This window comes from Streptomyces sp. NPDC102360 (assembly GCF_044766085.1).
Taxonomy (GTDB): Bacteria; Actinomycetota; Actinomycetes; order Streptomycetales; family Streptomycetaceae; genus Streptomyces.
On record NZ_JBIWLG010000003.1, the window covers coordinates 279,581 to 334,294 of the forward strand.

The window sequence follows — 54,714 nt, forward strand, 5'->3', positions numbered from 1 at the left end:
CGCAAGTTCCGGCTCACCGAGGAGGGCGAGCGGCAGCTCGACGAGGAGCGCGAGACCCACGTCCAGGAACTGGACAAGGTCTTCGAGGACTGGTCGGCGGACGACGTCGAGACCTTCGCCCGCTACCTGCAGCGCTTCAACACCAGCGTCGAGCGGCTGAGCGGCCAGCCCTGGCCGCGCTCCTGAACATCGCGGGATGGCTTCACCGGAGAATGGCGTTCCCGCTCACGCGCTACCCGACTCGGTAGGTGGAAGCCACCCGCTTCTCAACTGCGTCGAGTATCGTTCCGCAGATGAACGCCGTACCCGCAGAGCCCACTCCGCCCGTCTGGCGACAGCGCGCGATCGAGCGGTCCACGCGCGCGGCCAAGCTCCGCGCAGAACACCGGATCGAGCGCTTCCTCGAAGCGGCACAGGAGCTCATCGCCGCGAAGGGCACCACCGACTTCACCGTGCAGGAGGTCGTCGAGCGCTCGAAGCAGTCACTGCGCAGCTTCTACCAGCACTTCGACGGCAAACACGAGCTGCTGCTCGCCCTGTTCGAGGACGCCCTGGGGCGCTCGGCCGACGAGATCCGCGCCGCCACCGCCGCCAAGAAGAAGCCCCTCGAACGGCTGCGCGTCGCGGTGCACATGCTCTACGAGCAGTCACTTCCGCGCCCCGGCCGACAGAGCCCGCTGTTCACCGACTTCGCGATGCAGCTCCTTGGCACCCACCCGGAGCAAGTGGCCACCGCGCACGTGCCGTTGCTCGACCTGTTCACCGAACTCGTCGAGCAGGCCGTGGAGTCGGGTGACGCGCGGGCGGACAAGCCGCGGCGCGCGGCGTCGTTGGTGATGCAGTCGGCGATGTTCACCGCACAGACCCCGGGCGTCCCGTCCGGCAGCGCGTCGACGCAGGTCTCCGCGGAGGAGGTCTGGGAGTTCTGCCGGGGCGGGGTTTCGGGCAGGGCCTGACACCGCGAAGGATGACCCACTGCCGGCGCCATTACGCTTCTCGTCACGCGAGAGTACCGTTCTCGCCATGACGGAACCGGGACGCAAGTCGTCGTACCGCGTCGTCCAGTGGGCGACCGGCAACATCGGGAGTCGTACCCTGCGCGGGGCCGCCGAGCATCCGCGGCTGGAGGTGGTCGGCGTCCTCGTGCACAGCGCGGACAAGTCGGGCCTGGACGCGGGTGAGTTGTGCGGTCTCGCGCCGCTGGGCGTCCGCGCCACCACCGAGCCGGCCGATGTGCTCGGTCTGAGGCCGGACTGCGTGCTCTACACGCCGCGCGAGCTGGACGCCGACGCGGTGTGCGCGCTCCTGTCGGCAGGGATCAACGTCGTCGCCACCCGCACCGACTTCCACCACCCCGACGCCATGGACCAGCCCCTGCGGCGGCGGATCGAGGCCGCCTGCGCCGAGGGCGGCAGCAGCATCCACAGCACCGGCAGCAGCCCCGGCTTCGTCACCGAGGCGCTGCCGCTGGTGCTCGCGTCCGTGCAGCGTCGGCTCGACGGGCTGCTGATCGAGGAGTTCGCCGACCTGTCGCGGCGTCCGTCCCCCGGACTGCTCTTCGACGTGATGGGGTTCGGCGGGCGGAGCGACACCTTCGACGAGCGGCGGCTCGCCTCGCTGAAGTCAAGCTTCGCGCCGTCCCTGCGGGTGGTGGCCGACGCGCTCGGGCTGCCCGTCGAACGGGCCGAGGTGCACGGGGAGTTCGCGCATGCCCTCTCGCGTACGACGATCGCCGCCGGGGTGCTGGAGGCCGGTTCGGTGGCGGCGCAGCGCGTCACGGTGGCGTGGCAGCAAGGCGGTCGTGACGTGCTGCGGTTCCGGGCGACCTGGTACTGCACGACCGGGCTCGACCGGTCCTGGGATCTGCGGGACACCGGGTGGCGCCTCACCGTAGACGGCGACGCCCCGCTGGACGTCACGATCCGCTTCCCCGTCGCCCCGGAGAACGCGGCAGCCACCTACCCCTCGTACACCGCCAATCGTGCGGTGAACGCGGTGCCGTGGGTGTGTGCGGCGGAGCCGGGGATCCGCACGACGACGGATCTTCCGCACGTGGTGTCGCCGTTCGCGGCAGCGTGATTAAGGGGGTCAGCCATCCGCTGATGTGTCGTCACGGTGGATCGTCCCGCCCTTCATCACGAACCGGACGTCGCCCGTCACCGCGACGTCCGCAAGCGGGTCACCGGGAACCGCGATGACGTCGGCGAGCAGGCCGGTGTCGAGGCGGCCGCGGTCGTCGACGTCGATGAGGTCGGCGGCGACGGTCGTCGCGGCGCGGATCGCGTCGAGCGGGGACATGCCTCGCTTCACCAGTGCGATCAGCTCCTTGTGGTTGCGCCCGTGCGGGATGGCCGGGGCGTCGGAGCCACAGGCCACCCGGACACCGCGGCGGATGGCCTCGGAGATGGTGGCTCGGGCCCGCGGGAACACCTCGGCGGCCTTCGCCTGGAGCTCGGGGTCGGCATGCGAGGTGTCCATCTCGTCGTTGAGCGAGGTGGTGGCCACCAGGAAGGTGCCCTGCCGCACCATCCGGTCGAGGGTCTCGCCGCTGGTGAGGAAGCCGTGCTCGATGCAGTCGATGCCCGCGTCCAGCGCGGCCGTGACCGCCTGTTCGCCCATGCAGTGCGCGGCGACCTTCCGCCCCGCCCGGTGGGCCTCGTCGACGATGGCGCGCAGTTCCTCGTCGGAGTACTGCTGGGCGCCGGCCGGGCCGGTGTGCGACATCACGCCGTTCGAGGCGCACACCTTGATGACCCACGCGCCGTGCTTGATCTGGTAGCGCACCGCCTTGCGCACCTCGTCGACGCCGTTGGCGATCCCCTCCTCCACCGTCAACGGCAGCACGTGCGGGGCGAACGCCTGGAACATCGTCGGGTCCAGATGCCCGCCCGTGGGCGTGATCGCGTGCCCGGCCGGCACGACTCGAGGTCCATCGATCCAGCCGTGGTCGATGGCCTTCTTCAGGGCGACGTCGAGCAACAATCCATTGGTCTGGAGGAAGAGGCCCAGGTTGCGCACCGTCGTGAACCCGGCGCGCAGGGTCCTGCGCGCGTTGGCCACCGCCCGCAGAGTGCGTACCGCCGGGTCGTCCTGCACCGCGATGAGCGGACTGCGGTGGTCGGGCCCGCCGAGCAGCAGGTTGACCTCCATGTCCATCAGTCCGGGCAGCAGGGTCAGCTCGCCGAGGTGGACGACGACCGTGCCGTCCGGCAGGGTGTCGGGCGCGATCCGGGTGATGTGTTCGCCCTCGACGAGCAGTTCACCGGGGGTGACGTACTCCCCCTTGTCGACGTCGAGCAGGCGGGCGGCGCGGAGCAGGACGGGCGGCTGTGGGGTGCGCGGGCGGGGCATCGCGGGCTCCTTCACACAATGGCGGCGACCGGTCAGACGGCGGGTTCGACGACGGCGTCGATGCTGGAGGGGCCGGAGTCGGGAACCCGCGGCTGGCGCCACGCCTCGACCGGGAAGGCCACGGTCACCAGCGCGCAGAACGCCCACAGGAGCCGCTTGTCCTGCTCCGAGATGGTGTCGAGGTCGACCTGCTCGAGATATGCCTTGTTGGCCTGGAGCAGCGGGAACGCCGCGTTGTAGAAGGCGTCCAGCTCGTCCATGGTGCTGGCGAGCCGCTTGGCGTAGCGGGCCTTCTCGCCCTGGACGGCCCACTCGGCGAACGGCTCCAGGGCCTCGAAGCCGGCGGGAAAGACAGTGGTGGCATGCGCCATGATGCGGTTCTCCTCCTGGAGTCGCTGAGCCGGTCAGCCCTGGTACTCGTCGACGTAGCCGCGCGCGGACTGGTGCAGGTGCCGCAGCAGCACCTCCTGGTCGTTGAGCGGGAAGGTGTCGACGATGCGGGACTCGAGCATCGTCTGCGTCGCTTCAAGGGTGTTGCCGTCCTGGAGGCCGTACTCCTTGAACGACACGGCGGCCAGCTCCTGCTGGAGCCGCTGGAACCCGTTCTTCGGCGGCACGAAGTAGCAGGTGCCCTCGAAGATGTGGGTGTTGTACGAGGTCGGCCAGTAGTGGTACGTGAGCACCCAGTTGGGCCGCCAGATCAGCAGCATGAAGTTCGGGAAGAACACGAACGAGTCCATGCCCCACCGCTTGTCGCGGGTCGGATTGATGGCCGAGGGCAGGTCCGCTGTCTCCACACCGACGTCCGGGGCGTCCCACGGGCCGAACAGGCCGCTCTCCAGGGCCGCTTCGATGGGCTTGACCATTTTGCGGTCGTGCGGCGGCGCGATGCCTCCCCAGGAGGAGACCATCGAGTGGGGGCCGTCGGTGTCGTAGTGCAGCGCCTCGTACCCGTACTTCTGGATCTTGCGGGCCTCCTCGGCCATGTACTGGCCGGAGTGCAGGATCGGCGCGTGGTAGAACTCGGCGAACGCGTCGATGAACAGCTTCCAGTTGGCGCCGATCTCCGCGCGGTACTTGTGCACCTGCGTGAGCTTGTGGAACGGGTAGCCCTCGATGCCCTTGGCGAACTCGCCGAGGTACTCGCGCAGCGGCGTGGTGTTGTCGGGGTCCAGATTGACGAAGATGAACCCCTCCCAGACCTCCGTGTGCACGGTCTTGAGCCCGTACTCGGACTTGTCGAGGTCGAAGAACTCGCCCTCCTGCTGCACGTAGGCGAGCTTGCCCTCGAGGTCGTAGCGCCAGGCGTGGTACTTGCAGGTGAACTGGCGGCAGACGCCGCTGGTCTCCTCGCGCGGGAAGTCGTTCCACACCAGCTTGTTGCCGCGGTGGCGGCAGACGTTGTGGAAGGCGCGGATCTCGTCGTCGGTGCCGCGCGCGACGATCACCGAGGTGCGGGCCGCGTCCAGTTCCTTCGTGAAGTAGCTGCCCTTGCGCGGCAGTTGCTCGACCCGGCCGACGTTGAGCCATGTCCTGCGGAAGATCGCGTCGCGCTCCAGCTCGTAGTGCTCGGGCGAGATGGAGTCCTCATAGCTGATCGGCTCCGTGCCGATCTTCAAGTGCTCGGTCCAGCTGCCCTCGGCGGGCTTCTTGAAATGCGGCATGGGGTCCGACCCTCCAGTCCGACTGCGCCACTGACGTCCGATGACACCCGATGACGTCCGATGACACCCGAAAGCCTTGGATAATCTCGATCTCTCGATGCGAGAACGGTATTCTCTCAACTGATCGTGCGTCAAGCGGCCCGCGTGGGTGCGACCCTGTACGGGCCCACCACAGGGGCCGTACGGCCGACAGTTCCGCACAGAACCGGAGGATGCGTGACGATGCGATTCCTGTTTCACTACCCGGAGGCGCACGGACCGGACGGCGACCTGCTGGACGCGGGACCGCTGACCGAAGTGGCCCGAGCGGCCGAGGAGTTCGGGTTCTCCGGGCTCTCCTTCAGCGAGCACCCGTCACCCGGCGCGCGCTGGCTGAACCACGGCGGGCACCAGACGCTCGACCCCTTCATCGCGCTCTCGCACGCGGCGGCCGTCACCAGCAGGCTGCGGCTGCTCACATACCTGGCCGTCGCCCCGTACCGCAATCCGCTGCTGCTGGCCAAGCAGGCGGCGACGCTCGACCGGCTCTCCGGCGGGCGGCTGATCCTGGGCCTCGGCGCCGGATATCTGAAGGGCGAGTTCCACGCGCTCGGTGTCGACTTCGAGGAGCGCAACGCACTCTTCGACGAGGTACTGGACGTGCTGCCGCTGCACTGGAGCGGCGAACCGTTCAGCTACGAGGGCCGGCACTTCAACGTCCGTGCGGCGCAGGCCCTGCCGCGGCCCGCGCAGCAGCCCATACCGGTGTGGATCGGCGGCAACTCGCGGCTGAGCCGGCGCCGGGCCGCCGAGCGGGCGCAGGGCTGGATGCCGATGTCCGGCGGCGCCGAGCTGAGCACGACGGCCCGGACGCCGACGCTCGGCCCGCTGTCCGAACTGGCGGGCGCGATCGGGGAGGTCCGTGACGCCACGGCCGCCGCCGGTCGCGGTGACAGCGTCGACGTGCTGCACTCGTACCGCGACGACGGCCTCACGGAACCGGCCCTCGACGCGGACCGGCACCGGGAGGCGTTCGCCGCGCTGGAGAAGGCCGGGGTGACGTGGGTGGCCGTGTCCTGTCCGCATGAGTCGGCGGCGGCGACCCTGGAGTTCCTGGAGGCGTTCGGCACGACGTACGCGAGCTGAACGGGCGGACTTCTGGCTCAGCACATCAGGGAGGGGCGGCTCTGCAGGGCCGCCCCTCCCTTCCGTCTCCCTTACGCTCCTCAGCCGCGCGGCAGTCCGAGCACGCGCTGGGCGATGATGCCGCGCTGGATCTCGGACGTGCCGCCCGCGATGGTGCCGCCGAAGCTGCGGGCGTACCGGTGGAACCAGCTGGCGAAGGCGTCGTCGAAGCTCATGTGGCTGTACGGCGCGCTGTCCGTGCCGTGGATGAGACCGTCAGGACCGGCCGCTTCCAGGGCGCGCTCAAGCGCCTTCTGCGAGGCCTCCGAACCGAGGACCTTCAGGACGGACAGCGAGGGGACGTCCGTCTCGCCGCGGGCGGCGCGCGCCAGGGCGGCCGTGCCGAGCAGGGTCAGCGCCTGGCGGTCCATGACCAGGGTGGCGTACCAGTCCTTCTCCAGCGCGGTGGTGGGGCGGAAGTCGCGCAGCAGATCGCTCATGCGCTCGGCGTCGCCCAGCCACATCAGCGTGCGTTCGTGGCCGAGCGAACCGTTGGCCACCCGCCAGCCCTCGTGGAGCGGTCCGACGAGGTTCTCCGCGGGCACCCGTACACCCTCGAAGAAGACCTCGTTGAAGTCCTTGTCCTCGGGCCCCGTGAAGGACGCGAAGGGGCGGCGGGTCACGCCGGGGGTGTCGGTCGGGATCAGCAGCACGCTGATTCCCTTGTGCTTGGGGGCGTCCGGGTCGGTGCGCACGAAGGTGAGCAGCACGTCGGCGTCGTGGGCGCCGGACGTCCACACCTTCTGCCCGTCGACCGTGAAGTACGCGCCGTCGGCGGAGAGTTGAGCACGGGTGCGCAGGGAGGCGAGGTCGGATCCGGCGCCGGGTTCGCTCATCCCGAGGGCCGCGGTGATCTCGGCGCGGAGAATGGGGACGGCCCAGCGGTGCTTCTGCTCGTCGGTGCCGAAGGAGAGCAGAGAAGCGGCGATGATGCCTACGCCTTGCGGGTTGAAGCTGTGGTAGATGCGGCGCCGGCCGAGTTCCTCCAGGTGTACGTACCGCTGCAGCACGGTGGCATCGCGGCCGCCGAACTCGGGTGGGTTGCCCGGCAGCAGCCAGCCCGCGTCGAACTGGGTGCGCTGCCAGCGGCGGGCCCACTCGGGTATGTGGGCGCTGGAGCGAGACCGTTCGGTGGCCTCGGCCTCGGTGGGCAGGTTCGCCTCCAGGAACGCCACGAACTCGGCGCGGAACGCCTCGGTGTCGTCGTCAAAGCTGATGCGCATGGCCGTCCCCCACGATGTCGGCGATCACGGCGCGGTGTTCGGCGGCGCCGCCGAGCAACAGCTCGCCCGACTTGGCGCGCTTGAGCGCGAACTGCAGATCGTTCTCCCAGGTGTTGCCCATCGCGCCGAACAGCTGGACACCGTGCCGGAACACCAGGGCCTGGCACTCCCCCGCCGACGCCTTGGCCATGGCGGCGGCGAGGCGGCGGCGCGGGTCGTCGGCGGCGATCGTCATCATCGCGAAGTAGGCCAGGGCGCGGGCCCGTTCGATCGCCACGTGCATGTCGGCGGCCTTGTGCTGGACGGCCTGGAACGAGCCGATCGGGGCGCCGAACTGATGGCGGCCGCGGACGTGCTCCAGGGTCAGGCCGAGGATGCGGCGACAGGCGCCGACCGTCGTCATCGCGAGTCCGGCGAGTGCGAGGTGCCGGGCGCGCTCCGGATCGGCGCCGCTGCGGTCCTCCGCGCCGACCCGCACCCCCTCGAAGGCCACGTCGGCGACGTGCAGCACCGGGTCGAAGACGTGCAGCGGCGTGGCTGTCACCGCCTCCGCGGGCACCACGAAGACACCGGCGTCGGTGATGACAGCGAGGCGCTCGGCCCGGTCCGCGTCGAGCACGTGGGGGGCGGTGCCTTCGAGAGTCCAGCCGGCGCCGTCCGCGCGGGCCGTCACGCCGGAGAACACGGCGGCGCCGCTCGCGCCGTCACCGGCCGCCGCCGGGGCGAGCGGTGCGAACTGCGTCATGGTCGCCAGATACGGAGTCGGGTCCACGGCGTGCCCCAACTCCTCGAGCACGATGCCGAGTTCGACCGCGTCGGCCGGGTCGACGAGTTCGGTCCAGCCCAGTTTCCGGTACGTGCGCCACAGCGGCGCGGGGTCGGCGCCGGTGTCCGCGACGGACCGGACGAACGCCGCAGTGCACTCCTTGGAGACGGCGTCGCGGACGGTCCGCTGCCACAGCCGTTGATCCGAGTCGAACTCGAAGAGCATCTCGGCCTCCCTGCCGGTCGTCACACCTTGAGCAGTCGGGCCAGGTTCCCGCCCATGATCTTCGCCTGGCGTTTCTGGTCCATGCCCGCCAGCGCGTCCACGTAGCTGGTCGGCTCCGCGAGGCCCTCCGGGTGCGGGTAGTCGGAGCCGAACAGCACCTTGTCCTCGCCGATGAGGTCGGCCAGTGCACCCAGGTCCTCCTCCCAGAACGGGCTGACGTGGATGTTGCGCTTGACCGCTTCCACCGGGTCGCCGGCGAACCCCTCCGGGGCCTTCTTGTAGACGTCGGCCAGGTTCTGGAGCAGCGGCGCGATCCAGTCGGAGCCGTTCTCGATCACGGCGATCTTCAGCTCCGGGAAGCGGAACAGGGCGCCGTGGCACACCCAGGAGGCCACGGCGTCCTGCACGGGCCGCCACTGGTCCATCATCCGGAAGACGTTGGTCTTGAACGGCAGCATCTCGCCGCCGGCGCCCTCCCAGTCGCTGCTGTACTTCGCGTAGCCACTGTCCGATGAGTGCATCGTGACGAGGATGTCGTGCTCGACGACACGCTTCCAGAACGGGTCGAACTCGGGCAGCGCGAAGGACCGCGAGCCACGGAAGCCGGGCACAGGGGCGGGACGCACCAGGATCGCCTTGGCGCCGCGCTCGACACACCAGTCGAGTTCCTCGATGGCCTTGTCGACGATGGGCAGGCTGACGACCGGGACGGTGAAGATGCGGTCGTGGTAGTTGAACGACCAGACCTCGTCGAGCCACTGGTTGAGCGAGTGCACGACGGCGTGGATCATCTCCGGGTCGTCCCGCATGCGCTCCTCGACGAGGCTGGCGAGCGTGGGGAACATCAGGGTCCTGTCGATGCCGAGCTCGTCCATGAGCTTCATGCGCGGCGCGGGCTCGCGGAAGGCGGGCACCGAGCGCATCGGGTCGCCGAAGATCTCCCTTCGGCTCCTGCCCTCGGGGTTGCCGTGCCGGAAGTAGTCCTCCATGGCGCCGGGGCGCGCGACCACGTCGAAGGTCGGGTTGGGGATGTACTCACTGATCTGGCCGCGCACCGCGATCTTCGTGCGGCCGTTCACCTGCACGTACTGGATAGCGCCGCGGTACCGGTCCGGCAGGTACTTGGTCAGCGTCTCCTCGGTCTCGTACAGGTGGTTGTCCGCGTCGAACAGGGGGTACGGCAGCGTGCGCGAAGCCATGGGCTCTCTCCCTACCTGTTTGTTCATGTGCCGGCCCCGTTGTTCGTATGCCGGCGTGCTCGCTCAAGCCTGTTTGATGTGCTTCTTCATGTCGTCGAGGCGGGTCAGGATCGGGTAGCCGTCGACGCTGAGGGCGTTGCCATGGCCGGTCTGGTGGATGTCGAAGGCCGACTGCAGGGCCGATTGGAAGCCCTGCACGTCGAGTGTCTGGTTCACCGCCCGCTTGGCCTGCCGCAGGCCGAAGGGCGGCATCTGCGCGATCTGCTCCGCCAGGTCCCGTGCCGCGCCGTCGAGTTCGCCGAGCGGCACCACCTTGTTCACCATGCCCGCCCGCTCGGCCTCGTCGGCCGTCAGCGCGCGCCCGGTGAACAGGATCTCCTTCGCCTTGCGCGGCCCCAACTCCCATGTGTGGCCGTGGTATTCGACCCCGCTGATCCCCATCCGCACCACGGGGTCCGAGAACTCGGCGTTCTCGGCCGCCACGATCAGATCGCACGGCCAGCACAGCATCAGCCCGGCGGCGATGCACTTGCCCTGCACGGCCGCGATGGACGGCTTCGGTACGTTCCGCCAGCGCAGCGAGTAGCCGAGGTATCGGTGGCACTCGATGCCGTAGATGTGCTCCAGGGTGATCTTGTCGGGGGTGTGCGAGGTGCCTTTGAGGTCGTGGCCCGCGGAGAAGTGCTTGCCGTTGGCGCGCAGCACGATCACCCGTACGTCGCTGTCCTCGGCCGCCCTCGTCCAGGCCTCGTCGAGCGCGTCGAGCAGGTCCATCGACTGGGCGTTGGCGGCCTCGGGGCGGTTCAGCGTGATGGTGGCGATGCCGTCCTTCGCCTCGTACAGGATCTGATCCGTGGGTTTGTCCATGGGGCGGCTCCTTCTCGCCGGGTGTCGCACCCGGCGTCGCGCCGCGAGAATAACATTCTCAATTCACGGAAGTAAGACTCCCGTACGCCAACGGCGGAGCCCTATCGGGGTCGCAGCCCGTCGAGCAGCAGGCGTACGGCGAAGCCGACCTTCACGTCGAGCTCCTGTCGGGTGGGGGCCAGTCCGCCGACGATGGCGCGGACCGGCCCGCCGACCACCATGCTCATGAACGCCGACGCGGCGTGGCCCACGTGGGTCGGGGCGATCTCGCCCGCTTCGACGGCCCGTTGGAGGACCGCGGCCACGTGGTCGATCAGCGGTCTCGTGCTCTGCTCGATGTACGCGGTGAAGATCTCCGGGAAGCGGTGGCTCTCGGCGTTGATGAGGTGTTGCAGGCGCAGCCCGTGCGGTGCGGCGATCCGCTCGATGCGGAGTCGGGCGATGGCTTCGAGTGTCGCGCTCAACTCGCCGCGATCCAGGGCTTCAAGCACGTGTGATGGCACGATCTGGCGCTCGATCGCGCGTTGGATCGCCGTCCGGAACAGGGTCGCCTTGTCCGGGTGGCGGGCGTAGATCGTGCGCTTGGTCATGCTGACGCGCGCCGCGATCATCTCGATGGTCGTCACTTCGAAGCCGTGCTCGAGGAACAGGTCGAGGGCGGCGTCGAGCAGCTCCTGGTGGCGGGCCTCGGCCTGTTCGCGGGTGGGGCGGCCGGCCCGTACGCGGGGTGGCGTGGTCTCGTCCGTCATGCCGTTCTCACCTGCCGTTTCCTCGGGGCTCCGCCCCGGACCCCGCACCTCGAACGCCGGCGGGGCTTGAGGCGTGGGATTGAGTGCACCTCTTGCGCCCGGACCCCGAACCATGCAAATGATACGGGCGAGTTGCTATTCACCAATGGGTGTAACCGAAGGGTGTTCCCCGTGACCTCAGCAACCGCAACACACCAATTGACCGCGCTCGTCGACGCCTCCGACCGCTTCACCCACTCCGGGGGCGACCTGCGGGCCACGCAACTCGCGGCCCTGGACGAACGCTTCCAGGACCGCAAGGAACGCATCAAGCTCCTCGGTCACCGCGCCGACGAGTCCGGCACCTCCGGGATCCGCGAACTGGCCGACGTCGTACCGCTGTTGTTCCCGCACAGCGTCTACAAGAGCTACCCGGAAAGCTTTCTGACGCAGGGGCGTTGGGACCGAGTCGCGAAGTGGCTGGGCACGGTCTCGCCGTATCCGATCACCCCGATCGACACCTCGGACCTCGACGGCAGCGACCGGATCGACGAGTGGATCGCGCGGCTCGGCGAGCACGGCCACCACGTCTCCTGTTCCAGCGGTACGACCGGCAAGTCGGCGATGCTGCTCGCCACCGAGCGGGACATGGACTGGTCCCGCTCGGACACCGTGGGCGTGTTCTCTTGGGGCTCGGGCGTCCGACCGACCGGCGACCGCCGCATGATCGGCATCGCGCCGACGGCCGCCGTACCGAAGAACATGGTGATCGCCGAGGCGCAGGAGCGCGCGTTCGGGGACCCGGCCAAGCCACGCTTCCGGCTGCCGCTGCCACCGATCACCGTCGGCTCGCTGACCCGTACGGTCCTGCTCCGCAGGAAGATCGCCGAGGGCGCCGCGCGCCCCGAGGAACTCGCCGAGTTCGAGCGCAACGCCGCGCGGCGCCAGGAGGCGCTGGACAAGGCGATGACGACGGCAGCCGAGACACTGATCGAGCACCGCGCGGAGAAGCTCTACATCTCCGGCATGTGGAACGCGCTGCACCAAGTGGCGCGCCTCGTGAGGGACATGGGCTACTCCGGCAAGGACTTCCACCCGGACAACTGTCTCTACGTCGGCGGCGGCCTCAAGCGCGCACAACTCCCGCCCGACTACCAGAATTTCGTCCACGCCACCTTCAGGATCCCGCCGGACCGGAACTTCCAGAACTACTCGATGCAGGAGCTGAACTCCGGCATGCCGAAGTGCCGCGCCGGCGACCGCTATCACGTACCGCCATGGGTGGTCCCGCTCGTGCTCGACGAGTCCGGGGAACACTTGCTGCGGCACGAGAGCGGTGAGGTCGAGGGGCGGGCCGCCTTCTTCGACCTCGCGCTCGACGGGCGCTGGGGCGGTGTCATCACCGGCGACCGGATCTCCCTCACCCTCGACCCGTGCGCCTGCGGGGCGGCCGGTCCCTCGATCCGCGACGACATCGTGCGCTACGCGGACCTCGCCGGCGACGACAAGATCGGGTGCGCGGACACCGTCGACGCGTATGTGCGAGGTGTGTCATGACGGCTGCCAAGACCCACTCCCCGGCCGCCGTCGCGGCACCGTTCTTCCTGCGCGGGCGGCTGTACGAGGGGCAGGACATCGCCCACCGTTCCCGCGACCTGGGCGTCGCCTTCGCCACTCCTGCCCTGGACCTGGACCGGGCCGTGCATCCCCGCGGCGAGGTGCCACCCCTGCTCGACGTCCCGCTGGCCGACATCATCGACTTCCTCGTGGCGACGGGCGAGCGGCTGCGGGCCCCGGACAACCCGTTCGTCGCCGACTGCATCGACCGGATGTCCGCCACCCACCCGCTGCCCCGCCCGGTCCTGGCGGAACAGGTCGGGCACGCCTCCTCCTACCTCGACGCGCGGCTGCTGCGCACCGTCGTGGAGGAGAACTTCCCCGACCCGAGGGTGCTGGACTCATGGGTTCCCAAGGAGGACTTCACCGGCCGCAGGTGCTTTGTCCGGGCCTTCGCGCCGCGCCTGATCCATGTGCTGCCGGGCAACTCTCCGGGCGTCGCCGTGAAGTCCATCGCACAGGGAGCGCTGGTCAAGGCGGTCAACCTGTTCAAGATGTCGTCGAGCGACCCGTTCACGACAGTCGCGATCCTGCGCACCATGGCCGACATCGACCCCGGCCATCCCGTCGTGGCGTCCATGTCGGCGGCGTACTGGCGCGGCGGCGACGAGTCCGTGGAGCGGGCCCTGTACCGCCCGCAGTACTTCGACAAGATCGTGGCCTGGGGCGGCGGCGACGCCATCGACAATGTCGTCAAATACCTCGGTCCGGGCTTCCAGTTGGTGTCGTTCGACCCCAAGACCTCGATCTCGATGATCGGCAGAGAGGCAATTTCCACCGACGACACGATCGAGCGGGCCGCCGAACTCGCCGCGACCGACGTGATGGTGCTCGGCCAGGATGCCTGTGTCGCCAGCCGATTCCTGTTCGTGGAGGGGACACAGGCCGACACGGACCGGTTCTGCGCGCGGCTGCACGCACACATCACGGCGAAGGCGGCGGCCACTGGAGACACCCGGCCGCCCGACATGGAGCTGCGCGAACGGATCGAGTCGCTGCGCATGCTCGACGACGAGTTCCGGGTGTGGGGGCGGGCCGACGGCAGCGGCGTGGTGATCCGCTCGGACGAGCCGGTGGACTTCCATCCGATCAACAAGGTCGCCAACGTGGTGCGGGTCGACTCGCTCGACGACGCGCTGCGCGGTGTCACCGTCGCCACGCAGACGGTGGGCTTCCACCCCTCCGACCGGATGGCCGACTACCGTGACCGGCTGGCCAGTTGCGGCGCGCAGCGGGTCGTACGCCTCGGCGAGGCCGGGCCGAGCACCATCGGCAGTCCGCACGACGCGATGTATCCGCTGCACCGGTTCGTGCACTGGATGGTGCACGAGGACGGGGTGCGCTGAACCCGATGCCGCCGGACTCGGCATGCTGTGGCTGGGCGGCGACAACGTGTGTATGACCGGCGTACTGATGACGATATGTCCCACGGCGGTGGCTCTGCTCCTACTGCCGCCGCTGGTCATGCCGCTGGTGTGCGGCGGGGTCGCGCGTCTCCACGGGGACATGCGCGCTCGGGAGGAAGCGAGGCGCGGGGACGGGCAGCGGCCCGCACAATCCGAGGGCGCAACGCGGCCGTGGAGCGCCCCTTGAGCGCCGACAGCCACACCCCTGAGCCGTACGCGAGGTCGTCGAGGCGGCGGGCGACGGCGTAGCGGACCGGGTCGAGGCGGGTGGGCTTCGGGCCGCGTCCGAGGGTTTCCAGCGCGACGTCCGTGACCGCCGCGACGGCCGTGGCCCGGCGCATTCGGCGCGAGGCCAGACAGCCCACGGCTGCCAGCGGCCACCAGTGGCGGGTGAGCAGCGCCGTGCCCTGGGTGAGCGAGGCGAGCGAACCGAGAGCCGTGAGCCGGGCGGCGTGCGGCAGCGGGTGCGCGATGCCCTTCAGCTTCTGCGCGTTGCGGACGGTGGCGACGGCCACGAGTCCGCCCGCCACCGGCAGTGACCAGCGGCGCTGCGCGAGCAGGGCGACGAGCAGGGCGGCGCTCCACGGCGCGAGGATCGCGGGGGCGATGTTGTCGGGGTGGCGGCGGGCCAGGGGGTGCGCGCCGGTGCCGTAGACGGCCTTGCGGCGGAACCAGTCGGCGAGTTCCACCCGGTGTTCGTGGGCGGCCTGCACGGCGGGCTCGTAGCGGATGCGTCCGCCGTCCGCGGTCAGCCGCCAGCACAGGTCGACGTCCTCCCCCACGCGCATCCCCGCGTCGAAGCCATCGGCCTTGGTGAGCGCGTCGGTGCGGGCGAGCATGCAGGCGCTCGGCACCCAGGAGACGGGAGTGCCGGTGCGTACGGCGGCGGGGTGGCGGCCCAGGTCGAGGGAGGAGCGGGCGCTCTCGTAGCGGCCCAGCCAGCGCTCGGCGTCGGGGCCGGGCAGTGCGGTGATCCGGGGCACGGCCATCACGACGGCCGGGTCGGCGAAGTGGCGCAGCAGGACGTCCACTGTGTCGGCCCCGAGCACGATGTCGGAGTCGGCCAACACCACGTACGGCGTGGTGACTTCGCGCAGCCCCGCGTTGCGGGCGCCGGCCGGGCCGACGTTGTCGGCGAGCGGGAGCACGCGCGCGCGGTGGCGTGCGGCTACGGCGGCGACGGCGGCCGGTTCGTGCGAGGCGTCGTCGACGACGAGCACCGGGGCGTCGGTCGCGGTGGCGCGGATACTCGCGAGCACGCGGTCCAGCTGGTCGGGGCGGTCGCGGACGGGGATGACGTACGTGACCGTGCCTTGCGGGTCGATCCATGGCAGCTCGGTGACGATCGGGTGGGCAAGGCCGGTGGCGAGCAGCCGGTCGGCGAGAACCGCGCCCGCCCGGTCATATACCCGCAGGGTGCGCCCGGTCAGGAGCGCGCGGGCACGTGGTGTCAGCCGCAGCAGCCGGGTGGGATATCCGCCAAGCAGCGCGCACCCGCCGTCGAGGACGCGGGTGTGCCGGTCGAGCTCGACGACATATCCGTGCGGGAGGGTCATGCGGCTCCCCCCGGTACGGCTTGCGGTACGGCGGCGACAAGCCGGCCTCGCGGGTCGGCGCGGCCCGAGGTGACGAGGCGTACGGCCTCCGACACCATCGCCCCGACCAGCGCGCGCCCCTCTTCGGCGGTGGCTCCGGCCGGGTCACCGAGCACGCCGTTCGGGGAGACACCGTGTACGCCGTGGGCCATGAGGTGGGGCAGCAGTTCCGGCAGGGGGCGGGTGTCGCCGGGGGTCGCCTCCGAGAGCCGTACGTCGTCCGGGGCCAGGTGCAGCATGACGGAGGTCTCGGTGCGGCCGGCGTGGGCGTCGCCGCCGGGTGGGACGCAGCCGAGCCATGCCACGTCGTGGCCTTCGTGGCGGAGCTGGGCGCAGACCGCGTCGAGGGTGGTGACGTTGCCACCGTGTCCGTTGACGAGAACGACGCGGCCCGCCCACAGGGACAGGGAGCGCACTGTCTCGACGAGGACCACGTGCAGTGCCTCGCGGCCGATGGAGAGGGTGCCGGGGAATCCGGCGTGTTCACCACTCGCGCCGTACGTGAGGGTGGGCGCCAAGACGACACTTTCGCAAGGGAGTTGGAACGCCGCGCCCCGTGCCACGGCTTCGGCGATCGTGCTGTCCGTGTGGAACGGCAGGTGCGGGCCGTGCTGTTCGGTGGAGCCGACGGGGACGAGGACCAGCGCGCTCTCCGGCACCGTGGGCCAGGTCGCGTGCGCCAGCTCCACCGGTTCAGGCACGCGGGGCCCCGATGGTGCGGGTGAAGCCGTCGGGGATCACCAGGTCGTCCGGGCCCAGTTCGTCGACGGAGGCGTGCCCGAGGCCGAGGACGGCGGAGTCGAGGCCGCCGCGCAGGATGTCCAGGACGTTCTCCACGCCCGCCTGCCCGTTCGCGGCCAGGCCCCACAGGTAGGCGCGGCCGATGAGGACGGCTCGGGCGCCGAGCGCGAGGGCCTTGGCGACATCGCCGCCGCGCCGCACACCACCGTCGAGGAGGACCTCGATGTCGGAGCCGACCGCTTCGGCGACGGACGGCAGGAGGCGGATGGTGGCGGGGGTGGTGTCGAGGTTGTTGCCGCCGTGGTTGGAGACCGAGATGCCGGTGACACCCGCGTCGACGGCCCGCTTGGCGTCGTCGACCCTGCTGACACCCTTGAGCAGGAACGGGCCGCCCCACTCCTTGCGCATCCACTCCACGTCGTCCCAGGTGGGCGGCGCGGTCTGCATCCACTCGCCGTACGCACCGAAGAAGGTGGGGGCCTGCCCGCCTGGGGCTTGGAGGTTGGGCGTGGTCAGGTCGGGGACGCGGCGGGACCTGGCGAAGGCGAGGAGCCAGCGCGGGTGCGGCAGCACGTCGGGGGCGAACTTCACGGCCGTGCGCAGGTCGACGCGTTCCGGGATCGGCGGGCTGCCCCAGTCGCGGCCGTTGGAGAACGACCAGTCCAGGGTGGCGATGAGCGCCTTGGCGCCGGCCGCCCTGGCGCGCTCCATGCGCTGCACCATGGAGTCGCGGCTGCCCATCCAGTACATCTGGTAGAAGGTGTTCGGGTTGGCCTCGGCGACCTCCTCCACGGGCCGGCTCGCGAACGAGCTGAGCCCCATGATGACGCCCCGGTTGGCGGCGGCGCGGGCCACCGCGACTTCACCCTCCGGGTGCACGGCCTGCACACCGGTCGGCGAGATCAGCACCGGGAACGCGGACTCGACGCCGAGGACGGTGGTCGTCAGGTTCCGCTCGGCGTGGTGGCCCACCACCCGTGGCGCGAAGCCGAGTTCGGCGAAGGCGCCGATGTTGTCGTTGATGGTGCGGCCGCGTTCCGAACCGGCGACCAGGGCCCCGTAGACGCTGCTCGGGAGGTACTTCTTGGCGCGCCGCTGGGCCTCGGCGACCGTTTCGAACCATGGGTTTCTTGCCATGGGGCGGCTTTCTCCTCGTCAGGTGGCCGGTTTGAGACCTGCTACGGGGCTCTCGTCGCACTCCGACACGGGCGGCCGCCTCGTGAGAGGCACGAGGACGGGGCCGGTGCGGTGGGAGTGATCTCCGGACGGCTTCGGGATCGCGGCGCCGTCCCGCTCTCGCTCCGCGAGGAGTTGCTCCCCGTACCCCTGGACGCACTCCGGGTCGGGGCCGTCCAGCGGGAGGCCGGTGAAGAACTTCGCGGCCATGCAGCCGCCCTTGCAGGTGTCGTAGAACGCGCAGGACGCGCAGGCTCCGCCCTGCTGCGGCTCACGCAGCCGAAGGAAGAGCTCCGACTCGCGCCACACACCCGCGAATCCGCCCGCGTCGCGCACACTTCCCGCGAGGAACTCGTCGTGGATGGCGAACGGGCAGGCGTACACGTCACCGATGGGATCGATGAGACACACGACGCGACCCGCACCGCACAGGTTGAGGCCGGGCAGCGGCTCGCCGTAGGCGGACAGGTGAAAGAAGGAGTCACCGGTGAGGACCTGGTCGGCGTGCGCCACCAGCCAGTCGTAGAGCTGCCGTTGCTGGGCGGGCAGCGGGTGCAGCTCGTCCCAGACGTCGGCCCCGCGTCCCGAGGGGCGCAGCCGAGTGAGGCGGAGTTGGGCACCGTACTGGTCGGCGAGGGCCTTGAAGTCGTCCATCTGCGGGATGTTGTGGCGGGTGCAGACGACGGACAGCTTGAAGTTCTTCATGCCCGCGTCGGACAGATGGCGCATCGCGCGCAGGGCCGTGTCGTACGAACCCGCCCCGCGCACCGCGTCGTTGACCTCGGCCGTGGCTCCGTCGAGCGAGATCTGTACGTCGACGTAGTCGTTGGCGGCGAGGCGCCGGGCCACGTCCGGCGTGATCCGCACACCGTTGGTGGAGAACTTGACGCCGACGTGGTGGGCGGTGGCGTAGTCGAGAAGCTCCCAGAAGTCGGGCCGCACGGTCGGCTCGCCGCCGCCGATGTTGACGTAGAAGACCTGCATGGCCTCCAGCTCGTCGATGACGGCCTTGGCCTCCTCCGTCGTCAGCTCGCGCGGATCACGGCGGCCCGAGCTGGACAGGCAGTGGGCGCAGGACAGATTGCAGGCGTAGGTGAGTTCCCAGGTGAGGCAGATCGGCGCGTCGAGGCCGTACTCGAACAGGTCCACCAGACGTTCACCGGGCTTGGCCGCCACGGGAGTCGAGGTCGTCACGGTGTCGGGCTCCTTTCGACCAGCATCGACGAGCGGGCCAGGACGGCGAGGGCGCGCGCGTACCGTCCCGTGTCCGCATCGCCGACGCCGGCGCTCGCGCAGGCGGCGCGTGCGGTGGGCGAATCGGCGAGCGCCCGAACGACGGCGAGCAGTCCCCGGTCCTTGAGGAAGGACAGTTTGCGCGTGCCGAAGTGGTACAGCAGCGCGCCGAAGGGTTCGGGCCTGACCGACACCTGGGGGTGCACGTCCCAGGCGCGGTCCAGGTCGAGCGCGGGGGCACCCACGATCAGTACACGCCGCACATGCCGTCGATCGAGACCTCTTCGACCAGGTCGTCGGCCTCGATGAGGGGTTCGTCGGCCGAAGCGGTGGAGGCGGCGGGCGCCTCGGGGGCAGCGGTGGCTTCGAGCTGCTCGCTCATGCGTAACTCCCTGATACCGAGGGGTGGTTGAGGGTGTGCGCGAACGGATCCGAGAGTATTGGCATGCGATGCCAAAAGAAAGGGTGCGGGCATCACCGGGGGCTTGCGCGCTGCCGTCGCGGCGGGATTTGATCCGGTCCCATGGCTCCGATCACGTCCGCGCGCCCCGATGTCCTGGTCGTCGGTGCCGGTGGCGCCGGTGCCGTGCTGGCGGCGCGGCTGAGCGAGGACGCCGACCGGAAGGTGCTGCTGCTGGAGGCCGGCCCCGTGCCGTCGTCCTTCGCGTCGGCCCTGCTGGACGCGCGCCTCGTACCGGGCGCCCGGCCGGACCACCCCGCCACCTCCTCCCATGCGGTACGGCTCACTCCGCAGCGGCCGTGGTCGGTGCCGCGCGGGCGGGTGCTCGGCGGTTCCACCACGGTCAACGGCGGGTACTTCGTCCGGGCCAGGCGCGCGGACTTCGACCGGTGGGCCGCGGCGGGCCATCCTGCATGGGCGTACGAGCGGGTGCTGCCGTTGCTGCTCGCGCTGGAGGACGATCTCGACTTCGGCCGGAGCGGCGTGCACGGAGACGGTGGGCCGATGCGTGTCACGCGCGAACCTGTGACCCACCCCGCCGCCGTGGCCTTCCGCGACGCCACCCGGAGGCTGGGTTTCGCCGCCGAGCCCGACAAGAACGACCAGGGCCCGCCCGGCTTCGGGACCGTGCCGTCGAACTCCGTCGACGGCGTGCGGCGCAATACCGGGCTCGCCTACCTGTCGGCGCCGGTTCGCGAACGGCCCAACCTCACCGTGCTGGGCGGCTGTTCCGTATTACGCGTGGTGGTCGAGCGCGGACGCGCCACGGGGGTCGTGGTCGAGCGCGACGGGGCACGGGAGACGCTCGATGCCGGGTGCGTGGTGCTGAGCGCGGGGGCCCTCGCCACGCCGCACCTGCTCCTGCTCTCCGGTGTCGGCCCGCGCGCGGATCTCGAACGGGCCGGGGTAGCCGTCGTCCGCGACGCGCCCGCAATCGGCGCACGCCTCTCCGACCACCCGCAACTGGTCCTGGGCTGGCAGCCACACGACGACTTGGAACCACCCACGACCAGCTGGCTCGGCGGGTGCCTGCACCTCAACTCCCGTGAGCTCGATGCCGGTTGCCCAGGTGATATCGAGATCCTCCAGTCACTGGTGCCGATGGCCGGGCTCGTCGGTGGGACCGTACGAGCGGCCGGCGCGCCGCTCTCGTTTCTCGCCTCCGTCCAGACCCCGCGTCCCACCGGTCGCCTGCGACTGCGCTCCGCCGATCCCGCGGTGTCCCCCGTCGTCGACTACGACTACCTGCACGACGCCGAGGTCCTGCGTCGCCTGCGCGCGGCCGTCCGCGTCACGGCCGACCTCCTGCACACCGCGCCGTTCACCAAGCTCTCCGGCGGCCTGCTCGCCCCCGGGCCCGGCGCCCTCGCCGACGACCGCGCGCTGGACGGATGGATCCGCGACCACCTCGGCACGGCCCAACACACCTGCGGGACCGTCCCGATGGGCCCCGCCGTCGACCAGTACGGGCGGGTGCACGGGATACGCGGGCTGCGTGTGGCGGACACGTCGATACTGCCGGAAACACCGCACCGGGGCCCCGCCGCGACCGCCGTACTGATCGGTGAGCTGATCGCCGACGCGTTGCGGCGCGAGCTGCCCTGAGGCACCCACCGCACATCCACCACACGCCCACTACACAGAGGACGACGCCCCGCCGAGGCCTTCCTCGAGCCGCCGGATCGCCGTGTCGAGCAGCTCGCTCAACTCCGCCTCGGGCACCGCGAGCCAGTGCTCGTACGCCGTGACCGCCGCCGCCAGGACCGCGTGCCCGAAGAGGCGCGGGAGCGCGTCGGACGCGGCGAGGCCGAGGCGCCGGGCCGCGAAGTCCGTGACGATGGCGCGCCATGCGGCGTACCGCAGTGTGGCATCGGCCTGGAGGGTGGGCACGGTCAGGATGAGCCGCATGCGCTCCCGGTGCCAGGGCACGACGGTGGCGTCGAACCGGTTGAAGTCGACGACGGCCGCGCGCAGCGCCGTCATCAGCGCAACGCTTGGACCGGTGGCGTGCAACAGCTCGCGAAACCCGGTCAGTTGCTGCTCGAAGTCGCCCCACACGAGGTCGTTCTTCGACGCGAAGTAGCGGAAGAACGTCCGCCGCGCGATGCCCGCCGCACTTGCGATGTCATCGACGGTCGTCGCGTCGAAGCCCTGCCGGGCGAAGAGTTCGAAGCCGATCCGTTCGAGGTCGGCTCGGGTCGTGGCGCGCGGGCGGCCGCTCCTCGGCGCACGGGCGACCGGTTCGGCCACGCCCGTCCTCGGTGAGTCCACATCCGCTCCTTCGTCCGGGGGAACAAGATACCGGCACCCTTTGAGAACAAGGTTCTCTCAAGAGAGAAATGCCGATACCATCCAGGCGTTCCGTTCCCGCGTCCCTTCCGTTGCCCGGTCGGCGAAGGAGCCGCCATGACCAAGTACGTCCTGCACGTAGAGTCCCGGCCCGCGAGCGAGGAGGCCCTGGACGCGTTCAACCGCTGGTACGACGAGGTCCATCTGCCCGAGATGGTGGCGCTCGACGGCTTCGTGTCCGCCGTCCGCTATGCGCCACGCGAGCCCGGAGGGGCGTACATCGCGCACTACGAGATCGAGGGCGATCCGCAGCAGGCGATGAAGAACGTGACCGCGGCGGCGGCCGACGGGCGACTGCACATGTCCGACGTGATCAGGCTGGACCCCGCGCCGCGCATGCAGGTCCTGAAGCTCACCACGGAGTACCCGGGACGTCCCCTCGCCTCGCGGCGCCAATTCATCGACGGCCGGCTCGTCGCCGCCGACACCACCTTCGCCTCCTACAACCCTGCCACCGGCGAACTCCTCGGCCACGCCCCTGAAGCCACGGAGGAGCAGGCGCGGCAGGCCGTGGCCGCCGCCCGCCGCGCCTTCGACACCACCGGCTGGGCCACCGACCCGGACCTGCGCCGCCGCTGCCTCGACCAGCTGCACGGCGCCCTCGTCGAACACCGCGAGGAACTGCGGGAGTTGACGATCGCGGACGCCGGGTCGCCGCGCATGCTCACCTACGCCGCGCAGTTGGACGAGCCGATCGAGCTCGTGCGGTACTACGCGGACCTCCTCGACGACCACTCGTTCGTCGACGACATGGGTGTGGTCGAGTACCAGGGGCAGCAACACCACCGCTGGGTGGAGTGGGAGGCCGCCGGGGTCGCCGCGGCGATCATCCCGTACAACTACCCGAACCAGTTGGCCCTGGCCAAGCTGGCCCCCGCGCTGGCGGCAGGCTGCACGATCGTCCTCAAGGGCGCGCCCGACACACCCCTGGTGACACTGGCCCTCGGCGAGCTGATCGCCGAGCACACCGACATCCCCGCCGGTGTCGTCAACGTCCTGTCCTCGTCGCGGGCTTCGGTCGGCGAGGTGCTCACCACACACCCCGACGTGGACCTGGTGAGCTTCACCGGGGCGAGTCCGACCGGGCGGCGGATCATGGCGGCGGCGAGCGACACCGTCAAGCGGGTCTTCCTGGAACTCGGCGGCAAGTCCGCGCTGGTGGTCCTCGACGACGCCGACTTCAAGAACGCCGCCACATACGCGGCGTACATGATCTGTCTGCACTCCGGGCAGGCATGCGCGATCACCTCACGGATGCTGGTGCCGCGCCGCCACCACGACACGATCGTCGAGCAGGTGGCACGACGCATGGAGCGGGTGCGCGTCGGCGACCCGAACGACCCCAAGACGTACATGGGTCCCCTCATCAGCGAGCGGCAGCGCGACAAGGTCGACGGCATGGTGCGGCGGGCCGTCGCCGCGGGCGCCACGCTCGTCACCGGCGGGCAGCGCATCGACCCCGGCTACTTCTACGCGCCGACACTCCTGGCGAATGTCGCCCCGGACAGTGAGATCGCCCAGGAGGAGGTCTTCGGCCCGGTCCTCGCGGTGATCCCGTACGACGACGATGACGACGCCGTGCGCATCGCGAACAACTCCGTGTACGGGCTGTCCGGGGCCGTACTGAGCGCCGACCGGGAGCGGGCGCTCGCGGTGGCGCGGCGCGTCCGCACCGGAACGTTCAGCATCAACGGCGGCAACTACTTCTTCTCCGACACTCCGTTCGGCGGCTACAAGCAGTCCGGCATCGGACGGGAGAAGGGTGTCGCGGGCCTGGAGGAGTTCATGGAGCGCAAGACCTTCGGTGAGGTAGAGGTACCGGACGCGCAGGGAGAGGGCCGATGACTGTCACCGTCTCCGAGCTGACCCCGACCACCGGGGTGCGGATCACCGGTCTGTCCGGCCACCGCCTGGTGGACAAGGCGGTGGCCGAGGAGTGCCGTCAGGCCCTCGACCGTCGCGGCGTCGTCGTCTACCGCGACGCGGACCTCTGCGACAGCGACCTGGTCGCCTTCAGCCGGCTGCTGGGCCAGGTCGTGCCGATTCCGCACGGCGGCGTGCCCGATCATCCCGAGGTGCAGGCCATCACACGTGACCCGTCGAAGAGCCGGCTCGCCGCCTATCGCGAGGCGACCTTCTTCTGGCACATCGACGGCACCACCAGTGAAGTACCGGACAAGGCAACCCTGTTGACTGCCCGACGAATCGACGGAGGCGGAGGCGGCGACACCGAGTTCGCCAACACCTACGCCGCGTACGAGGCCCTGTCCGAGGCCGAGCGCGCCGAGCTTGAGGGCGTGCGCGTCGTGCACAGCTTCGCGGCCTCCCAGCTGCACGTCACCCCGGACCCGACGCCCAAGGAGCGCGCGGCCTGGGACCGCAACCCGGCCCGTGAGCACCCGCTGGTGTGGACGCACCAGGACGGCCGCACGTCACTGCTGATCGGGACGACCGCCGGCGGGATCGTCGGCATGGAACAGGAGGCAGGCCGGGCCCTGCTCGACCGGCTCCTTCAGTGGACGGCGCAGCCGCGGTTCACGCTGCGCCACCAATGGCACCAGGGCGACCTGGTGATCTGGGACAACACCGGAATGCTGCACCGGGCGCTGCCCTACGAGCAGACCTCGTCGCGGCTGATGCACCGCACATCACTGGCGGGCGAGGAGGCCATCGCATGACCGGCACAGCCAACAGCGACACAGCCAGCACTGACACACCCGACACACCCGACACCGGCACGACACAGCGGCGTACGGCACTGGTGACGGGCGGGGGCTCCGGCATCGGCCGGGCCATCGCGCTGCGGTTGGCGGCGGACGGTTTCGCGACCGCCGTCCTCGACCTCAACAAGGAGGCCGCCGAGGCGGTGGCCGATGAGGCGCGGAAGAGCGGGCACGAGGCGATGGCGCTCGGCGGCGTCGACGTCTCCGACCGGACGCAGGTGGACGCCGCGGTCGAGGAGGTACGCGGCGCGTACGGACCGGTCCACGTGCTCGTCAACAACGCAGGGAAGACGGGCTTCAAGGAGTTCCTGAACATCACCGACGAGGCCTGGGACACCATCCTCGCCGTGAACCTCAGCGGCCCGTTCTATCTCTGCCAGGCCACGATTCCGCACATGATCGAGGCCGGCTGGGGCCGCATCGTCAACATCTCGTCGTCCAGCGCGCACTCGGGCCAGCAGTACATGACGCACTACGTGGCGTCGAAGTCGGGCCTCATCGGCCTCACGAAATCCCTGGCGCTGGAATTCGGGCCCAAGGGAATCACCGTGAACACGATCCCGCCGGGCTTCGTGGACACACCCATGCTGCGCGGCTCGGAGCAGCGGGGGGTGCTCGGCCACTCGGTGGAGGACATCGCGAAGGTCACTCCGGTGCGGCGGGCGGGGCGCCCCGAGGACATCGCGGCGGCGTGCTCGTTCCTCGTGTCGGAGGAGGCCGGGTACGTGACCGGGCAGGTCATCGGCGTCAACGGCGGCCGCAACACCTGAGGTCACAGGCCGGGGACGTGGTTCGCCCAGCCCGTCCCCGGCCAGTTGAACCAGCCCGACGACGCGTACGTGCCGCCGTCCGGATGCAGCGTCGTGCCCGTCACGTACGACGAGAGGGCCGACGCCAGGAAGACGACGCAGCCCGAGACGTCCTCGGGCCGGCCCGCGCGGGCCATCGGGATGGCGGTGGCGAGGGCCTCGGGGGTGGTGAGCGGGGCGGTGCCTTCGCCCGCGAGTCGGCGCAGGCTCGGTGTGGGTACGTAGTCCGGGGCGACGTTGTTGACGCGGATGCCGTCCGGGGCGAGCTCCACCGCGAGTGTGCGGGCGAACTGTTCGACGGCCGCCTTCGCCGCCGCGTACACCGCGAAGCCGGGGGCGGCGCGGTGTGCCTCGATGGTCGACACGTTGACGATGCTGCCGCCCCGGCCGCCCGCCCGGATCCGTGGCACGGCGAGCGAGCAGGCGTGCAGGACGTGGGTGAGGTTGGTGCGGATGAGGGCGTCCCAGCCGCGCGGTCGGGTCTCGGTGAAGGGGGCGCGGAAGGTGCCTCCCACGACGTTGACGAGGATGTCGAGGCGGCCCCATCGTGCGTCGACATCCTCGAACAGGGCCTGGAGCGCGGCCTCTTCGCGTACATCCCCGGTCCGTACGAGAGCGTCATGGCCCGCGAGCGCCTTCTCCAGTGCTCGGGCCGCCTCCTCGTCGCGGTCGAGGACGGCCGTGCGGACCCCGTTGGCGGCCAGGTCGTGCACGATGGCACCGCCGAGGCCGCCGGCGCCGCCCGTGATCACGGCGACGGTGCCGGCGAGGGCCGCCCGGCCACCGAACCAGTCGTCGGCCATCAGATGGGGACCTCCCCGTAGAAATTGCCGGTCGGTCCGGCCGGACGTCAGATGACCAGGCCCCCGTCGACCGGCAGCACCTGCCCGGTGACGAAGGAGGCCGCGTCGGAGGCCAGGAACACGAACGCCGGTGCCACCTCGTCGGGTTCGGCCCAGCGGGCGAGCGGGATACGGGCGAGCATGCCCGCGGCGAACTTCTCGTTGGTACGGATCGTCTCGGTCATCGGCGTCGCGGCGAGCGGGGCGACGGCGTTGACGAGGATGTTCTTGCGGGCCAGTTCACGCGCCAGGGACTTGGTGAGGCCAATGATGCCGGCCTTGGCGGCGGAGTAGTTGACCTGGCCGAGGGTGCCGGTGAGGCCCGCGGAGGACGTGACGTTGATGATCCGGCCCGTACCGTCCTCGGGGAGGTGGGCGAGGGCGGCCTGGGCGCAGCTGAAGGTGCCCAGGACGTGGATGTCGAGGAGGGCGCGGACGCTGTCCTCGGTCAGCTTGGGGAACATGGCGGGCGCGGTGACGCCCGCGTTGTTGACGAGGATGTGCAGGGTGCCGTCGGTGAGGGCGGCGGTCCGCGCCACGGCGTCGTCCGCGGCGGCGCGGTCGCGGACGTCGAGGGCGGCGCCCTCCGCCTTGCCGCCGTCGGTCCGGATGGCGTCGGCCGTGTGCTCGGCGGCGCCGCCGTCCACGTCGGTGACCAGGACGGCGGCGCCCGCGCGGGCCAGGGCGCGGGCGACGGCGGCGCCGATGCCGCCGGGCGCGCCCGCGCCGGTGACCAGCGCGGAGCGGCCGGTGAGGTCGAAGGGGTTCACTTCGCCGCCGCCGTGGCCGCGCGGGCCCTGGCCCGGAACGCCTCGAGCTTCTGCGAGGGCTCGACGACGCGCTTGCTGCGCGCCTGGATGGACACGTCGTGGCCGGCGGAGCGCCGCCGCAGGGCGCCGACCGTGGCGTCCTCCTTCTTGATGTGCGTGAAGGGGTCGAAGGAGTACCAGCGCATGGCGTTCTGGTACGTCATCTTGTTGGTGTCCTCGTCGGGGACCTGGTGCTCGGTGAGTACGCCGTGCAGCTCCTCGGGGGCGTCGGGCCACATCGAGTCGCTGTGCGGGTAGTCCGCCTCCCAGCAGATGTTGTCGATGCCGATCTCGTGGCGCAGCTTCACACCGATGGGGTCGCTGATGAAGCAGGTCAGGAAGTGCTCGCGGAACACCTCGCTGGGCAGCTTCCCGCCGAAGTCCTGCAGGGTCCACGTGGCGTGCATCTCGAAGGTGCGGTCGATGCGCTCCAGGAAGTACGGGACCCAGCCGGTGCCACCCTCGGAAAGGGCGATCTTCAGGTCCGGGTACTCCTTGACCGGGCGCGACCAGATGAGGTCGGCGGCGGCCTGCACGAGATTCATCGGCTGCAACGTGATCATCGTGTCCGGCGGCGAGTCCACCGACGGGACGGCGAGACGGCCGGAGGAGCCGATGTGCAGGTTCATCACGGTGTCCGTGTCGCACAGCGCCTGCCACAGCGGGTTCCAGTACTCGTCGTGGAAGCTGGGGAAGCCCATGGCGCCGGGGTTCTCGGTGAACGTCAGCGAGTGGCAGCCCTTCTCGGCGACCCGCCGCACCTCCTTGACGCAGGCGTCGACGTCCCAGATCGCGGGCAGCGCCATCGGGATGAAGCGGCCGGGGTGGGCGCCGCACCACTCGTCGATGTGCCAGTCGTTGTAGGCGCGCACCAGCGCGTACGACAGGTCGCTGTTCTCGGTCTCGAAGAGGCGGGCGGCGAAGCCGGGGAAGGACGGGAAGTTCATCTGCGCGAGGATGCCGCCCGCGTCCATGTCCTTGACGCGTTCGTGCACGTCGTAGCAGCCGGGGCGGATCTCGTCGAGGCCCTGGGGTTCGAGGCCGTACTCCTCCTTGGGGCGTCCGGCCACCGCGTTGAGCGCGACGTTGGGCAGGACGGCGTCGCGGAAGCGCCACACGTCGGTGCCGTCCTCGCGGTGTTCCAGGCGGGGCGCGTCGTCCCGGTACTTGGCCGGGAGGTGGTTCACGAACATGTCGGGCGGTTCGATGATGTGGTCGTCGACGCTGATCAGTATGAGGTCGTCGTGCTGCATGGCCGAGTGCCTTCCGTCCGATCCGCTGGGTCAGTCCGACGCGGGCAGCGCTTTGGCCGCCTTGATGGTCATCGGGGCGCCGTCGCAGGCGAGTTCGCCCGATCCGGAGGCGGTGCAGAGGAGTTCGAGGGTGCCCGTTTCATCCACGTACCGCTTGCCGATGAGGGTTGCGGGCTCGCCGGCGGAGCCGCCCGCTGCCGGGGGCGCGGTGTCGGCCGGGACCAACGGCGCGCCGCCGCAGGTGAGTTCGGGGGCAGGTCCCGGCTGAGCGCGAATGACGATCACTCGCACTCCGCCTGCGGCGCTGGCCAGTTGCAGACCGGGGCGCAGTTCCCGGACGGCTGACGTCATGGACGACTCCTCACTGCCGGTCCCCCGCCGATGCGGTGGGTTCTCCATCGATGCGGAAACTAGCTTCTCTGAATTCGGCAATCAAGATTTCGTACGGAACCGGTGCGCTCACGGCGCCGGAACCTCCACCACCACGGCCGAGCCCATACCGCCGCCCGCACACATGGCGGCCACACCGGTCCCGCCACCCCTGCGGCGCAGTTCGTGGACGAGCGTGACCAGCATCCGGCCTCCCGTCGCGGCGACGGGGTGACCCAACGAGCAGCCGCTGCCGTTGACGTTGACCGTGTCGGGGTCGAGGTCCAGGCGGCGCACGACGGCCACGCACATCGATGCGAACGCCTCGTTGATCTCGTACAGGCCGACGTCGCCTGTGCTCAGCCCCGCGCGGGCCAGCGCCTTCGGGATGGCCTGCACGGGCGCGAGTCCGGTGTCGGCCGGGTCGACGCCGACGGAGGCCCAGGCCCTGACCGTGGCGAGGGCGGGCAGTCCGAGGCGGTCGCTGACGACGGCGAGGGCCGCGGCGGCGTCGTTGCCGCCGGCCGCGTTGCCCGCGGTGATGCTGAAGCCGTCGATCTCGGGGTGCAGCGGCTTGAGCCCGGCAAGCTTCGCGGCCGAGGTGTCGCGGCGCGGGTGTTCATCGACGTCGAACAGCCCGTACGGCGTCTCGACCGGCACGATCTCGTCCTTGAAGCGGCCCTCGTCGATGGCCCGGATCGCGTTGCGGTGCGAGCGCAGCGCCCACGCGTCCATGTCCGCGCGGGAGATGTCCGCGGCGACGGCGGCGTTCCAGCCGACCGTGATCGACATGTCCAGGTTGGGCGCGTCGGGCCGGTCGGGGTGGGTGGGCGGCACCCATGGTTCGTCCGCGAAGGTCAGACGCGGCGACGTGGACGCCGAGTTCACCCCGCCCGCGATGACCACCTCGTCCATCCCGGAGCGGATCGAGGCCGCCGCCGACTGCACGGCGGCCAGCGACGCGGCGCAGTGCCGGTTGTGGGCGAGGCCCGGCACGGTGGTCAGTCCGGCGGTCAGCGCGGCGTGCCGGGCGATGACACCGCCGCCGTACAGGCCTTCGGCCAGCATGACGTCGTCGATGCGGTCGGGTTCCACGCCGAGTTCGGCGAGGCGGTCGGCGCTCGCGCGGACGATCCGGTCGGCGAGGGTATAGGCGTCGGTGTCGCGCAGGGTGCCCTTGCGGGCGGTGCCCACAGGGGTGCGCAGGGCGGAGACGATCACGGCTTCAGGCATGGGACTTCTCCGGGTTGTCCAGGGGGTCCGGCTCGGTCAGTTCGGCGATCAGCGTGCGGCGCAGCAGCTTTCCGGTCCCCGTGCGCGGCAGGTCGGCGCGGAAGACGACGGTGTCGGGGGTCTTGGAGGTACGCAGCCGGTTCCTCACCCACAGCCGGATCTCGTCCGGCTGGACGCTCTCCTCGTTGCCGACGAGGACCGCGACGATCCGCTGCCCCCACTCCTCGTCCGGCACCCCGATGACGACCGCCTCGCGCACACCGGGGTGTTCCAGCAGGACGTCCTCGATCTCGGCGGGGGCGACGTTCTCGCCGCCGCGGATGATGGTGTCGTCGGCGCGGCCCTCGACGTAGAGATAGCCGTCGGCGTCGAGGCGTCCCAGGTCTCCGGTGGGGAACCAACCCTCTGCGTCGAGCACACTGCGCCCGCTGTACTCGCCCGAGATCTGTTCACCTCGCACGTGCACGAGGCCGGTGGCCCCGGGCGTGCACAACTCCCCTGCCGGTGTACGTAGTTCGATCTCGACGCCGGGCAGCGGGCGGCCGACCGAGGTGAGCCGATCGCGCCCGACCCGATCGCCCGCGTCGAGCGCGGCCCTGTGGTCCTCGGGGCCGAGCACGGCGATCGACGAGGAGGTCTCGGTCAGCCCGTAGGCGTTGACGAAGCCCGTGTCCGGGAAGGCCCGCAGTGCCTTCTCGACGACCGCACGCGGGGCACGGGCCCCGCCGTACGCGAGGCTGCGCAGGGTGGGGACGCCGGCGTCCCCGTCCGCGGGGAGTTCCTCGACGATCCGGGCGAGCATCGTCGGGACGAGCATCGCGTGGGTGACCTTCTCCCGGCGCACCGCGGCGAGCCACTCACCGGCCGAGAACGCCGGAAGGTACACCACGCGGCGCCCGGTGTAGAGGTTCGACATCAGGTTCGTCAGTCCGGCGATGTGGTACGGCGGCACGGCGACGAGCGCCGCGTCGCGCTCGGCGGCCGAGTTGAACTCCAGCGTGTTCAACACGTAGGCGAGCAGGTGGCGGTGGCGCAGCAGGGCGGCCTTGGGGGCCGCGGTGGTGCCGCTGGTGTAGAGGATCACGGCGACCGCGTCCTGGTCCCAGGGTGCCTGGACGACGTCACCGGCCGAGGGCTCACCCGGATCGTCGAGCAGGACCTCCAGATCGTCGGGTCCGAGCCGCACGGCGTCCGGATGTCGCCCCTCGATGTCCGCCAACTGCTCTGTGCCCAGACGGTAGTTGAGGGGCACGAAGGGCACTCCGGCCAGCGCGCAGCCGAACAGTGCGACGGGGTAGGCGAGGTGGTTGGGCGCGCGATACAGCACCGCGGGGGCCGCACGGAAGCGCCCGGCGGCCCGGCGTGCGAGGCGCAGCAACTCGGCGGCGGACAGGGAGCGTTCAGCCAGGGAGACCGCGGGCCGCTCCCCCGCCGTCGCGGCCATTTCGAGAGTCATCACAATGTTCATGAGAGTGCTATTCTCGCTTCAGTAGAGCGGGACTTTCAAGAGTGGGGAGGTTGCGCACATGCAGATCACTGGTTGCTCCGCGATCGTGGTGGGCGGTACGGGCGGGCTCGGCGAGGCCACCGTGCGCCGACTGCACGCGGCGGGCGCGCAGGTCGTCGCCGCGGACGTCAACGACGAGAAGGGCAAGGCGCTCGAGGCGGAGCTCGGCATCCGGTACGTCCGTACCGACGCCACCGACGAGGACAGCGTCGACGCGGCGCTCGCGGAGGCCGAGGCGGCCGGGCCACTGCGCATCGTCGTCGATGTGCACGGCGGCCCCGCGACCGGCGGACGCCTCGTCGGCAAGGACGGCAGCCCCCTCCCCCTCGACGGGTTCCGCACCACCATCGACTACTACTTGACCGCGGTCTTCAACGTGCTGCGCCTCGGCGCGGCCGCGCTCGCACGCCAAGAGCCGCTGGAGGAGGGCGGTCGCGGCGTCATCGTCACGACCGCGTCCATCGCCGCGTACGAGGGCCAGATCGGCCAGCTCCCCTACGCGGCGGCCAAGGGCGGCGTCGCGAGCATGACGCTGGTCGCGGCCCGCGACCTGTCCCCCCTCGGGATCCGGGTCACCACCATCGCGCCGGGGACCATCAACACCCCCGCGTACGGGAAGGCCGGCGACCAGCTGGAGGCGTACTGGGGGCCGCAGGTGCCGTTCCCGAAACGCATGGGGCGCAGCGAGGAGTACGCGGCGCTGGTCCAGGGGCTGTGCGAGAACGACTACCTGAACGGCGAGGTCGTCCGCCTGGACGGCGCGCTGCGCTTCCCGCCGAAGTAGCCGTCACCTCACCGCAGTTCCCCTTGCATGTGAAGAAGGAGGCCCATGCCGAGCCCCCCGATGTTCCGGCGTGCGACCGTGACACGGATCGACCAGGAGACGGCCGACGCCCGTACGTTCACGCTCGCTCCGCTCGACGGGCCACTCACTTACGAGGCCGGGCAGTACTGCATCTTCCGTATCACCGTGGACGGGCGTCCGGCGCCGCGCGCGTACTCGTTCTCGAGCGCGCCCGGCTTCGACGAAGAGATCACCACGACCGTGAAGCGGGTGCCGGGCGGCGCCGCTTCCAACTGGCTGCACGACCATGTGCACGAGGGCGATGAGCTCGAACTGACGTCGGCGCGCGGCAGGTTCACCCTGCGCCCCGCCGACACCCCGCTCCTCGGGTTCTGCGGCGGCAGCGGCATCACGCCGGTCCTCTCCCTCGCCAAGAGCGCGCTGGCGGGCACCGATCGCCGCGTCCGGCTGCTGTGCGCGGACCGGGACCGCGGCCAGGCCATCTTCCACGACGCGCTGCACGACCTGGCGGCGCGGCATCCCGGCCGACTGGACGTGGTACGTCATCTCGACGACGTACGCGGCTACTTGGCGGCTGCGGACATCAAGGAGTTCGTCGGCGGCGACGCGGGGGCCGACGCGTATGTGTGCGGGCCCGAGCCCTTCATGGAACTGGTGGAGTCGGCTCTGGTCGGTACGGGGCGGGTGTTCAGCGAACGGTTCGGGGGCGGCGAGGCGGCGCCCGCGCCGGCAACCCCTCCCGCTCCCGCTCCCGTGAAGGCGGCGGGCACCGTCACCGTCGTCATGCAGGGGCGGCGCCTGACCATCGCCAAACGCTCCGGCGAGACCCTGTTGCAGAGCGCCCGCCGCGCCGGCTTCGCCCCGCCGTTCTCCTGCGAGGCGGGCAACTGCGCGACCTGCATGGCGATCCTGCGCGAGGGCACGGCGACGATGCGGGCCAACGACGCGCTCATGGACGACGAGGTCGCGGAGGGGTACGTACTCACCTGCCAGGCGATACCGGACGAGGACGCCGAGTCCGTGGTCGTCGAGTACGAGTGAACCGGCACCGATTCAACTGAACCACCACCGCTGACCGGCGGCCCTCAGACGGCCATGCCGTACACGATGGTGAAGACCGTGCCGAGCGAGCCGATGATGAACACCCCGGTGAGCCCCGCGATGATCAGGCCTTTGCCCTGTTCGGCGCTGAACGTGTCGCGCAGCGCGGTCGCACCGATCCGCTGCTTCGCGGCGCCCCAGATCGCGACGCCGAGGCAGAGCAGGATCGCGACGGCCATGACGACCTGGATCATCGTCTTCGCCTCGGCGCCCAGGGTCCCGAACGGGCCCCAGTCAGGGGCGATGCCCCCGATGATCGTGGTGATGTCGCCCTTGTCGGCGGCGAGCAGCATGTCGAGTCCTCCGTGGGGGTATGCGCGGTCGCCCCGCCCACCGGCGGACAGGGCCTGCTCCCCATGGTGTCCTGCGTGATGCGATTTCGGGACCGCTTCCGCCGGTCGGGTTCAGTGCCTGGTCCGAACGGCGGACTCTATGTGCGGTCCCCCGGATCGCACAGCACGAGGATCGCGCGGGCGACGAGTTCGCTGCCGCTGCCCAGTTGGTCGCTGTAGCGGGCGATGGTGTCGCGCACGGCGCCGGTGAAGGACGGGTCGGTGCCGCGCGGGCCGTTCGGCGCGGGCAGTTCGCGCACCATCGCCTGTCGGCGGCGCAGCAGTTCGATGATTTCCTCGTCCAGCTCCCGCAGCCGGCCGCAGGACGGAGTCCGGGCGTCGCCCGCGTACGCGGAGGCCATATCGATCGTCACAGCACATCCCCTCAGTGGACGGTGATGGCGCGCTCGGGGCAGGCCCGGGCCGCGACCCGTACGTCGTTCTCGTGCTCTGCGGGGATCTCCTCGGCGAGGACCACCGCGTATCCGTCGTCGCTCAGGTCGAAGACCTCGGGGCAGCTGGAGCAGCAGATGCCGTGCCCTCGGCAGCGGTCGTCGTCGACGGTGGCCCTCACCGGTCCGCCGCCTGCCCTGCCGGGGTGAACTCCAGGTGGAGGCGGGTGAGTCCGCGCAGGATGTACGTCGGTACGTAGTGGTAGCGGCGGGCGCCGGCCGGGCCGTGGTGTTCCTCGGAGATCCGGATGTCCTCGGTGCGGTCCAGGAGCCGCTCGATCGCCACCCGTGCCTCGGCGCGGGCCAGTGGCGCGCCGGGGCAGGTGTGCGGGCCGCGTCCGAAGGCCAGGTGGCGGCGGACGCCGGGGCGTTCGACGTCGAAGGTGTCGGGGTCTTCGAACCATGCGGGGTCGCGGTTGGCCGCCCCGTTGAGCACCATCACGGTGGTGCCCGCGGGCAGCTCGACGCCGCCGAGTTCGACCGGCACCTTGGAGAGCCGGAAGTCGCCCTTGACCGGGGACTCGATGCGCAGGCACTCCTCGACGAACGGGGCGATCAACTGCCGCTCGGCACGCAGCCGCTGTTGCAGCTCCCGGTCCTCGCCGAGGATCTTCAGTGCGGTGCTGAGCAGCCGTACGGTGGTCTCCTGACCCGCGGCGAACAGGTTGGCCGCGACCCGGACGGCCGCGTCGACCTCGGGCAGCGTCCCGTCGGGGAACGTGGCCGTGGCCAGGCCGGTCAGCACGTCGGAGCGGGGCTCGCGGCGGCGCTCCTCGATGTAGCGGGCGAACCGTCCATAGAGGAACTCCAGTGGGGTGTGGCCGAGTTCCTCCTGCTCGGTGCTGCCGATGGCGCCGCGGCCGCGCGGGCGGCCCTGCAGTTCCTCGGCGAATTCCGCCCGGTCCTCCTCGGGCACGCCGAGCAGGTCGGCGATGACCAGGAGGGTGAAGGGGCCGGCGAACTCGCTGATGAACTCGGCCCTACCGGGGGCGAGGAATTCCTCGATCATGCCGTCGGCGAGCCGCCACATCGCCTCTTCGTTCTCCTTGAGGCGCTTGGGCGTGATCAGCCGCATCAGCAGCGAGCGGTGGTCGGTGTGCACCGGCGGGTCCAGCGTGGGCAGTTGATCGCTCATGGGCAGCTCGTCGCGGTGCCGCTCGATGAGCCCGGAGACGTCGTCGCCCTCCAGGGGCACGGGGAAGCCGGGGAACGGGCCGGTCACGGCGGTGCACGCGGAAAAGCGCTCCGTGTCGTTGTAGACCTCGACGGCCTCGTCGTACCCGGTGATCAGCACGACGTCGTGGTGCTTCTCGCGCCGCACGGGACACTGTCCTCGCACGGCCTCGAAGTACGGATACGGATCGGCCACGACCTCTTCGTCCCGGAAGAAGTCGACCTCCTCCAAGTCTCTCACGCTGGCGCCCCTTTCAGGTGCATGGTGCATCGAGCCCTGCCGTGCCGTGCCGTACATGCGCATGTGCCGCCCGAACGATATCAACCATCTCAATTCACGAGAAGACCGTTTCCACCACCGGGTCCACCGTGCGGCGTCACGCCTTGAGGTCGTCGTCGAGTGCCACGTCGAAGGTCCTGAACACCATGGCGATCGTGTCGTACGCGCCGACGCTGAACACCACGTCCATCAGCTGCCGCTCGTCGAGGTCCTTCGCGAGCCCCCGCCAGGTGGCGTCGGCGATCCGCGCGTCGCCGATCAGTTCGTCCACGGCCCGCAGCAGGAACTGCTCCTCGTCGCTCCAGCCGTCGGCCTCGGGCCCCGCACCGACCCGTTCGATCTCCTCGTCCGTCATGCCGGCCTCGTGCCGGGCGATCCACATGTGCTGCCGCCATTCGTACGTGGCGTCGCGCAGCGCGCTGATCCGCAGGATCAGCAGTTCGCGCTGACGGATGGTGAGGGTGGTGGCGAAGAGGAGGTGGCCGTTGAAGACGTTGAAGGCACGGGTCAGTTCGGGGTAGTGGGCCAGTACGCCGAGGGCGTTGAGGCCCTTGGGGCGTTCGGCCCCCTTCTCGGGGACCGGGTGCCGGGGCACCGGAGGGGTGAGGGCGGCCAGCGCCTCGTGCATCTGCGGCGGCCACTGGCGGACCGGCAGTGGTTCGATGCGGGGGCCGGTCGGGCCGGCCTCGGGTGTCGTGGTCATGCTTCGCCCCTCCTGGTGGCCTCGACGTACGGGTACACGCGGGTGAAGTCGGCACCCGGTTCGGCCTCGGCGAACCGGCGCCACAACGCACCGATGAGCGCGCCGACCTCACCGGGACCGCCCTGTTCGGCCACGGCCCCCAGATACAGCTCCACGTCCTTGGCCATCAGCGAGTTGGCGAACCCCGAGTCGTAGCTGCCGGTGAGGATGTGGTGGGGAAACTTGTCCTCGGTGGCGCCGCTGCGCCCACTGGACGCGTTCAGTACGTCCATCAGCACCGCCGGGTCGAGGCCCGCCGCGCGACCGAAGGCGAGCGCCTCGCTGGTGGCGGCCAGCGCCGTCGCGGACAGGAAGTTGTTGGCGAGCTTCGCGGCCTGCGCCAGTCCCGGCCGCTCCCCCACCCTGCGGCGCCGCTCGCTCAGGTCGGCGAGCACGGGCTCGATCGCGGCGCAGACCGCGTCGGGGGCGGCGTACATGATGGTGAGGGTGCGGGAGCGGGCTCCGGCGACACCGCCGGAGACGGGGGCGTCGGCGTGCCCGATGCCGTGCTCGGCCAGCAGTTCGGCAACCCGCCGGGCGGCGCTGACGCCGACGGTGGAGGTGTCCACCACGTGGGCCGTACGGCGCCCGGCCGTGTCGGTGATCTCACGTGCGACCTTCTCGCTGGCGTGCCCGTCGGGCAGCGAGAGCACCAACACCGCCGATCCGCGCGCGACTTCGGCCACGTCCTTGCTGCCGGTGGCACCGGCCGGGGTGCGCTCGGGGCCCGCGCTGTCGTACGCGAGGACTTCGTGGCCACGCTCCACGAGGTTCGCTGCGAGCGCGCCACCCATGTTGCCGAGCCCGACGAAACCGATCGTCGCCATCGTCAGGCCTCGTTAGCGGAGGAGTTCGCGACTTCGGTCAGGCAGCGGAGGGCCGCGTTCCCCGCCGGTACACCGCAGTACGCGGCGATCTGGAAGGGCAGTTCGTCGATCTCCTGGCGCGTGACACCCGCGCGCGGTGCGGCGGTGGCATGGGTGCGGAACTCCTCCATGCGCCCGAGCGCGGCGGTCATGGCGAGGACCAGCAGGCTGCGGTCGCGCGTGCTGAGCGCGCCTGCGCGGGCCCACACGCCCCACGCCGTCTCGGTGATGTAGTCCTGGAACTCGGCGCCGGCGGGCCGCTGGTCACGGACGGCGGCGTCGACGTACGCGTCACCGAGCACGGCCCTGCGCATGGCGCGGGCGTCCTTCGGCGGCTCGGGGATGGCCACGGTGCCTCCTGGTACGGAGAGTTGGCGCAAGTCGTGTTTCCTGTAGGCGAGAATATGGTTCTCCGAATTCCCGCGCAACAGGACCGCACCCGCCGGGCGTTGACCAGAAAGTCGCAGCCGACACCTTCCGCACGCCCATGACCGAGATTACAGTTCTCGCGAAACGGAAGGGGTGTTCTTGCGATGTACGGATCACCCGGGCCACCTGGACCACCGGCTGGACCACCTGTGAAGCGGATCGGGTTCGCCGGTGCGGGGCGCATGGGGCTGCCCATGGTGCGCCGCCTCGTGGCGGCCGGATACGAGGTGTGCGCCGTGGGCCGCACGCCCGAGCGCCGCGCCGCGCTGACCGAGGACGGCGTACGGGCCGTCGACCGTGTCGAGGACGCGGCCGAGCACGCCGACGCGTTCGTGGTGTGCGTCTTCACCGACCGGCAGGTACGGGAGGTGTGCTTCGGTGGCGGGCTGCTCGGCGCGCTGCCGCCCGGCGCCGTGCTCGTCGTGCACACCACGGCGAGCCCGCACACGGTCCGGGACCTCGCCGAGCGGGGTGTCGAGGTACTGGACGCGCCGGTCAGCGGCGGCCCGCACGACATCGCGGCGGGCCGGCTCACCGTCTTCGTGGGCGGCGAGGACGCCACCGTGGAGCGGCTGCGCCCGATGCTCGCCGCGTACGCGGACCCGGTGCTCGCGGTCGGCCCGGTGGGGGCGGGGCAGAGCGTGAAGCTGGTCAACAACGCGCTGTTCACCGCCCAGTTGGGGATGGTGGCGGAGGCGGCGCGGCTCGGGCGGCAGCTCGGAGTGGACGAGCGGACTCTGCTGTCGGCCCTGACTCACGGGAGCGCCGCGAGCAGGGCGCTCGCCGGTGCGGCGTCGCGCGGGTCGGCGGAGCGGTTCATCGGCGACGTAAGAGAGTTCGTGGACAAGGACCTGGCCGTCGTCCGACGGATCGCGGACGGGGTGGGAGTGCGGCTCGGGGCGCTGCGAGCGGCCCACGCCGCCCTGGAGCCGCAGCACACGGAGCCCGGCATCACTCCGTCCGGCATCACTACGTAGCGACGAAGACGACAAGGGGAAGCGGCATGGGGCGAGTCGAGGGCAAGGTCGCGTTCATCACCGGCGCGGGGCGCGGGCAGGGCCGCAGTCACGCGGTGCGGCTCGCGGAGGAGGGCGCCGATGTCGTCGCGATCGATCTGTGTCGCGACTACGAGACGGTCGACTATCCGATGGCCACGCCGGAGGACCTGAAGGAGACGGCGCGGCTCGTGGAGAAGGCGGGCAGCAAGGCGCTGCCCATCCAGGCCGACGTGCGCAGCATGGACGCCATGCGGGACGCGGTGGACCGTACAGTGGCCGAGTTCGGCGGCGTCGACATCGTCGTGGCGCAGGCCGGTATCGCGCCGCTGCACGGCAATCCGCCGCTTCAGGCCTGGTCCGACGCGGTGGACGTCGACCTGATCGGCTCGATCAACGCCATCCAGGCCTGCCTGCCGCACCTGCGCGGCGGCGCCTCCGTGATCGCCACCGCCTCCACGGCCGCCCTGATGGAGGTCGGTATCGTCGACAGCCCGGGGTCCAATCCGGGCGGCGCAGGCTACGCGTACGCGAAGCGCGCCCTGGCCGAGTACATGCACGAACTGGCCCGCAATCTCGCCCCGTTGAAGCAGCGCGCCAATGTCGTGCACCCCACCAACTGCAATACGCAGATGTTGCAGAGCGAGCCGATGTACAAGTCGTTCCGCCCGGACCTGGAGCACCCGACCCGCGAGGACGCGGAGCCCGGATTCGCCGTCCAGCAGGCCATGCCCATCCCGTACGTGGAGCCGATCGACATCAGCAACGCGGTCCTCTTCCTCGCCTCGGACGAGGCCCGCTACATCACCGGCGTCCAGCTGCGCGTGGACGCGGGCGGCTATCTCAAGTGGTACGACTGGCGCCGCTGACGCATCGTCACCACCGGTTGCCCCCACCGGCTGTCACCACCGGTTCGAGAAAGGTGTGTTCATGAAGGTCAGTGTCGACCAGGACCGCTGCCAGGGTCACACCCTCTGCGCCATGATCGCGCCGAAGGTGTTCCAGCTCAGCGAGATCGACGGGCACTCGTCGCCGGTCGCCGAGGAAGTGCCCGCCGGGGAGGAGGAGGCCGCGCAGGAGGCGGTGCGCTCCTGCCCCGAGCGGGCCATATCCGTCACCCGGACGACGTGAACGAAGGAGCACCGTGACCACGGACGACGAGGCGGCCCGCAAGAGCCGCCGGTACGAGTTCGACCGGCACGCCCCGGACTACCGGGAGCGGTTCGTCGACATCACCGAGGAGATGCAGGGCCGCTGCCCGCTGGCCTGGACCGACACCCACGGCGGGCACTTCGTGGCGGCGGGGCACCAGACGGTCTTCGACATCGCGCGCTCGGCCGACAAGCTCTCCAACGACCACGACGTGAACGGCGAACGCCGCGGCTACCGCGGGATCACCATCCCGCCGCCACCGCCCGACCAGGGTTTCCGCGGCGGTTTCCTGGAGATGGACCCGCCGGAGCAGCGCTACTACCGGCAGGCGCTGAACCCGTATCTGTCGCCGGCCGCGGTGCAGCGCTGGATCCCGTTCCTCGACGAGCTGATCCGGGCCTGTCTGGACGAGCGGATCGAGTCGGGGCGCATCGACTTCGTGGAGGACCTCGCCAATCCGGTGCCCGCGGTGTTCACCCTCGCCATGATGGGGATCCCGCTGAAGAACTGGCAGATCTACAACGAGCCCGCCCACGCCGGCGTCTATACGCCGCCGGACTCCCCCGACCGGCCGCGCGTGCGCGAGCTGCACATGACGATGATGCGGGACATCTTCGAGCAGATGGCCGCGATCCGCGCCAACCCGCGCCCGGGCCTGGTGAACGCGGTCCTCACCGCCGACCTCGGAGGCGCGAAACCGTCCGACATGGACCTGCTCGGTGTGCTCGCGCTGCTGATCGGCGGCGGCTTCGACACGACGACGGCGCTCACCGGCCGTTCGGTGGAGTGGCTCTCGCAGCACCCCAAGGAGCGCGAGCGGCTCAACCGGGAACGCGACACGCTGCTCGACTCGGCCACCGAGGAGTTCCTGCGCTTCTTCACCCCGGCGGTCGGCGACGGCCGCACCGTCTCCGTGGACTGCGAGATGGCGGGCCAGGAGTTCAAGGAGGGCGACCGGCTCTGGCTGTCCTGGGCGATGGCCAACCGCGACCCCTCCGTGTTCCCGGACCCGAACAACGTGGACATGGAACGCAAGGGCAACCGCCACCAGGCGTTCGGCCTCGGCATCCACCGCTGCATCGGCTCCAACGTGGCGCGCGTCGTCTTCAAGCGGATGATCACGCACGTCCTCGACCGGATGCCGGACTACGTGTGCGAGGCGGAGGGGACGGTGCACTACGACTCCGTCGGCATCATCAACGGCATGCGGCACCTGCCCGCGACGTTCACGCCGGGACCCCGGCTCGGCCCCGGGCTCGACGAGACCCTGGACAGGCTCCAGAAGGCCTGCGACGAGCAGGACCTGGCCGCTCCGGTGACCGCGCGCGGCGAGCGGGCTGACATCCGCTGAAGCGGGCCGACATCCGCTGACCGCTCTCGGTCCCCGATTCGTGGAGGAGCCCCTGTGGCCCGGCGTTCCCTGCCCCTGCTCACCGATGACACCGCGTTCTTCTGGACGTCCGGTGCGGACGGCCTGCTCCGCTTCCAGCGGTGCGCGGACTGCTCCGCGCTGAACCATCCGCCGCTGCCGGTGTGCCGCCGCTGCCGCGGTCACGAACTGACCGTCACCGAGGTCGCGGGCACGGCCACGCTGGTCTCCTTCACAGTCAACGATCGGTTTCCCGCGCCCGGTCTCGAGCCGCCGTACGTGGTGGCGCGGGTGGCCGTGGACGAGGATCCGCGGGTCCGGCTCACTACCAATGTCGTGGGCTGTGAGGCGTCCGAACTGCGGCTCGGTATGCGTCTGGAGGCCGTCTTCGAGCAGGTCGAGGACGTGTGGCTGCCGCTGTTCCGGCCGTGCGCCGAGCAGCCGGACCCGCTGCCCGCATTGCCACCGGACGATCCGGGCCCCGAGCGGATCAAGACGCTGATCCGGCCGCCGGTGAGCACCGGGCGCTTCGAGCACCGGGCGGCGCTGACCGGCACCGGCGCCTCCCGCATCGGCCGCCGCCTCGGTGTCCCGCCGCTCGCGCTGGCCGTCGAGGCCTGCGAGAAGGCCGTCGCCGACGCGGGGCTCACCCTCGACGACATCGACGGCCTGGCCACGTACCCGGGTTCCGGGATCTCCGCGGGCATGGGCGAGGGCGGTGTCACCACCGTGGAGTGCGCGCTCGGCATCCGGCCGACGTGGCACAACGGCGGCATGGACACGTTCGGCCCGGCCGGCTCGGTGATCGCCGCGATGCTCGCGGTCGCGGGCGGACTGGCCCGGCACGTGCTGTGCTTCCGTACCGTTTGGGAGTCCACACACACCCAGCAGATGCGCGAAGGGCTGCGGGCCGTGCCACGCCAGGACCGGGTCACGGACGGATCGCAGTGGGTCGCCCCGTTCGGCGCGAGCGCCGCCGCGATCCACCTCGCGCAGAACGCGCAGCGCCACTTCCACACGTACGGCACGACCCGCGAGACGCTCGGCTGGATAGCCCTCAACCAGCGTGCGAACGCCGCACTCAACCCCGAGGCGATCTACCGCTCCCCGCTCACCATGGACGACTATCTGTCGGCCCGCCCGATCACGAGCCCCTTCGGCCTGTACGACTGCGATGTGCCGTGCGACGCGTCGATCGCGGTCGTGGTGTCCGCCGTCGACGCGGCACGGGATCTGCCGAAGCCGCCGGTCCTCGTCGAGGCGGTCGGCACACAGCTCGTCGAGCGCCTGGAGTGGGACCAGACCACGTCGACGCACGAGCCGCAGGTGCTCGGGCAGGCGGCGCACCTGTGGACCCGCACCGATCTGCGGCCGGACGACGTGGACGTGGCGCTGCTGTACGACGGCTTCACCGTCAACTGCCTTTCCTGGATAGAGGCGTTGGGCTTCTGCGGGATCGGTGAGGCGAAGGACTTCCTGGACGGTGGCAAGAACATCGCCCGCGACGGCGTGCTCCCCGTCAACCCGCACGGCGGTCAGCTCTCGCACGGCCGCACCCACGGCATGGGCCTGGTCCGCGAGGCGATCACCCAGTTGCGCGGCGAGGGCGGTGCCCGGCAGATCGCCGGCGCCCGGACGGCCGTGGTCAGCACCGGAGGCCTCACCCCGAGCGGGGTCATGCTGCTGCGAGCGGCCGGATGACGGCGCCGGTGCCCGGCCGTCTGCAAGCGGCCTGCAACCCGGCATCCGCGCCGAGCGTGCACACCAAGACGGTCCGGGTGGACGGCTTCCCGCTGTCCGCGCGCGTGTGCTCGGCCCCTGCACCCCGCGCGGTCGTCTTCGCGCTGCACGGCGGTGGCACCACCTCGCTGTACTTCGACTGCCCGGGGCGGCCGGAGTTCTCGCTGCTGCGCACGGGGGCGCGGCTCGGCTACGCGGTCGTCGCGATGGACCGTCCCGGCTACGGCATCTCCGCGCCCTACGCGGAGCGCTACCGCGACCCGCAGCGCCGCCTGGACACGACGTACGCGGCGATGGAGCGATTCCTGGACCAACTGCCGGGCCGCCCAGCCGTGTTCGTGGCCGCGCACTCGGCGGGCTGCGAACTGGCGATGCGGATGGCGGCGGACCCGCGCGGACGCCATCTGCTCGGGATGGAGATCGCTGGCACGGGGCTGCGGCACCAGCCGGCCACCATCCGCGCCCTCGAGGCGGCGGGGGTGACGCGGCGAAGGTACGGCCGACGCCCGGCCGGAACCCGCGAGACGCTGTGGGGTCCGGCCGAGCTGTACGCCGAGGACGTGTGGAACACCCCGTACATCGCCTCGGACTCCCCCGCTTACGAAGGGCCCTCGCGGGTGTGGGTGGAACGCGACTTCGCCCGCCTCGCGGCCGAGGTGCGCATCCCGGTGCAGTTCAGCCTCGGCGACCACGAGCGGGTGTGGGAATCGGGGCCCGCCGCCCTCGCCGAGATCACCGGTCTGTTCACCGCCGCGCCTCGCGTCCGTGCCAATGAACAGGCGGGCAGCGGACACAACTTGAGCCTGGGCCTCGCCGCGCTCAGCTATCACCTGCGGGTGCTGGCGTTCGCGGAGGAGTGCGTCGTGCAGCGCGGGCATGGAGAGAAGGGTGAGGCCGCATGAGCGGGGCCGAGGCGTTCGCCGTACTACTGCTGCGGTTCGTGATCGGGGCGACGATGGCCGTGCACGGGCTCAACCACTGGCGCGGCGGCGGGCGCATCGCGGGCACGGCGGGCTGGTTCGAGAGCCTGGGGCTGCGCAATGGGCGGCTGCAGGCGTGGGCGAGCGTGGTGACGGAGATCGGCGCGGGTGTGCTTCTCGCCGCCGGGCTCCTGACGCCGCTGGCCTGTGCGGCGGTCATCTCCGTGATGCTCGTCGCGGGCCTGCTCGCGCATCGCGCCAACGGGTTCTTCGTCATGAAGGACGGCTACGAGTACGTGCTGGTGCTCGGGGTGGGCTGTCTGGCGTTGGCCGTGATCGGCGCGGGCCCCTGGTCCCTCGACGCGGCGTTCGGCATCGAGGTGACCGGCTGGGCGGGCGGGGGTGTGGCGCTCGGTGTCGGGGTGCTGGCGACGGCCGGGCTCATGGCCACGTTCTGGCGGCCCGCGCCGTCCGAGAAGGCTTGACCATGTCTCGCGTTGAAGGCTTGACCATGTCTCGCGTTGGAGGACTTGTGACACACACCGGTTTCATCGGCCTGGGCAGCCAGGGCGCCCCCATGGCCCAGCGCATCCTGGACGCCGGACTCCCCCTGACCCTGTGGGCGCGCCGCCCCGAATCCCTTGAACCCTTCGCCGGAACGAAGGCCGAAGTGGCCGCCACCCCGGCCGAGTTGGCGGCGGCCTGCGACGTGGTCGGCGTGTGCGTGGTGGGCGACGCCGACGTGGAGGAGGTCGTCCTCGGCGAGTCGGGCGTGCTCGCGGGCCTGCGCCCAGGCGCCGTGCTGGCGGTGCACAGCACCGTCCACCCCGACACCTGCCGCCGCCTGGGCGCACGGGCCGCCGTGCGCGGGGTGCAGGTCGTGGACGCGCCGGTGAGTGGGGGCGGACCGGCCGCCGCGGAAGGGAAGTTGCTCGTGATGGCGGGCGGCGAGGAGGAGGCCGTGGAGCGCTGCCGCCCGGTCTTCGCGACGTACGGCGATCCGATCGTGCACCTCGGTCCGCTGGGAGCCGGGCAGGTCACCAAGCTGCTCAACAACACACTGTTCACGGCCACGTTCGGGATCGCCGCGAGCGCGCTCACGCTGGGGCAGCGGCTGGGTGTCGAGCCGGAGCGGTTCGCCGAGGTGGCCGGGCACGGCAGCGCCGCCAGCTTCGCGCTCGGCCGGCTCGCGGCTTCGGGCTGCGATCCGACGCGCATGGGCGCGGTCGCGGGCGGGCTGCTGGGCAAGGACGTACGGCTGATGGGGTCGCTCGTCGGCAGTTCCGGGGCGGAAGCGGTGCTCGACCAGGCCCGCATCGCTCTCGACCGCATGGGCGCGCCGCTCACCACGGACAAGGAGTAGTCACCCATGGGATGGGACTTCGAGACGGACCCCGAATTCCAGCAGCTGCTCGACTGGGCCGACACCTTCGTACGCGAGGAGGTCGAACCCCTCGATCTGGCCTTCCCCGGGCAACAGTTCACCCCGCCGGGACCCGAGCTCCGCAAGATCGTCACGCCTCTGAAGGACGAGGTGCGCCGCCACCGTCTGTGGGCCGCCCACCTGGGGCCCGAACTCGGCGGCGAGGGCTACGGACAGCTCGGGCTCGCCCTGCTCAACGAGATCCTGGGCCGCTCCGAGTGGGCGCCGGTCGTCTTCGGCTGCCAGGCACCGGACACCGGCAACGCCGAGATCATCGCCCACTACGGCACGGAGGACCAGAAGGCCAAGTATCTGCGCCCGCTGCTCGACGGCGAGGTGTTCTCCTGCTACTCGATGACCGAACCGCAGGCGGGCGCCGACCCGGCCCTCTTCGAGACACGTGCGGTCCCCGACGATGCCGGCGGCTGGGTCATCGACGGCTGGAAGTTCTTCTCCTCCAACGCCCGCACCGCCGCGTTCTTCATCGTCATGGCGGTGACCGACCCGGAGGCGGGACCGTACAAGGGCATGTCGATGTTCCTGGTCCCGGCCGACACACCGGGCATCCGCATCGAACGCGACGTCGGCCTGGGTGACGAGCCGCTGGGCGAGGGCGCCCACGCGCTCATCCACTACGACGGGGTGCGGGTCGGTGCCGATGCCCTGCTCGGCGGTCCCGGTCAGGCCTTCACCATCGCCCAGACCCGGCTCGGCGGCGGCCGCGTGCACCACGCCATGCGCACCATCGGCCACGCGCAGAAGGCCCTGGACATGATGTGCGAGCGCGCGCTGAGCCGCCGCACACGCGACGGGGTGCTGGCGGACAAGCAGTTCGTGCAGGGCTACATCGCCGACTCGTACGCCCAGCTCACCCAGTTCCGGCTGTTCGTGCTGTACGTCGCCTGGTCGATCGACAAGCACAACGACTACAGGAAAGTCCGGAAGGACATCGCCGCCGTGAAGGTCGTCATGCCGCAGGTGCTGCACGACATCGCGCAACGCGCGGCCCAGGTGCATGGGGCGCTGGGAATGAGCAACGAGATGCCGTTCCAGAAGATGCTGCTGGGCGCGGGGGTGATGGGCATGGCGGACGGCCCCACCGAGGTCCACAGAGTCACCGTCGCCCGTCAGGTGCTGCGCGGGCACCGGGCCACGGACGGGCTGTGGCCGACCGGCCATCTGCCCACGCGCCGGGAGGCGGCCGTCGCCAAGTACGCGCCCGAGGAGGACCGGAACCTGTGATCGACATCGAACGCCTCACGACCTGGCTCGACGGCCTCGACCTGCCTGGCAAGGGCGAACCGCTCACCCACTCCTTCGTCTCCGGCGGCACCCAGAACGAGATCTACGAGATCCGTCGCGGCCCCCTGCACTGCGCGCTGCGCATCCCGCCGCCCACCGCGCCGGCCTCCCGCGACCGGGGCATCCACCGCGAGTGGCGGATCATCGAGGCGCTCGCGGGCACGGATGTGCCGCACACTCCGGCGGTCGCCGTGTGCACGGACCCGTCGGTCCTCGGCCGCACCTTCTACCTCATGGGGTTCGTGGACGGCTGGTCCCCGATGAACCTGACGGACAGGAAGTGGCCGGAGCCGTTCGCCACCGACGCCGGAGCCCGGCGCGGGCTCGCCGAGCAACTCACGGACGGCATCGCGCTGTTGTCGAAGGTCGACTGGCGGGCGAAGGGCCTCTCCGACCTCGGCCGCCCAGACGGCTTCCACCAGCGGCAGGTGGACCGCTGGACGTCGTTCCTGGAGCGCGTCAGGACCCGGGACATCCCCGGGCTCGACGAGGCCTCGGCCTGGCTGCGCGCCCACAAGCCGCTGGACTACACACCGGGCCTGATGCACGGCGACTACCAGTTCGCCAACGTGATGTTCCGGCACGGCGCGCCCGCCCGGCTCGCGGCGATCGTCGACTGGGAGATGGGCACGGTCGGCGATCCCAAGCTCGACCTCGCGTGGATGCTGCACAGCTGGCCCGAGGACACCGCGGCGCCGGAGGCCGCGACGTCCGGGTACGTGGACCTCACCGGGATGCCGTCGCGGGACCGACTACTCGTCCGATACAGCGAGTTGTCGGGGCGTCAGGTCGACGATTTCGACTACTACGCCGTGCTGGCGAAGTGGAAGCTCGCGATCGTCCTCGAACAGGGCTACCAGCGGGCCGGCGACGACCCGAAGCTCCAGGCGTACGGGCCGATGATCCTGAGGCTGATGCGCGAGGCGGCGGACCTCGCGGGGACGTCGGGGTACCGGGGATGAGCGACGTACTGATACGGGAGCGCTCCGGGAACGTACTGGTGGCCCGGCTCAACCGGCCCGAGGCGCGCAACGCCCTGACCCCTGAACTGATGGGCGCCCTGGGTGGGGCCCTGCTCGAGGCCGAAGCCGACCCCGACATCCGGGTGGTCGTCCTCACCGGCTCCGGCGACCGGGTGTTCTGCCCCGGTATGGACCTGCGGGCATTCTCCAAGGGGACGCGGATGGGGCTCGGCGACGATCCGGGGCGCGCCGCCTACCAACGTTTCCTCGACGGCGGGGTCACCATCCCCGTGGTGGGCGCCGCCAACGGCAGCGCGCTCGGCGGCGGCATGGAACTGCTGCTCGCCTGCGACATGGTGGTGGCCTCACAGACCGCGAAGTTCGGCTTCCCGGAGGTCAAGCGCGGACTGTTCCCGGCCGGCGGCGGGACGGCGCTCGGCACCCGGATCCCGTTGGCGCACGCACTGGAGCTGGTGCTGACGGGAGACGCGGTGGACGCCGACCGGGCACGCGAGATCGGCCTCGTGAACACCGTGACCGACGCCGACCAAGTACTCCCGCACGCACTGGAGTTGGCGGGGCGCATCGCGGCGAACGCGCCACTGGGCCTCGCCGCCGCCAAGGAACTGGTGCGCACCACGCTCACCGATCCGGGCCGTGCCGCCGACCGCCGGCGGGAACTCCAGCGCTCCGTCTTCGCCAGCGAGGACGCGAAGGAGGGCGCGACGGCGTTCATGGAGAAGCGCGCCCCCGTGTGGCGGGGGTGCTGAGGCGGTGAAGGCGGCGCAGTGCACGGCGTACGGGCCTCCGGAGGTCGTCCGTGTCACCGACGTGCCCGCGCCCGCCCTCACGGCGGGACAGGTGCGGGTGCGGGTCGGCGCGGCGGCCGTCAACTACCCGGACGTGCTCCTGGTCGCCGGGCAGTACCAGCTGCCGGTGGAGCCGCCGTTCGTGCCGGGCAGCGAGTTCGCGGGGGTCGTCGAGGCCGTCGCGGACGATGTGTCCGGTGTTCGGGTCGGGGACCGGGTGTGCGGGACGGCGATGGTCGGGGCGTTCGCCGAGCAGGCGGTGGCGTCGGCGCGGTCGGTGACCCCGGTGCCGGCCGGCGTGGACCTCGCGGTGGCGGCGGCGTTCGGCGTGGCGCACCGCACCGCGTATCACGCGCTGCACACGGTGGCCGGGATCGCGTCGGGCCAGGAGCTTGTGGTGCTTGGCGCGGGTGGCGGAGTGGGCCTGGCCGCCGTGCAGTTGGGGGTGCTCGCCGGGGCGCGGGTCACGGCGGTGGCCTCGTCGCCGCGGAAGCTGGAGGCGGCGAAGGCGCAGGGCGCGACGGTGCTGATCGACCACCGCGAGGGCGGGTTGCGAGCCGCACTCAAGGAGGTGCTGCCCGCCGGGGCGGACGTGGTGCTCGATCCGGTGGGCGGGACGCTGGCCGAGCCGGCGCTGCGGTCGGTGCGCTGGGGCGGCCGGTTCGTCAGCATCGGCTTCGCGGGCGGCATCCCCCGCCTCCCGCTCAACCTGGTCCTCCTCAAGGGAGTTCAGGTGACGGGCTTCCAACTCCGTGACCTGGCACAGCACTTGCCCGAGGCGTTCGAGGCGAGCGAGGAGCGGCTGCGCGCACTGTTCGCGGCGGGCACCGTACGCCCGCACATCGGCGCCGAGTTCGCCCTCGCGGACACGGCGGCGGCGCTGCGCCGCGTGGCGGACGGAGAGGCGATCGGGAAGGTCGTCGTACGCGTCACCGACGAAGGGAACACACGGCAGTGAACACGCTGGCCGCACTCCACGACCTGACCGGCAAGGTGGCCGTCGTCACCGGCGGCTCGCGCGGCATCGGCCGCGCCGTCGCCGGGGCCCTCGCCGAGGCGGGCGCCGACGTGGTGATCGCCTCCCGCAAGCTCGACGCCTGCGAGACGGCGGCCGCCGAGATCGCCAAGGGGTACGGGCGGCGCGCCGAGGCGGTCGCCTTCCACGCCGGGCGCTGGGACGACTGCGACCGCCTCGTCGGCGAGACCCTCGACCGGTTGGGGCGCCTCGACGTACTGGTCAACAACGCGGGCATGTCGCCGCCGTACACGGACCTGACCGACATCAGCGAGGAGCTGTACGACAAGACCCTCGCGGTGAACCTGAAGGGTCCCTTCCGGCTGGCCGTGCTCGCCGCGACGCACATGGCGGAGCACGACGGCGGCTCGGTCGTCAACGTCGGCACGGCCGGTTCGCTGACCGCCAGCACCCGCGAACTCCCCTACGCCTGCGCCAAGGCGGGCCTCAACGCGCTCACCGTCGGCCTCGCGGAGGCGTACGCGCCGAAGGTGCGCGTCAACGCGATCCTGCCGGGCCCCTTCGCGACCGACCTGTCGCGCGGCTGGGCGCCCGAGGACCCCGACGAGGCGCCGTTCGTGCCGCTCGGACGGATGGGCCGCCCCGGGGAGGTGGCTCCGCTGGCCGTGCACCTGGCGTCGGCGGCATCGAGTTTCACCACCGGCGCGATCATCCGCGTCGACGGCGGCATCACCCGCAAGGTCTGACACCCCCGCACCCCGACACATCAATGCAGGAGGCGTACCGCAGATGACCGACAAAGCCCCCGACCGGCGGCTGCTGATAGACGGCCGGCTCTCCGGCACCGCGACCACCTTCGCCTCTGTCAATCCCGCCACCGGCGCCGTCGTGGGTCACGCCCCCGACGCGGGCCCGGCGGAGGCGGAGGCCGCGATCGCCGCCGCCCGCCGCGCCTTCGACACCACGTCGTGGGCCACGGACCGGGACTTCCGCGCCCGCTGCCTCGATCAGCTGCACCGAGCCCTCGTGGACCACGAAGAGGAGCTGCGGGCCCTGACGATCGCCGAGGTCGGCGCCCCGCACCAGCTCACGTCGGGCGCCCAGCTGGAGGAGCCGATCGGCGTCGTGCGCTGGTACGCGGACCTGCTGCCGACGTACGAGTTCGGCAGGGACCTCGGTGTGCACGAGTCCCGCGGCACGCGGCACCGCCGCTGGGTGGAGAAGGAGGCAGCCGGGGTGGTCGCGGCGATCATCCCGTACAACTACCCGAACCAGATCGCCCTGGCGAAGATCACCCCTGCTCTGGCCGCAGGGTGCACGGTCGTGTTGAAAGGCGCCCCCGACACACCCCTCGTCACCCTCGCCCTCGGCGAGCTGATCGCCGAGCACACCGACATCCCGCCGGGCGTCGTCAACATCCTCTCGTCGTCCGGTGCGGCGGCCGGGGAGCTGATGACCACGCACAAGGACGTCGACGTCGTCACGTTCACCGGCTCGACCGCGACCGGGCGCCGGATCATGGCGGCGGCCTCCGACACGGTCAAGCGGGTCTTCCTGGAGCTGGGCGGCAAGTCCGCGATGGTGCTGCTCGACGACGCGGACCTGCGGGCGGCGTCGATGATGGCGGCGTTCATGTCCTGCAGCCACGCCGGGCAGGGCTGCGCCATCTGCACCCGCCTCCTGGTCCCGCGCGCGCGGCACGACGAGATCGTCGAGATGGTCGCCCAGGGCCTGGCCCACATCCCGGTCGGCGACCCGGCCGACCCCGCCACGTACATGGGTCCGCTCATCAGCGAGCGGCAGCGCGACAAGGTGGACGCGATGGTCCAGCGGGCCGTCGCCGACGGGGCGAAGCTGGTGTGCGGCGGCGAGCGGATGCCTGGCCCCGGCTTCTTCTACAAGCCGACGCTGCTCACCGGGGTCGACCCCGACAGCGAGATCGCGCAGGAGGAGGTCTTCGGCCCGGTCCTCTCCGTCATCCCGTACGAGGACGAAGCAGAGGCCGTCCGGATCGCCAACAACTCCGCGTACGGGCTGTCGGGCGCCGTCTTCTCCGCGTCCGACGAGCGGGCGGTGGGCGTGGCGCGGCGCATCCGCTCCGGCACGTTCAGCATCAACGGAGGCAGTTACTTCGCCCCCGACAGCCCCTTCGGCGGCTACAAGCAGTCGGGGGTCGGCCGCGAGTACGGGCTCGAAGGGCTCGCGGAATTCCTGGAGACCAAGACGTTCGGAGCGGCGGTGCCGGCATGAAGCCTCTTGAGGGAATCAGGGTCATCGAGGTCGCGATGTACGGCTTCGTGCCCTCGGGCGGCGCCGTGCTCGCCGACTGGGGCGCGGACGTCATCAAGATCGAGCACGCGGTGAACGGGGACCCGCAGCGCGGCCTGCGCCGCACCGGCGCGTTCGTCATCGAGGAGGGCGAGCCGAACCCGAACATCGAGCACGCCAACCGCGGCAAGCGCAGCCTCGGACTCGACATCTCGAAACCGGAAGGTCTTGAGGTGCTGCGGGAACTGGTCGCGGGCGCCGATGTGTTCCTCACCAGTTTCCTGCCGCGGGCACGACAGAAGCTCGGTATCGAGCCCGAGGACATCCGCGCGATCAAGCCGGACATCGTCTACGCCCGCGGCAGCGCGTTCGGCCCACAGGGCCCGGAGTCCGGCAAGGGCGGCTACGACATGACGGCGTTCTGGGCACGCTCGTCGGCCGCCGCGAGCATCTCCCCGGAAGGCCTCGACGGCATCCTGCCGCTGCCCGTGCCCGCGTACGGGGACACGATCTCCGGGACGAACCTCGCGGGCGGGATCGCGGCCGCGCTCGTCAAGCGGGAGCGTACGGGCGAGGGCTCCGTGGTGGACGTGTCGCTGCTCGGCAGCGGGGTGTGGGCGATGGGGCACGGCATCGCGCTGGCGCGGGCGAAGAAGCGGCCGTGGGTGATGGCGATGCCCGGCGGCCCGAACGGCATGGCCAACCCGCTCAGCGGCATCTACCGCACATCCGACGACCGGCATCTGTCCCTGGTGATGCTGCAGCCGCAGAAGTACTGGGCCGACGTGTGCCGGCACATCGACCGCCCCGACCTGGCCGACGACCCGCGCTTCGCGACCGCGGAGCTGATCGCCGAGCACGCCGAGGAGGGCGTCGCGCTGCTCCGCGAGGTCATCGCGACGCGTCCGCTCGCCGAGTGGGCCGAACGCTTCGTCACCCTGTCCGGACCGTGGGCCCCCGTCCAGGACTCGGTCCAGGTCGGCGATGACGTCCAGGTGCGCGCCAACAAGTACGTGACCCGCGCCGGTGACCTCGAACTGGCCGCGAGCCCCGTCCAGTTCGAGGCCGAACCGCTCGACCACCTCGACCCCGCCCCCGAGTTCGCCGCCCACACCGAGCAGATCCTGCTGGAACTCGGCATGGACTGGGAACGCATCCTCGCGCTGAAGGAGGCGGGAGCGGTCACATGAACAGGCGCGGTCACGTGAACGGCGGTGCCGAGAAGGACGACCTGGGCACCACCGGGCTCCGCCTCGACCGGGACGGCGTCATCGCCTGGTGTCACATCGACCGCCCCGAGGCACGCAACGCGCTGACTCCCGCCATGTACTTCGGCATCAAGCGCGCGGTACGTCTCGTCAACGCCGACCCTGACCTGGCCGCACTCATCATCACGGGCACGGACGATGTCTTCGCACCCGGAGGTGACTTGGGCGGCCGTGCGCAGCCGGGCGACGCGGACGTGTCCGCACTCGGCCACGACATCCTCCCCTTCACCGCCGTCCGGGAGTCGCGCGCCCCGGTGATCGCGGCGGTGAACGGGATCTGTCAGGCGGGCGGACTGCTCATCGCGATGATGGCGGACATCGCGGTGGTCAGTGACCGGGCGACGTTCCGGGTGCCCGAGCTGCTGCGCGGCATCCCGGACGCGACGTTCGCGGCGGCGCTGCCCGCGCATGTGGGGGTGGCGGCGGCCCGCGACCTGCTGTTGTCGGCGCGCCGCTTCGACGCGGCGGAGGCGCTACGGCTCGGCCTGGTCTCGCGGGTCGTCCCGCACGAGGAGCTACGGGAGGCGGCCTTGGCGGCGGCCGCCGAGGTCCTGCGGACGCCCCCGATGGCGCGGATGCACGTCAAGCGGATGCTCAACGAGCGGTACGGGGTCATCGACCACCAGACGATGTTCTGGGCGCTGGAGGAGTCGCCCGAGCCCCGGGAGGGGATGCGGGCGTTCATGGAGAAGCGCCGGCCCGACTGGGTGCCGGATCAGGGGACCACGTAGCCGCCGTCGACCGGCAGCGCCACGCCCGTCACGAACGAGGAGGCGTCGCTCGCCAGGAACAGCACGGCGGCGGCGAGTTCCGCGGGCAGCCCCCAGCGGTGCATGGGCTGCGCCTTCATGACGGAGTCGGGCGGCGGCTCGGGGCTCTCGGTGTCGGCGCCCGCGAGCCCCGTCCACGTCATGCCGGGGCAGACGGCGTTCACGCGGATGCCCTGTGTCGCGTAGTCGAGGGCGGCGGACTTGGTCATCTGCACGACTCCGCCCTTGGCCGCCGCGTAGACGGAGTGCTTCTTCCAGCCGACGAGCGCGGCGGACGAGGCGGTGTTCACGACCGAGCCACCACCGGAACGCAGCATGGCGGCGATGCCGTATTTCATGCCGAGGAAGACGCCCTTGAGATTGACGGCGATGACGTCGTCGAAGGTGGCCTCGTCCTGCTCGGCGAGGGGTTTGCGGGGGCCGCCGAACCCTGCGTTGTTGAACAGCACGTCGAGCCGCCCGTAGCGTTCCTCCGCGGCGCCGATCATGTGCTCCACGTCGGCGGCGACCGAGACATCGGCGTGCACGGCGAGGGCGACGTCTTCCCCGATTTCCTTGGCCACTGCGGCCTGTTCGCCGCTGCGGTCGGCGCAGACGACCCTGGCGCCGTGCTCGGCGAAGAGCAGGGCGGTCGCCCGGCCGATGCCCGATCCGGCGCCGGTGACGACGGCGACCTTCCCGGCGAGACTCCCTGCGGCACTGGTCATGTCGTGCGCCTCCTTGAGCTCAGTCCTGTCCCGATGGCCCGGTGGTGCGATGGTTCGCCTCGTCCGCGAGGGCCGGCTCGTGCTCGGCGACGACCTGCCGCACGCGGACCTCGGCGAGCGGTCCCAACGCGTCGTAGACCTGCGCGAACAGGGTGCGGGCCGCGTGTCCCGGCCAGTCGGCGGGCAGCAGGTCCGCGGGCAGCTCCGGGTCGGTGCTGACCATCTGCAGCCACTCCTCCTTGACCTTGATCCGGGCGGCCAGCGCCTCCGCCGAACCCACCTGCCCGGCCGCCGTGCGCTCCGCCAACTCGGTGTGTCGCGCGAGGAATTCGGCGTACGCGGCGCCGATGGCGTCCAGGTCCCAGGCGGCCAGCGGGTCGCCTTCGCCCTGGCTGTGGGTGAGCGTGGAGCGCAGCACGGTGGCGCTGCGCACGCCGACGCTGCGCAGGAGTTCGGCGGTCTGCACGTGGTCGGCGCGCGGCGACATCCACACGCCGTCGTACACGGCGGCGTAGCCGAGGAAGCGCAGGCGCCGGCGGATGATGTGGCGCAGGTCGCGCTGTT

58 protein-coding genes (2 of these 58 only partly in view) are annotated in these 54,714 nt (G+C 71.0%); 28 read left to right on the top strand and 30 right to left on the bottom strand.

The window, feature by feature from the left end; genetic code table 11:
• From ACIRHA_RS15555 to ACIRHA_RS15565, 3 genes are all read left to right on the top strand, one after another.
• On the top strand, positions 1–186 hold the final stretch of the coding sequence (locus ACIRHA_RS15555) for a MarR family winged helix-turn-helix transcriptional regulator (RefSeq protein WP_403845107.1). 267 nt of this gene lie to the left of the window's left edge; 186 of the gene's 453 nt are visible here — the last part of the coding sequence; its start codon lies beyond the left edge, outside the window; its stop codon occupies positions 184–186.
• Between the two features lie 107 nt (positions 187–293).
• Entirely contained in the window at positions 294–956 is a 663-nt protein-coding gene (locus ACIRHA_RS15560; RefSeq protein ID WP_403845109.1) for a TetR/AcrR family transcriptional regulator, read from the top strand.
• A 67-nt stretch (positions 957–1,023) separates the two neighbouring features.
• On the top strand, positions 1,024–2,079 hold the full coding sequence (locus ACIRHA_RS15565) for a dihydrodipicolinate reductase (protein WP_403845112.1): 1,056 nt from the start codon (positions 1,024–1,026) through the stop codon (positions 2,077–2,079).
• A gap of 9 nt (positions 2,080–2,088) precedes the next feature.
• On the opposite strand, the gene ACIRHA_RS15570 is transcribed toward ACIRHA_RS15565, so the two are convergent.
• From ACIRHA_RS15570 to ACIRHA_RS15580, 3 genes are read right to left on the bottom strand one after another with little or no spacing between them, the layout of a single operon-like run.
• Positions 2,089–3,351 (bottom strand): amidohydrolase family protein, encoded by a 1,263-nt coding sequence (locus ACIRHA_RS15570; RefSeq protein ID WP_403845115.1) that lies wholly within the window; start codon positions 3,349–3,351, stop codon positions 2,089–2,091.
• 32 nt (positions 3,352–3,383) lie between these two features.
• Positions 3,384–3,722, bottom strand: a complete 339-nt coding sequence (locus tag ACIRHA_RS15575) for a hypothetical protein (protein ID WP_403845117.1) — start codon at positions 3,720–3,722, stop codon at positions 3,384–3,386.
• 33 nt (positions 3,723–3,755) lie between these two features.
• Entirely contained in the window at positions 3,756–5,015 is a 1,260-nt protein-coding gene (locus ACIRHA_RS15580) for an aromatic ring-hydroxylating dioxygenase subunit alpha (protein ID WP_403845120.1), read from the bottom strand.
• 222 nt (positions 5,016–5,237) lie between these two features.
• Here ACIRHA_RS15580 and ACIRHA_RS15585 point away from each other — a divergent pair, with 222 nt between their 5' ends.
• Positions 5,238–6,140: an LLM class F420-dependent oxidoreductase gene (locus ACIRHA_RS15585; RefSeq protein WP_403845122.1), complete on the top strand. Its 903-nt coding sequence runs from the start codon at positions 5,238–5,240 to the stop codon at positions 6,138–6,140.
• An 80-nt stretch (positions 6,141–6,220) separates the two neighbouring features.
• On the opposite strand, the gene ACIRHA_RS15590 is transcribed toward ACIRHA_RS15585, so the two are convergent.
• The 5 genes from ACIRHA_RS15590 to ACIRHA_RS15610 form a co-directional block, all read right to left on the bottom strand.
• The gene (locus tag ACIRHA_RS15590; RefSeq protein ID WP_403845125.1) at positions 6,221–7,402 is read right to left on the bottom strand and encodes an acyl-CoA dehydrogenase family protein; all 1,182 of its coding nucleotides are present in this window, start codon (positions 7,400–7,402) and stop codon (positions 6,221–6,223) included.
• Positions 7,386–8,417 (bottom strand): acyl-CoA dehydrogenase family protein, encoded by a 1,032-nt coding sequence (locus ACIRHA_RS15595; RefSeq protein WP_403845128.1) that lies wholly within the window; start codon positions 8,415–8,417, stop codon positions 7,386–7,388. The genes ACIRHA_RS15590 and ACIRHA_RS15595 overlap by 17 nt, the downstream gene beginning before the upstream one ends.
• Entirely contained in the window at positions 8,414–9,592 is a 1,179-nt protein-coding gene (locus tag ACIRHA_RS15600) for an amidohydrolase family protein (protein ID WP_403845131.1), read from the bottom strand. Before ACIRHA_RS15600 ends, ACIRHA_RS15595 begins: the two co-directional genes overlap by 4 nt.
• Before the next feature lie 63 nt (positions 9,593–9,655).
• Positions 9,656–10,459, bottom strand: coding sequence for an enoyl-CoA hydratase (locus ACIRHA_RS15605; RefSeq protein ID WP_403845133.1), 804 nt, complete (start codon positions 10,457–10,459; stop codon positions 9,656–9,658).
• Between the two features lie 101 nt (positions 10,460–10,560).
• A complete protein-coding gene (locus tag ACIRHA_RS15610) occupies positions 10,561–11,208 on the bottom strand; it encodes a TetR/AcrR family transcriptional regulator (protein WP_403845135.1) in 648 nt (215 codons plus the stop codon).
• A gap of 171 nt (positions 11,209–11,379) precedes the next feature.
• Between ACIRHA_RS15610 and ACIRHA_RS15615 the strand changes: the two genes are divergently transcribed.
• Together ACIRHA_RS15615 and ACIRHA_RS15620 are read left to right on the top strand one after the other, a co-directional pair.
• Positions 11,380–12,744 carry a hypothetical protein gene (locus tag ACIRHA_RS15615; protein WP_403845137.1) on the top strand — a complete coding sequence of 455 codons (1,365 nt, stop codon included), beginning with the start codon at positions 11,380–11,382 and terminating at the stop codon, positions 12,742–12,744.
• On the top strand, positions 12,741–14,150 hold the full coding sequence (locus tag ACIRHA_RS15620) for an acyl-CoA reductase (protein ID WP_403845140.1): 1,410 nt from the start codon (positions 12,741–12,743) through the stop codon (positions 14,148–14,150). Before ACIRHA_RS15615 ends, ACIRHA_RS15620 begins: the two co-directional genes overlap by 4 nt.
• 116 nt (positions 14,151–14,266) lie before the next feature.
• On the opposite strand, the gene mftF is transcribed toward ACIRHA_RS15620, so the two are convergent.
• The 6 genes from mftF to mftA are packed head-to-tail and all read right to left on the bottom strand — an operon-like array spanning position 14,267 to position 19,337.
• A complete protein-coding gene (gene mftF, locus ACIRHA_RS15625; RefSeq protein ID WP_403845143.1) occupies positions 14,267–15,766 on the bottom strand; it encodes a mycofactocin biosynthesis glycosyltransferase MftF in 1,500 nt (499 codons plus the stop codon).
• Entirely contained in the window at positions 15,763–16,506 is a 744-nt protein-coding gene (gene mftE / locus ACIRHA_RS15630) for a mycofactocin biosynthesis peptidyl-dipeptidase MftE (protein WP_403845146.1), read from the bottom strand. The genes mftF and mftE overlap by 4 nt, the downstream gene beginning before the upstream one ends.
• Positions 16,499–17,683, bottom strand: coding sequence for a pre-mycofactocin synthase MftD (mftD, locus tag ACIRHA_RS15635; RefSeq protein WP_403845148.1), 1,185 nt, complete (start codon positions 17,681–17,683; stop codon positions 16,499–16,501). The genes mftE and mftD overlap by 8 nt, the downstream gene beginning before the upstream one ends.
• 18 nt (positions 17,684–17,701) lie before the next feature.
• A complete protein-coding gene (mftC, locus tag ACIRHA_RS15640) occupies positions 17,702–18,916 on the bottom strand; it encodes a mycofactocin radical SAM maturase (RefSeq protein ID WP_403845151.1) in 1,215 nt (404 codons plus the stop codon).
• Positions 18,913–19,218, bottom strand: coding sequence for a mycofactocin biosynthesis chaperone MftB (gene mftB / locus ACIRHA_RS15645; RefSeq protein WP_403845154.1), 306 nt, complete (start codon positions 19,216–19,218; stop codon positions 18,913–18,915). The genes mftC and mftB overlap by 4 nt, the downstream gene beginning before the upstream one ends.
• The gene (mftA, locus tag ACIRHA_RS15650; RefSeq protein ID WP_403845156.1) at positions 19,203–19,337 is read right to left on the bottom strand and encodes a mycofactocin precursor MftA; all 135 of its coding nucleotides are present in this window, start codon (positions 19,335–19,337) and stop codon (positions 19,203–19,205) included. The genes mftB and mftA overlap by 16 nt, the downstream gene beginning before the upstream one ends.
• A gap of 141 nt (positions 19,338–19,478) precedes the next feature.
• Between mftA and mftG the strand changes: the two genes are divergently transcribed.
• Positions 19,479–21,020 (top strand): mycofactocin system GMC family oxidoreductase MftG, encoded by a 1,542-nt coding sequence (mftG, locus tag ACIRHA_RS15655; protein ID WP_403845159.1) that lies wholly within the window; start codon positions 19,479–19,481, stop codon positions 21,018–21,020.
• Between the two features lie 30 nt (positions 21,021–21,050).
• Here mftG and mftR read toward each other — a convergent pair whose 3' ends face one another.
• Entirely contained in the window at positions 21,051–21,686 is a 636-nt protein-coding gene (gene mftR / locus ACIRHA_RS15660) for a mycofactocin system transcriptional regulator (RefSeq protein ID WP_403845162.1), read from the bottom strand.
• A gap of 135 nt (positions 21,687–21,821) precedes the next feature.
• On the opposite strand from mftR, the gene ACIRHA_RS15665 reads away from it, so the two are divergent.
• The 3 genes from ACIRHA_RS15665 to ACIRHA_RS15675 are packed head-to-tail and all read left to right on the top strand — an operon-like array spanning position 21,822 to position 25,257.
• Positions 21,822–23,609 (top strand): aldehyde dehydrogenase family protein, encoded by a 1,788-nt coding sequence (locus ACIRHA_RS15665; RefSeq protein ID WP_403845165.1) that lies wholly within the window; start codon positions 21,822–21,824, stop codon positions 23,607–23,609.
• Positions 23,606–24,442: a TauD/TfdA dioxygenase family protein gene (locus ACIRHA_RS15670; RefSeq protein ID WP_403845167.1), complete on the top strand. Its 837-nt coding sequence runs from the start codon at positions 23,606–23,608 to the stop codon at positions 24,440–24,442. Before ACIRHA_RS15665 ends, ACIRHA_RS15670 begins: the two co-directional genes overlap by 4 nt.
• Positions 24,439–25,257, top strand: coding sequence for an SDR family NAD(P)-dependent oxidoreductase (locus tag ACIRHA_RS15675; RefSeq protein WP_403845170.1), 819 nt, complete (start codon positions 24,439–24,441; stop codon positions 25,255–25,257). Before ACIRHA_RS15670 ends, ACIRHA_RS15675 begins: the two co-directional genes overlap by 4 nt.
• A gap of 2 nt (positions 25,258–25,259) precedes the next feature.
• On the opposite strand, the gene ACIRHA_RS15680 is transcribed toward ACIRHA_RS15675, so the two are convergent.
• The 6 genes from ACIRHA_RS15680 to ACIRHA_RS15705 form a co-directional block, all read right to left on the bottom strand.
• Entirely contained in the window at positions 25,260–26,099 is an 840-nt protein-coding gene (locus ACIRHA_RS15680) for an SDR family NAD(P)-dependent oxidoreductase (RefSeq protein WP_403845172.1), read from the bottom strand.
• Positions 26,100–26,146: 47 nt separating this feature from the next.
• Complete coding sequence (locus ACIRHA_RS15685; RefSeq protein WP_403845174.1) at positions 26,147–26,908, bottom strand: SDR family NAD(P)-dependent oxidoreductase; 762 nt, start codon at positions 26,906–26,908, stop codon at positions 26,147–26,149.
• A complete protein-coding gene (locus ACIRHA_RS15690; RefSeq protein WP_403845176.1) occupies positions 26,905–28,200 on the bottom strand; it encodes an amidohydrolase family protein in 1,296 nt (431 codons plus the stop codon). The genes ACIRHA_RS15685 and ACIRHA_RS15690 overlap by 4 nt, the downstream gene beginning before the upstream one ends.
• Before the next feature lie 30 nt (positions 28,201–28,230).
• Positions 28,231–28,551 (bottom strand): hypothetical protein, encoded by a 321-nt coding sequence (locus tag ACIRHA_RS15695; RefSeq protein WP_403845178.1) that lies wholly within the window; start codon positions 28,549–28,551, stop codon positions 28,231–28,233.
• 108 nt (positions 28,552–28,659) lie between these two features.
• Positions 28,660–29,802, bottom strand: a complete 1,143-nt coding sequence (locus ACIRHA_RS15700) for a thiolase family protein (RefSeq protein WP_403845180.1) — start codon at positions 29,800–29,802, stop codon at positions 28,660–28,662.
• Positions 29,795–31,270, bottom strand: a complete 1,476-nt coding sequence (locus ACIRHA_RS15705) for a class I adenylate-forming enzyme family protein (RefSeq protein WP_403845183.1) — start codon at positions 31,268–31,270, stop codon at positions 29,795–29,797. Before ACIRHA_RS15705 ends, ACIRHA_RS15700 begins: the two co-directional genes overlap by 8 nt.
• Positions 31,271–31,328: 58 nt before the next feature.
• On the opposite strand from ACIRHA_RS15705, the gene ACIRHA_RS15710 reads away from it, so the two are divergent.
• Positions 31,329–32,093, top strand: coding sequence for an SDR family oxidoreductase (locus ACIRHA_RS15710; protein ID WP_403845186.1), 765 nt, complete (start codon positions 31,329–31,331; stop codon positions 32,091–32,093).
• A 45-nt stretch (positions 32,094–32,138) separates the two neighbouring features.
• The gene (locus ACIRHA_RS15715) at positions 32,139–33,155 is read left to right on the top strand and encodes a 2Fe-2S iron-sulfur cluster-binding protein (protein ID WP_403845188.1); all 1,017 of its coding nucleotides are present in this window, start codon (positions 32,139–32,141) and stop codon (positions 33,153–33,155) included.
• Between the two features lie 44 nt (positions 33,156–33,199).
• Here the strand turns inward: ACIRHA_RS15715 and ACIRHA_RS15720 are convergent, their stop codons facing one another.
• From ACIRHA_RS15720 to ACIRHA_RS15750, 7 genes are all read right to left on the bottom strand, one after another.
• Entirely contained in the window at positions 33,200–33,508 is a 309-nt protein-coding gene (locus ACIRHA_RS15720) for a hypothetical protein (protein ID WP_327674687.1), read from the bottom strand.
• Positions 33,509–33,645: 137 nt separating this feature from the next.
• Positions 33,646–33,921, bottom strand: coding sequence for a hypothetical protein (locus ACIRHA_RS15725; protein WP_403845190.1), 276 nt, complete (start codon positions 33,919–33,921; stop codon positions 33,646–33,648).
• A gap of 11 nt (positions 33,922–33,932) precedes the next feature.
• Positions 33,933–34,121, bottom strand: a complete 189-nt coding sequence (locus ACIRHA_RS15730) for a ferredoxin (protein ID WP_403845192.1) — start codon at positions 34,119–34,121, stop codon at positions 33,933–33,935.
• Entirely contained in the window at positions 34,118–35,413 is a 1,296-nt protein-coding gene (locus ACIRHA_RS15735) for a cytochrome P450 (protein WP_403845194.1), read from the bottom strand. Before ACIRHA_RS15735 ends, ACIRHA_RS15730 begins: the two co-directional genes overlap by 4 nt.
• A 136-nt stretch (positions 35,414–35,549) precedes the next feature.
• Entirely contained in the window at positions 35,550–36,155 is a 606-nt protein-coding gene (locus ACIRHA_RS15740; RefSeq protein WP_403845197.1) for a carboxymuconolactone decarboxylase family protein, read from the bottom strand.
• A complete protein-coding gene (locus tag ACIRHA_RS15745) occupies positions 36,152–37,021 on the bottom strand; it encodes an NAD(P)-dependent oxidoreductase (protein WP_403845200.1) in 870 nt (289 codons plus the stop codon). The genes ACIRHA_RS15740 and ACIRHA_RS15745 overlap by 4 nt, the downstream gene beginning before the upstream one ends.
• Before the next feature lie 2 nt (positions 37,022–37,023).
• A complete protein-coding gene (locus ACIRHA_RS15750; RefSeq protein WP_403845203.1) occupies positions 37,024–37,410 on the bottom strand; it encodes a carboxymuconolactone decarboxylase family protein in 387 nt (128 codons plus the stop codon).
• A gap of 228 nt (positions 37,411–37,638) precedes the next feature.
• Here ACIRHA_RS15750 and ACIRHA_RS15755 point away from each other — a divergent pair, with 228 nt between their 5' ends.
• The 16 genes from ACIRHA_RS15755 to ACIRHA_RS15830 all read left to right on the top strand — a co-directional run bounded on the left by ACIRHA_RS15755 (position 37,639) and on the right by ACIRHA_RS15830 (position 53,404).
• Positions 37,639–38,466, top strand: coding sequence for an NAD(P)-dependent oxidoreductase (locus ACIRHA_RS15755; protein ID WP_403845205.1), 828 nt, complete (start codon positions 37,639–37,641; stop codon positions 38,464–38,466).
• A 26-nt stretch (positions 38,467–38,492) separates the two neighbouring features.
• On the top strand, positions 38,493–39,353 hold the full coding sequence (locus ACIRHA_RS15760) for a mycofactocin-coupled SDR family oxidoreductase (RefSeq protein ID WP_403845208.1): 861 nt from the start codon (positions 38,493–38,495) through the stop codon (positions 39,351–39,353).
• 61 nt (positions 39,354–39,414) lie between these two features.
• On the top strand, positions 39,415–39,615 hold the full coding sequence (locus tag ACIRHA_RS15765; RefSeq protein ID WP_403845211.1) for a ferredoxin: 201 nt from the start codon (positions 39,415–39,417) through the stop codon (positions 39,613–39,615).
• Positions 39,616–39,628: 13 nt separating this feature from the next.
• Positions 39,629–40,987, top strand: coding sequence for a cytochrome P450 (locus ACIRHA_RS15770; protein ID WP_403845213.1), 1,359 nt, complete (start codon positions 39,629–39,631; stop codon positions 40,985–40,987).
• A gap of 54 nt (positions 40,988–41,041) precedes the next feature.
• Positions 41,042–42,706 (top strand): thiolase C-terminal domain-containing protein, encoded by a 1,665-nt coding sequence (locus tag ACIRHA_RS15775; RefSeq protein ID WP_403845216.1) that lies wholly within the window; start codon positions 41,042–41,044, stop codon positions 42,704–42,706.
• On the top strand, positions 42,703–43,647 hold the full coding sequence (locus ACIRHA_RS15780) for an alpha/beta fold hydrolase (RefSeq protein ID WP_403845219.1): 945 nt from the start codon (positions 42,703–42,705) through the stop codon (positions 43,645–43,647). Before ACIRHA_RS15775 ends, ACIRHA_RS15780 begins: the two co-directional genes overlap by 4 nt.
• Positions 43,644–44,150: a DoxX family protein gene (locus ACIRHA_RS15785; RefSeq protein WP_403845221.1), complete on the top strand. Its 507-nt coding sequence runs from the start codon at positions 43,644–43,646 to the stop codon at positions 44,148–44,150. Before ACIRHA_RS15780 ends, ACIRHA_RS15785 begins: the two co-directional genes overlap by 4 nt.
• A gap of 47 nt (positions 44,151–44,197) precedes the next feature.
• Positions 44,198–45,028, top strand: a complete 831-nt coding sequence (locus ACIRHA_RS15790; RefSeq protein WP_403845224.1) for an NAD(P)-dependent oxidoreductase — start codon at positions 44,198–44,200, stop codon at positions 45,026–45,028.
• Between the two features lie 6 nt (positions 45,029–45,034).
• Positions 45,035–46,330 (top strand): acyl-CoA dehydrogenase family protein, encoded by a 1,296-nt coding sequence (locus ACIRHA_RS15795; RefSeq protein WP_403845227.1) that lies wholly within the window; start codon positions 45,035–45,037, stop codon positions 46,328–46,330.
• Positions 46,327–47,352, top strand: coding sequence for a phosphotransferase family protein (locus tag ACIRHA_RS15800; RefSeq protein ID WP_403845230.1), 1,026 nt, complete (start codon positions 46,327–46,329; stop codon positions 47,350–47,352). The genes ACIRHA_RS15795 and ACIRHA_RS15800 overlap by 4 nt, the downstream gene beginning before the upstream one ends.
• On the top strand, positions 47,349–48,122 hold the full coding sequence (locus ACIRHA_RS15805) for an enoyl-CoA hydratase-related protein (protein WP_403845233.1): 774 nt from the start codon (positions 47,349–47,351) through the stop codon (positions 48,120–48,122). The genes ACIRHA_RS15800 and ACIRHA_RS15805 overlap by 4 nt, the downstream gene beginning before the upstream one ends.
• Before the next feature lie 4 nt (positions 48,123–48,126).
• A complete protein-coding gene (locus tag ACIRHA_RS15810; protein ID WP_403845236.1) occupies positions 48,127–49,119 on the top strand; it encodes an NADPH:quinone oxidoreductase family protein in 993 nt (330 codons plus the stop codon).
• Entirely contained in the window at positions 49,116–49,883 is a 768-nt protein-coding gene (locus ACIRHA_RS15815) for an SDR family NAD(P)-dependent oxidoreductase (protein ID WP_403845238.1), read from the top strand. Before ACIRHA_RS15810 ends, ACIRHA_RS15815 begins: the two co-directional genes overlap by 4 nt.
• A gap of 43 nt (positions 49,884–49,926) precedes the next feature.
• Positions 49,927–51,387: an aldehyde dehydrogenase family protein gene (locus ACIRHA_RS15820; protein WP_403845241.1), complete on the top strand. Its 1,461-nt coding sequence runs from the start codon at positions 49,927–49,929 to the stop codon at positions 51,385–51,387.
• The gene (locus ACIRHA_RS15825) at positions 51,384–52,595 is read left to right on the top strand and encodes a CaiB/BaiF CoA transferase family protein (protein WP_403845244.1); all 1,212 of its coding nucleotides are present in this window, start codon (positions 51,384–51,386) and stop codon (positions 52,593–52,595) included. Before ACIRHA_RS15820 ends, ACIRHA_RS15825 begins: the two co-directional genes overlap by 4 nt.
• Complete coding sequence (locus ACIRHA_RS15830; protein ID WP_403845247.1) at positions 52,592–53,404, top strand: enoyl-CoA hydratase/isomerase family protein; 813 nt, start codon at positions 52,592–52,594, stop codon at positions 53,402–53,404. Before ACIRHA_RS15825 ends, ACIRHA_RS15830 begins: the two co-directional genes overlap by 4 nt.
• On the opposite strand, the gene ACIRHA_RS15835 is transcribed toward ACIRHA_RS15830, so the two are convergent.
• Both ACIRHA_RS15835 and ACIRHA_RS15840 read right to left on the bottom strand, forming a co-directional pair.
• Complete coding sequence (locus tag ACIRHA_RS15835) at positions 53,389–54,150, bottom strand: SDR family NAD(P)-dependent oxidoreductase (RefSeq protein WP_403845250.1); 762 nt, start codon at positions 54,148–54,150, stop codon at positions 53,389–53,391. The genes ACIRHA_RS15830 and ACIRHA_RS15835 overlap by 16 nt on opposite strands.
• A 19-nt stretch (positions 54,151–54,169) precedes the next feature.
• On the bottom strand, positions 54,170–54,714 hold the 3' portion of the coding sequence (locus ACIRHA_RS15840) for a PaaX family transcriptional regulator C-terminal domain-containing protein (protein ID WP_403845253.1). The gene runs 367 nt beyond the window's last position; only the last 545 of its 912 coding nucleotides appear in the window; the start codon falls outside the window, past its right edge; its stop codon occupies positions 54,170–54,172.

Coding starts and splice junctions, on each gene's coding strand:
- ACIRHA_RS15560 (WP_403845109.1), top strand. CDS start 294: ATGAACGCCGTACCCGCAGAGCCCACTCCGCCCGTCTGGCGACAGCGC.
- ACIRHA_RS15820 (WP_403845241.1), top strand. CDS start 49,927: ATGACCGACAAAGCCCCCGACCGGCGGCTGCTGATAGACGGCCGGCTC.
- ACIRHA_RS15715 (WP_403845188.1), top strand. CDS start 32,139: ATGCCGAGCCCCCCGATGTTCCGGCGTGCGACCGTGACACGGATCGAC.
- ACIRHA_RS15680 (WP_403845172.1), bottom strand. CDS start 26,099: ATGGCCGACGACTGGTTCGGTGGCCGGGCGGCCCTCGCCGGCACCGTC.
- ACIRHA_RS15700 (WP_403845180.1), bottom strand. CDS start 29,802: ATGCCTGAAGCCGTGATCGTCTCCGCCCTGCGCACCCCTGTGGGCACC.
- ACIRHA_RS15600 (WP_403845131.1), bottom strand. CDS start 9,592: ATGGCTTCGCGCACGCTGCCGTACCCCCTGTTCGACGCGGACAACCAC.
- ACIRHA_RS15740 (WP_403845197.1), bottom strand. CDS start 36,155: ATGACCACGACACCCGAGGCCGGCCCGACCGGCCCCCGCATCGAACCA.
- ACIRHA_RS15830 (WP_403845247.1), top strand. CDS start 52,592: ATGAACAGGCGCGGTCACGTGAACGGCGGTGCCGAGAAGGACGACCTG.
- ACIRHA_RS15570 (WP_403845115.1), bottom strand. CDS start 3,351: ATGCCCCGCCCGCGCACCCCACAGCCGCCCGTCCTGCTCCGCGCCGCC.
- ACIRHA_RS15575 (WP_403845117.1), bottom strand. CDS start 3,722: ATGGCGCATGCCACCACTGTCTTTCCCGCCGGCTTCGAGGCCCTGGAG.
- mftF (WP_403845143.1), bottom strand. CDS start 15,766: ATGACCCTCCCGCACGGATATGTCGTCGAGCTCGACCGGCACACCCGC.
- ACIRHA_RS15585 (WP_403845122.1), top strand. CDS start 5,238: ATGCGATTCCTGTTTCACTACCCGGAGGCGCACGGACCGGACGGCGAC.
- mftG (WP_403845159.1), top strand. CDS start 19,479: ATGGCTCCGATCACGTCCGCGCGCCCCGATGTCCTGGTCGTCGGTGCC.
- ACIRHA_RS15835 (WP_403845250.1), bottom strand. CDS start 54,150: ATGACCAGTGCCGCAGGGAGTCTCGCCGGGAAGGTCGCCGTCGTCACC.
- ACIRHA_RS15580 (WP_403845120.1), bottom strand. CDS start 5,015: ATGCCGCATTTCAAGAAGCCCGCCGAGGGCAGCTGGACCGAGCACTTG.
- ACIRHA_RS15825 (WP_403845244.1), top strand. CDS start 51,384: ATGAAGCCTCTTGAGGGAATCAGGGTCATCGAGGTCGCGATGTACGGC.
- ACIRHA_RS15565 (WP_403845112.1), top strand. CDS start 1,024: ATGACGGAACCGGGACGCAAGTCGTCGTACCGCGTCGTCCAGTGGGCG.
- ACIRHA_RS15760 (WP_403845208.1), top strand. CDS start 38,493: ATGGGGCGAGTCGAGGGCAAGGTCGCGTTCATCACCGGCGCGGGGCGC.
- ACIRHA_RS15695 (WP_403845178.1), bottom strand. CDS start 28,551: ATGACGTCAGCCGTCCGGGAACTGCGCCCCGGTCTGCAACTGGCCAGC.
- ACIRHA_RS15620 (WP_403845140.1), top strand. CDS start 12,741: ATGACGGCTGCCAAGACCCACTCCCCGGCCGCCGTCGCGGCACCGTTC.
- mftD (WP_403845148.1), bottom strand. CDS start 17,683: ATGGCAAGAAACCCATGGTTCGAAACGGTCGCCGAGGCCCAGCGGCGC.
- ACIRHA_RS15780 (WP_403845219.1), top strand. CDS start 42,703: ATGACGGCGCCGGTGCCCGGCCGTCTGCAAGCGGCCTGCAACCCGGCA.
- ACIRHA_RS15605 (WP_403845133.1), bottom strand. CDS start 10,459: ATGGACAAACCCACGGATCAGATCCTGTACGAGGCGAAGGACGGCATC.
- ACIRHA_RS15805 (WP_403845233.1), top strand. CDS start 47,349: ATGAGCGACGTACTGATACGGGAGCGCTCCGGGAACGTACTGGTGGCC.
- ACIRHA_RS15670 (WP_403845167.1), top strand. CDS start 23,606: ATGACTGTCACCGTCTCCGAGCTGACCCCGACCACCGGGGTGCGGATC.
- mftA (WP_403845156.1), bottom strand. CDS start 19,337: ATGAGCGAGCAGCTCGAAGCCACCGCTGCCCCCGAGGCGCCCGCCGCC.
- ACIRHA_RS15745 (WP_403845200.1), bottom strand. CDS start 37,021: ATGGCGACGATCGGTTTCGTCGGGCTCGGCAACATGGGTGGCGCGCTC.
- ACIRHA_RS15765 (WP_403845211.1), top strand. CDS start 39,415: ATGAAGGTCAGTGTCGACCAGGACCGCTGCCAGGGTCACACCCTCTGC.
- ACIRHA_RS15710 (WP_403845186.1), top strand. CDS start 31,329: ATGCAGATCACTGGTTGCTCCGCGATCGTGGTGGGCGGTACGGGCGGG.
- ACIRHA_RS15720 (WP_327674687.1), bottom strand. CDS start 33,508: ATGCTGCTCGCCGCCGACAAGGGCGACATCACCACGATCATCGGGGGC.
- ACIRHA_RS15675 (WP_403845170.1), top strand. CDS start 24,439: ATGACCGGCACAGCCAACAGCGACACAGCCAGCACTGACACACCCGAC.
- ACIRHA_RS15610 (WP_403845135.1), bottom strand. CDS start 11,208: ATGACGGACGAGACCACGCCACCCCGCGTACGGGCCGGCCGCCCCACC.
- ACIRHA_RS15665 (WP_403845165.1), top strand. CDS start 21,822: ATGACCAAGTACGTCCTGCACGTAGAGTCCCGGCCCGCGAGCGAGGAG.
- ACIRHA_RS15590 (WP_403845125.1), bottom strand. CDS start 7,402: ATGCGCATCAGCTTTGACGACGACACCGAGGCGTTCCGCGCCGAGTTC.
- ACIRHA_RS15795 (WP_403845227.1), top strand. CDS start 45,035: ATGGGATGGGACTTCGAGACGGACCCCGAATTCCAGCAGCTGCTCGAC.
- ACIRHA_RS15705 (WP_403845183.1), bottom strand. CDS start 31,270: ATGAACATTGTGATGACTCTCGAAATGGCCGCGACGGCGGGGGAGCGG.
- ACIRHA_RS15785 (WP_403845221.1), top strand. CDS start 43,644: ATGAGCGGGGCCGAGGCGTTCGCCGTACTACTGCTGCGGTTCGTGATC.
- ACIRHA_RS15690 (WP_403845176.1), bottom strand. CDS start 28,200: ATGCAGCACGACGACCTCATACTGATCAGCGTCGACGACCACATCATC.